Annotated in this window: 60 protein-coding genes (1 of these 60 running past the window's edge); 53 read left to right on the forward strand and 7 right to left on the reverse strand. The window is 31.4% G+C overall.

Annotated elements, in window-relative coordinates; all coding sequences use genetic code 11:
* A partial coding sequence (locus B8965_RS08835; protein WP_084053776.1) for a helix-turn-helix domain-containing protein occupies window positions 1-441 on the reverse strand: 441 nt, incomplete at its 3' end.
* Window positions 442-586: 145 nt separating this feature from the next.
* Entirely contained in the window at window positions 587-1,474 is an 888-nt protein-coding gene (locus tag B8965_RS08840; protein WP_084053778.1) for a radical SAM protein, read from the reverse strand.
* A gap of 403 nt (window positions 1,475-1,877) precedes the next feature.
* Here B8965_RS08840 and B8965_RS08845 point away from each other — a divergent pair, with 403 nt between their 5' ends.
* The 13 genes from B8965_RS08845 to B8965_RS08905 all read left to right on the forward strand — a co-directional run bounded on the left by B8965_RS08845 (window position 1,878) and on the right by B8965_RS08905 (window position 14,047).
* On the forward strand, window positions 1,878-3,173 hold the full coding sequence (locus B8965_RS08845; protein WP_084053780.1) for a phenylacetate--CoA ligase family protein: 1,296 nt from the start codon (window positions 1,878-1,880) through the stop codon (window positions 3,171-3,173).
* A 19-nt stretch (window positions 3,174-3,192) separates the two neighbouring features.
* Window positions 3,193-4,920, forward strand: a complete 1,728-nt coding sequence (gene iorA, locus B8965_RS08850) for an indolepyruvate ferredoxin oxidoreductase subunit alpha (RefSeq protein WP_084054261.1) — start codon at window positions 3,193-3,195, stop codon at window positions 4,918-4,920.
* Window positions 4,921-4,922: 2 nt separating this feature from the next.
* Window positions 4,923-5,498: an indolepyruvate oxidoreductase subunit beta gene (locus B8965_RS08855; protein ID WP_084053782.1), complete on the forward strand. Its 576-nt coding sequence runs from the start codon at window positions 4,923-4,925 to the stop codon at window positions 5,496-5,498.
* Between the two features lie 99 nt (window positions 5,499-5,597).
* Window positions 5,598-6,500, forward strand: coding sequence for a DUF2935 domain-containing protein (locus tag B8965_RS08860; protein WP_084053783.1), 903 nt, complete (start codon window positions 5,598-5,600; stop codon window positions 6,498-6,500).
* Between the two features lie 210 nt (window positions 6,501-6,710).
* Window positions 6,711-6,998 carry an ACT domain-containing protein gene (locus tag B8965_RS08865; protein ID WP_423237171.1) on the forward strand — a complete coding sequence of 96 codons (288 nt, stop codon included), beginning with the start codon at window positions 6,711-6,713 and terminating at the stop codon, window positions 6,996-6,998.
* Between the two features lie 12 nt (window positions 6,999-7,010).
* Window positions 7,011-8,378: a PFL family protein gene (locus B8965_RS08870; RefSeq protein WP_084053784.1), complete on the forward strand. Its 1,368-nt coding sequence runs from the start codon at window positions 7,011-7,013 to the stop codon at window positions 8,376-8,378.
* A 174-nt stretch (window positions 8,379-8,552) separates the two neighbouring features.
* Window positions 8,553-9,098: a TraR/DksA C4-type zinc finger protein gene (locus tag B8965_RS08875; protein WP_084053785.1), complete on the forward strand. Its 546-nt coding sequence runs from the start codon at window positions 8,553-8,555 to the stop codon at window positions 9,096-9,098.
* An 83-nt stretch (window positions 9,099-9,181) separates the two neighbouring features.
* Window positions 9,182-9,622 (forward strand): signal peptidase II, encoded by a 441-nt coding sequence (lspA, locus tag B8965_RS08880; protein WP_084053786.1) that lies wholly within the window; start codon window positions 9,182-9,184, stop codon window positions 9,620-9,622.
* Window positions 9,622-10,542 carry an RluA family pseudouridine synthase gene (locus B8965_RS08885; protein ID WP_084053787.1) on the forward strand — a complete coding sequence of 307 codons (921 nt, stop codon included), beginning with the start codon at window positions 9,622-9,624 and terminating at the stop codon, window positions 10,540-10,542. Before lspA ends, B8965_RS08885 begins: the two co-directional genes overlap by 1 nt.
* Entirely contained in the window at window positions 10,542-11,087 is a 546-nt protein-coding gene (gene pyrR / locus B8965_RS08890) for a bifunctional pyr operon transcriptional regulator/uracil phosphoribosyltransferase PyrR (protein ID WP_278336349.1), read from the forward strand. The genes B8965_RS08885 and pyrR overlap by 1 nt, the downstream gene beginning before the upstream one ends.
* Before the next feature lie 38 nt (window positions 11,088-11,125).
* Window positions 11,126-12,037: a selenium metabolism-associated LysR family transcriptional regulator gene (locus B8965_RS08895; protein WP_159446316.1), complete on the forward strand. Its 912-nt coding sequence runs from the start codon at window positions 11,126-11,128 to the stop codon at window positions 12,035-12,037.
* A 70-nt stretch (window positions 12,038-12,107) separates the two neighbouring features.
* Complete coding sequence (locus B8965_RS08900) at window positions 12,108-13,019, forward strand: selenium metabolism-associated LysR family transcriptional regulator (RefSeq protein WP_084053789.1); 912 nt, start codon at window positions 12,108-12,110, stop codon at window positions 13,017-13,019.
* 152 nt (window positions 13,020-13,171) lie between these two features.
* Entirely contained in the window at window positions 13,172-14,047 is an 876-nt protein-coding gene (locus B8965_RS08905; RefSeq protein WP_084054264.1) for an NAD(P)/FAD-dependent oxidoreductase, read from the forward strand.
* Here B8965_RS08905 and B8965_RS08910 read toward each other — a convergent pair.
* A complete protein-coding gene (locus tag B8965_RS08910) occupies window positions 14,044-15,813 on the reverse strand; it encodes an Rqc2 family fibronectin-binding protein (protein WP_084053790.1) in 1,770 nt (589 codons plus the stop codon). The two genes, B8965_RS08905 and B8965_RS08910, sit on opposite strands and share 4 nt — an antisense overlap.
* Before the next feature lie 168 nt (window positions 15,814-15,981).
* Here B8965_RS08910 and B8965_RS08915 point away from each other — a divergent pair, with 168 nt between their 5' ends.
* The 23 genes from B8965_RS08915 to hslO all read left to right on the forward strand — a co-directional run bounded on the left by B8965_RS08915 (window position 15,982) and on the right by hslO (window position 39,548).
* Window positions 15,982-18,723 carry a calcium-transporting P-type ATPase, PMR1-type gene (locus B8965_RS08915; RefSeq protein WP_423237177.1) on the forward strand — a complete coding sequence of 914 codons (2,742 nt, stop codon included), beginning with the start codon at window positions 15,982-15,984 and terminating at the stop codon, window positions 18,721-18,723.
* 58 nt (window positions 18,724-18,781) lie between these two features.
* On the forward strand, window positions 18,782-19,612 hold the full coding sequence (gene dapF, locus B8965_RS08920) for a diaminopimelate epimerase (protein ID WP_084053792.1): 831 nt from the start codon (window positions 18,782-18,784) through the stop codon (window positions 19,610-19,612).
* Window positions 19,609-20,484, forward strand: coding sequence for a YicC/YloC family endoribonuclease (locus tag B8965_RS08925; protein ID WP_084053793.1), 876 nt, complete (start codon window positions 19,609-19,611; stop codon window positions 20,482-20,484). Before dapF ends, B8965_RS08925 begins: the two co-directional genes overlap by 4 nt.
* Before the next feature lie 58 nt (window positions 20,485-20,542).
* Entirely contained in the window at window positions 20,543-20,818 is a 276-nt protein-coding gene (remA, locus tag B8965_RS08930; RefSeq protein WP_084053794.1) for an extracellular matrix/biofilm regulator RemA, read from the forward strand.
* Window positions 20,819-20,833: 15 nt separating this feature from the next.
* Window positions 20,834-21,430, forward strand: a complete 597-nt coding sequence (gene gmk / locus B8965_RS08935; RefSeq protein WP_084053795.1) for a guanylate kinase — start codon at window positions 20,834-20,836, stop codon at window positions 21,428-21,430.
* Between the two features lie 15 nt (window positions 21,431-21,445).
* A complete protein-coding gene (rpoZ, locus tag B8965_RS08940; RefSeq protein ID WP_084053796.1) occupies window positions 21,446-21,652 on the forward strand; it encodes a DNA-directed RNA polymerase subunit omega in 207 nt (68 codons plus the stop codon).
* 5 nt (window positions 21,653-21,657) lie between these two features.
* Complete coding sequence (coaBC, locus tag B8965_RS08945; RefSeq protein WP_084053797.1) at window positions 21,658-22,857, forward strand: bifunctional phosphopantothenoylcysteine decarboxylase/phosphopantothenate--cysteine ligase CoaBC; 1,200 nt, start codon at window positions 21,658-21,660, stop codon at window positions 22,855-22,857.
* 8 nt (window positions 22,858-22,865) lie between these two features.
* On the forward strand, window positions 22,866-24,053 hold the full coding sequence (metK, locus tag B8965_RS08950) for a methionine adenosyltransferase (RefSeq protein ID WP_084053799.1): 1,188 nt from the start codon (window positions 22,866-22,868) through the stop codon (window positions 24,051-24,053).
* 199 nt (window positions 24,054-24,252) lie between these two features.
* On the forward strand, window positions 24,253-26,694 hold the full coding sequence (gene priA / locus B8965_RS08955; RefSeq protein ID WP_084053802.1) for a primosomal protein N': 2,442 nt from the start codon (window positions 24,253-24,255) through the stop codon (window positions 26,692-26,694).
* A gap of 48 nt (window positions 26,695-26,742) precedes the next feature.
* The gene (def, locus tag B8965_RS08960) at window positions 26,743-27,198 is read left to right on the forward strand and encodes a peptide deformylase (RefSeq protein WP_084053804.1); all 456 of its coding nucleotides are present in this window, start codon (window positions 26,743-26,745) and stop codon (window positions 27,196-27,198) included.
* A 12-nt stretch (window positions 27,199-27,210) separates the two neighbouring features.
* Window positions 27,211-28,161, forward strand: coding sequence for a methionyl-tRNA formyltransferase (fmt, locus tag B8965_RS08965; protein ID WP_084053807.1), 951 nt, complete (start codon window positions 27,211-27,213; stop codon window positions 28,159-28,161).
* Window positions 28,154-28,912, forward strand: a complete 759-nt coding sequence (locus B8965_RS08970; protein ID WP_084053809.1) for a DUF116 domain-containing protein — start codon at window positions 28,154-28,156, stop codon at window positions 28,910-28,912. The genes fmt and B8965_RS08970 overlap by 8 nt, the downstream gene beginning before the upstream one ends.
* Window positions 28,912-29,610: a zinc metallopeptidase gene (locus tag B8965_RS08975; RefSeq protein WP_084053811.1), complete on the forward strand. Its 699-nt coding sequence runs from the start codon at window positions 28,912-28,914 to the stop codon at window positions 29,608-29,610. The genes B8965_RS08970 and B8965_RS08975 overlap by 1 nt, the downstream gene beginning before the upstream one ends.
* On the forward strand, window positions 29,610-30,950 hold the full coding sequence (rsmB, locus tag B8965_RS08980) for a 16S rRNA (cytosine(967)-C(5))-methyltransferase RsmB (protein ID WP_084053813.1): 1,341 nt from the start codon (window positions 29,610-29,612) through the stop codon (window positions 30,948-30,950). Before B8965_RS08975 ends, rsmB begins: the two co-directional genes overlap by 1 nt.
* Before the next feature lie 20 nt (window positions 30,951-30,970).
* Window positions 30,971-32,023: a dual-specificity RNA methyltransferase RlmN gene (rlmN, locus tag B8965_RS08985; RefSeq protein WP_084053815.1), complete on the forward strand. Its 1,053-nt coding sequence runs from the start codon at window positions 30,971-30,973 to the stop codon at window positions 32,021-32,023.
* The gene (locus tag B8965_RS08990; protein ID WP_084053817.1) at window positions 32,024-32,404 is read left to right on the forward strand and encodes a hypothetical protein; all 381 of its coding nucleotides are present in this window, start codon (window positions 32,024-32,026) and stop codon (window positions 32,402-32,404) included.
* The gene (locus B8965_RS08995) at window positions 32,358-33,071 is read left to right on the forward strand and encodes a Stp1/IreP family PP2C-type Ser/Thr phosphatase (protein ID WP_084053819.1); all 714 of its coding nucleotides are present in this window, start codon (window positions 32,358-32,360) and stop codon (window positions 33,069-33,071) included. The genes B8965_RS08990 and B8965_RS08995 overlap by 47 nt, the downstream gene beginning before the upstream one ends.
* Window positions 33,064-34,488, forward strand: a complete 1,425-nt coding sequence (locus B8965_RS09000; RefSeq protein ID WP_084053821.1) for an FtsW/RodA/SpoVE family cell cycle protein — start codon at window positions 33,064-33,066, stop codon at window positions 34,486-34,488. The genes B8965_RS08995 and B8965_RS09000 overlap by 8 nt, the downstream gene beginning before the upstream one ends.
* 2 nt (window positions 34,489-34,490) lie before the next feature.
* Window positions 34,491-36,353 (forward strand): Stk1 family PASTA domain-containing Ser/Thr kinase, encoded by a 1,863-nt coding sequence (gene pknB / locus B8965_RS09005; protein WP_084053823.1) that lies wholly within the window; start codon window positions 34,491-34,493, stop codon window positions 36,351-36,353.
* Window positions 36,354-36,388: 35 nt separating this feature from the next.
* Window positions 36,389-37,252 carry a ribosome small subunit-dependent GTPase A gene (gene rsgA, locus B8965_RS09010; protein WP_341451820.1) on the forward strand — a complete coding sequence of 288 codons (864 nt, stop codon included), beginning with the start codon at window positions 36,389-36,391 and terminating at the stop codon, window positions 37,250-37,252.
* A 1-nt stretch (window position 37,253) separates the two neighbouring features.
* Window positions 37,254-37,907 (forward strand): ribulose-phosphate 3-epimerase, encoded by a 654-nt coding sequence (rpe, locus tag B8965_RS09015; protein ID WP_084053827.1) that lies wholly within the window; start codon window positions 37,254-37,256, stop codon window positions 37,905-37,907.
* 75 nt (window positions 37,908-37,982) lie between these two features.
* A complete protein-coding gene (locus B8965_RS09020) occupies window positions 37,983-38,552 on the forward strand; it encodes an ECF transporter S component (RefSeq protein ID WP_084053829.1) in 570 nt (189 codons plus the stop codon).
* A gap of 105 nt (window positions 38,553-38,657) precedes the next feature.
* Window positions 38,658-39,548, forward strand: a complete 891-nt coding sequence (gene hslO, locus B8965_RS09025) for an Hsp33 family molecular chaperone HslO (protein ID WP_084053831.1) — start codon at window positions 38,658-38,660, stop codon at window positions 39,546-39,548.
* Window positions 39,549-39,616: 68 nt separating this feature from the next.
* On the opposite strand, the gene rpmB is transcribed toward hslO, so the two are convergent.
* On the reverse strand, window positions 39,617-39,808 hold the full coding sequence (rpmB, locus tag B8965_RS09030) for a 50S ribosomal protein L28 (protein ID WP_084053833.1): 192 nt from the start codon (window positions 39,806-39,808) through the stop codon (window positions 39,617-39,619).
* A gap of 148 nt (window positions 39,809-39,956) precedes the next feature.
* Here rpmB and B8965_RS09035 point away from each other — a divergent pair, with 148 nt between their 5' ends.
* From B8965_RS09035 to B8965_RS09075, 10 genes are all read left to right on the forward strand, one after another.
* A complete protein-coding gene (locus B8965_RS09035) occupies window positions 39,957-40,931 on the forward strand; it encodes a biotin--[acetyl-CoA-carboxylase] ligase (protein ID WP_200805904.1) in 975 nt (324 codons plus the stop codon).
* 225 nt (window positions 40,932-41,156) lie between these two features.
* Window positions 41,157-42,416, forward strand: coding sequence for an SLC13 family permease (locus B8965_RS09040; protein WP_084053837.1), 1,260 nt, complete (start codon window positions 41,157-41,159; stop codon window positions 42,414-42,416).
* 286 nt (window positions 42,417-42,702) lie between these two features.
* Entirely contained in the window at window positions 42,703-44,253 is a 1,551-nt protein-coding gene (gene mmdA, locus B8965_RS09045; protein ID WP_084053840.1) for a methylmalonyl-CoA decarboxylase subunit alpha, read from the forward strand.
* A gap of 26 nt (window positions 44,254-44,279) precedes the next feature.
* The gene (locus B8965_RS09050; RefSeq protein ID WP_084053842.1) at window positions 44,280-44,618 is read left to right on the forward strand and encodes an OadG family protein; all 339 of its coding nucleotides are present in this window, start codon (window positions 44,280-44,282) and stop codon (window positions 44,616-44,618) included.
* Between the two features lie 26 nt (window positions 44,619-44,644).
* On the forward strand, window positions 44,645-45,034 hold the full coding sequence (locus tag B8965_RS09055) for a biotin/lipoyl-containing protein (RefSeq protein WP_084053844.1): 390 nt from the start codon (window positions 44,645-44,647) through the stop codon (window positions 45,032-45,034).
* A 26-nt stretch (window positions 45,035-45,060) separates the two neighbouring features.
* A complete protein-coding gene (locus tag B8965_RS09060) occupies window positions 45,061-46,239 on the forward strand; it encodes a sodium ion-translocating decarboxylase subunit beta (RefSeq protein ID WP_084053846.1) in 1,179 nt (392 codons plus the stop codon).
* A gap of 94 nt (window positions 46,240-46,333) precedes the next feature.
* Entirely contained in the window at window positions 46,334-48,811 is a 2,478-nt protein-coding gene (recG, locus tag B8965_RS09065; protein ID WP_084053848.1) for an ATP-dependent DNA helicase RecG, read from the forward strand.
* 100 nt (window positions 48,812-48,911) lie between these two features.
* Window positions 48,912-49,040: a hypothetical protein gene (locus tag B8965_RS12965; RefSeq protein WP_278336352.1), complete on the forward strand. Its 129-nt coding sequence runs from the start codon at window positions 48,912-48,914 to the stop codon at window positions 49,038-49,040.
* Window positions 49,041-49,111: 71 nt separating this feature from the next.
* The gene (locus B8965_RS09070) at window positions 49,112-49,339 is read left to right on the forward strand and encodes an alpha/beta-type small acid-soluble spore protein (RefSeq protein WP_084053851.1); all 228 of its coding nucleotides are present in this window, start codon (window positions 49,112-49,114) and stop codon (window positions 49,337-49,339) included.
* Between the two features lie 86 nt (window positions 49,340-49,425).
* Window positions 49,426-49,659, forward strand: coding sequence for an alpha/beta-type small acid-soluble spore protein (locus tag B8965_RS09075; protein WP_341451822.1), 234 nt, complete (start codon window positions 49,426-49,428; stop codon window positions 49,657-49,659).
* Between the two features lie 73 nt (window positions 49,660-49,732).
* Here B8965_RS09075 and gpr read toward each other — a convergent pair whose 3' ends face one another.
* Window positions 49,733-50,719 (reverse strand): GPR endopeptidase, encoded by a 987-nt coding sequence (gene gpr, locus B8965_RS09080; protein ID WP_084053853.1) that lies wholly within the window; start codon window positions 50,717-50,719, stop codon window positions 49,733-49,735.
* 246 nt (window positions 50,720-50,965) lie between these two features.
* On the opposite strand from gpr, the gene rsmD reads away from it, so the two are divergent.
* Window positions 50,966-51,517 (forward strand): 16S rRNA (guanine(966)-N(2))-methyltransferase RsmD, encoded by a 552-nt coding sequence (gene rsmD, locus B8965_RS09085; protein WP_084053855.1) that lies wholly within the window; start codon window positions 50,966-50,968, stop codon window positions 51,515-51,517.
* Between the two features lie 9 nt (window positions 51,518-51,526).
* The gene (locus tag B8965_RS09090) at window positions 51,527-51,985 is read left to right on the forward strand and encodes a hypothetical protein (protein ID WP_084053857.1); all 459 of its coding nucleotides are present in this window, start codon (window positions 51,527-51,529) and stop codon (window positions 51,983-51,985) included.
* On the opposite strand, the gene ylbJ is transcribed toward B8965_RS09090, so the two are convergent.
* Window positions 51,982-53,181 carry a sporulation integral membrane protein YlbJ gene (gene ylbJ / locus B8965_RS09095; RefSeq protein WP_084053859.1) on the reverse strand — a complete coding sequence of 400 codons (1,200 nt, stop codon included), beginning with the start codon at window positions 53,179-53,181 and terminating at the stop codon, window positions 51,982-51,984. The genes B8965_RS09090 and ylbJ overlap by 4 nt on opposite strands.
* Window positions 53,182-53,240: 59 nt before the next feature.
* On the reverse strand, window positions 53,241-54,461 hold the full coding sequence (locus tag B8965_RS09100) for a nucleotidyltransferase (protein WP_084053861.1): 1,221 nt from the start codon (window positions 54,459-54,461) through the stop codon (window positions 53,241-53,243).
* A 167-nt stretch (window positions 54,462-54,628) separates the two neighbouring features.
* Here B8965_RS09100 and pta point away from each other — a divergent pair, with 167 nt between their 5' ends.
* The 5 genes from pta to plsX all read left to right on the forward strand — a co-directional run.
* Complete coding sequence (pta, locus tag B8965_RS09105) at window positions 54,629-55,618, forward strand: phosphate acetyltransferase (RefSeq protein WP_084053863.1); 990 nt, start codon at window positions 54,629-54,631, stop codon at window positions 55,616-55,618.
* Between the two features lie 103 nt (window positions 55,619-55,721).
* Complete coding sequence (locus tag B8965_RS09110) at window positions 55,722-56,237, forward strand: YceD family protein (protein WP_084053865.1); 516 nt, start codon at window positions 55,722-55,724, stop codon at window positions 56,235-56,237.
* A 17-nt stretch (window positions 56,238-56,254) separates the two neighbouring features.
* Window positions 56,255-56,443: a 50S ribosomal protein L32 gene (gene rpmF, locus B8965_RS09115; protein ID WP_084053867.1), complete on the forward strand. Its 189-nt coding sequence runs from the start codon at window positions 56,255-56,257 to the stop codon at window positions 56,441-56,443.
* 153 nt (window positions 56,444-56,596) lie between these two features.
* A complete protein-coding gene (gene fapR, locus B8965_RS09120; protein WP_084053869.1) occupies window positions 56,597-57,151 on the forward strand; it encodes a transcription factor FapR in 555 nt (184 codons plus the stop codon).
* Window positions 57,152-57,163: 12 nt separating this feature from the next.
* Window positions 57,164-57,671: the 5' portion of a phosphate acyltransferase PlsX gene (plsX, locus tag B8965_RS09125; RefSeq protein ID WP_084053871.1), read on the forward strand. Its footprint extends 488 nt past the window's final position; only the first 508 of its 996 coding nucleotides appear in the window; its start codon is at window positions 57,164-57,166; its stop codon lies off the right edge, out of view.

Here is a 57,671-nt window from a genome sequence, read left to right on the forward strand (position 1 = left end):
AACATGCTCAGTGCTTGTATCAACAGGAGCTGAATCATCTTGGCGTTGTATATTAACAGCCTTACCTGATGAATTCATTTTAGCCCTTCTCCCACGTTTCTTATCTCTTAAGGCATCAGGACCAGCCGCTCTATAATCATTTACCCACCTAGCGATAAGAGCATTATTATTAATCCCTATCGAAAGAGCCAGTTCCTGATAAGATACCTCACTTGTTAAATAAGACTCTACCACACCAAGCTTAAATTCAAAAGAATAAGCTTCGTTCTTTCTTGAACGTTTTAATCCATCATCACCAAGTTCTTCGTAGTAATGTACCCAATTGAGAACTTGTCTTCTGTTTTTTACTCCATATTTTTCTGCTAAAAAAGTATAACCTCCTTCGCCACGTAAATATGCATCTACAACTTTCTTTTTAAACTCATAACTGTATGCAGCCATAAAAATACCGACCTCCAATTGTTAGATTTTTGGTCTAACTTTTGGGGGTCGGTACAAAACCGAAGGTGCCTTTCCTATGTCCATTTTCAGGTTTTAAATTTTAGCTAGAAATAATATTCCCGATAAATGTACAGGACAATAAAAACTACATTTTTATCTTGTTTCTTGCAAATTTACTTTTTAGTGATTCTTCGTCTGTATTTTCGATAACTTTATTTAAAGTAGCAATCAAATCTTGTTTATTCCGAGGCATGATTCCAGATAGTGGTACTGTGTTTGAAGGGTGTTGCGCTGAGAACACGGTACTATTTTCTAAGCTTAAATTTTCAATTAATGTCTTAAGTTCGATAAGTCTTTCTAGTTCAGAAGCTTCTTTAAAATCTCCACTTAAATAGTCATTATGTAACTTTGTTCCTGGTACTAAGGTTAAAGACATAGGAAAAATTCCTTTAGATTTCACTTCATTTAATAATTTTGCGGTGTCAATAGCATTAGCTATTCCCTTATCTTTACCGGCAACCCCGTACATAATTATAGAAAAAAATCTGATACCTACTTCATTTAATCTTTGCATTTGTGCTTTAGTTTCTTTGGCTGTAGTTCCTTTATTAATGTTTTTTAAAACCTCATCATTTCCACTTTCAAGGCCAATATATAAATCCCCTATCCCTAAAGATTTTAATTCTCTTAATTCTTCTATAGTTTTTGTTTTAATTCCCTTGATAGAAGCATACATGGAAATAGTTTTACACTTAGGCAAATATTTTTTAATTAATAGGGCAATTGTTTTTAATCTCTCAGCGCTTAAGGAAAAAGGATCACCATTTAATAAATAAATTCTTTTTATCGTAGTGTTAAGGGTGATAAGTTCTTTTAAATCTTCTTCGATTTGTGCTAAACTTGTCATTTCAAATTTAATATCTTTATACATACCACAATAAGTACAATTATTATGAGAGCAACCAGAGGTAACTTGAAGTAAAATAGTATTTGCCTCTAATGGTGGTCTGTATATAGTTTCATCATAATGCACAAAAACAGCTCCTTTGTATGTCTATTTTAAGATAACTTATGCCTTTTTTAAATTTATTAAAATATTTCTAGATTGAAAAGGAAAGTTCCTCTATAATAGGGTTAAGGTATTACTAGAGTTATAAAAGAGAAAATTTTTAATTGCAGGAACTTTTCAAATTTTAGCGAATATTTATTTATTGTAGAATGGTAGATTTTTATCAGTAGGATTTTTTTATTTATAATCAGTTATATTGTTAGTATGGAAGGACGGAAGGAAATGAATACATTAATTTTTATTAACAGTGGCCTTTTATTTTTTATAGGCTTTATTCTTATAAATAAAACCAAAACCCTAAAATTTTCCTAAAAGGGGTTTTGGTTTTTGTTGTCTTTTTTAGAATCTATTGAAGGGGTTGAGCTAAATGATTTGGGACAAAGAAAACGAATGTATGTCACGAAGTAAATTAGAAGCTTTACAATTAGAAAGATTAAAAAGTACTTTAAATAGGGTGTATACTAAAGTTCCACAGTACAAACAGAAACTTGATAAACTAGGAATTAAACCTGAAGATATTAAAACTCTTAAAGATTTAAGCAAACTTCCATTTACCACCAAAGATGATTTAAGGGATAATTATCCTTTTGGACTGTTTACTGTCCCAAAGAAAGAATTGGTAAGGATCCATGCTTCTTCTGGAACTACCGGAAAACCAGTAGTTGTGGGTTATACTAAAAATGATATGGAAACGTGGACTGGTCTTGCTGCTCGAATGGTTAGTTTAGCAGGTGTTACCGACAATGATGTTGGACAAATGGCATTTAGTTATGGATTATTTACAGGTGGTTTTGGTTTACATTATGGTTTAGAAAGAGTAGGGGCAATGGTAGTTCCAGCTTCGGGCGGAAATACTGAAAAGCAACTTATGTTAATGAAAGATTTTGGCACGACTGCTTTAGTTTGTACACCTTCTTACGCATTATATATTGCGGAAGTGGCCGAGAAAATGGGTATTGATATGTCTAAATCGCCTCTTAGATTAGGATTATTTGGTGGAGAGCCATGGTCTGAAGAAATGAGAAGTGAAATAGAACGAAGATTATCAATTGTAGCAACAGATAATTATGGTTTAAGCGAAGTTATGGGCCCTGGTGTATCAGGAGAATGTGAATTTAAAGATGGACAACATATAGCAGAAGATCATTTTATTGTAGAGACAATTAACCCTGATACAGGAGAGGTTTTAGAACCAGGGCAAAAAGGAGAACTAGTATTTACCAGTATCACAAAAGAAGCTTTTCCAGTAATTCGTTTTAGAACGAAAGATTTATCAATTATAAATCAAGATAAATGTGCTTGTGGTAGAACAACAGCTCGTATGGCAAGAGTCTCTGCTAGAACAGATGATATGTTAATTATTAGAGGGGTAAATGTATTTCCTTCTCAAATAGAAAGTGTAATACTTAATATTGATGCAGTAGCTCCACATTACCAAATAAATGTATATAAGACAGGCCATTTAGATGTTCTTGAAGTTATGGTAGAATTAGTAGATGAAACGCTTCTAGAAAGATATGGAGAACTAGAAAAATTAGTAAAGACTATTCAGCATAAACTACACAATGTATTATCAATAAATGCTAAAGTAAAACTAGTTGAACCGAATACTATTGAAAGAACAGCTGGTAAGGCAAAAAGAGTATTTGACCATAGAAAATAATGAAAGAAAGGTTGTCGCTATGAAGAATTTACTTACAGGAAACGAAGCAATTGCAAGAGGAGCATGGGAAGCTGGAGTTAATGTAGTTACAGCTTATCCAGGAACCCCAAGTACTGAAATAACTAAAAATGCAGCTTGTTATGAAGAAATCTATGCAGAGTGGTCACCTAATGAAAAGGTTGCCTTAGAAGTAGGAATAGGGGCATCAATTGCTGGAGCAAGGGTTTTAGTAGCTATGAAGCATGTAGGCGTAAATGTTGCAGCTGACCCACTATTAACTTTTGCCTATACAGGGGTTAATGGAGGATTAGTTTTAGTATCAGCAGATGATCCAGGTATGCATAGTTCTCAAAATGAACAAGATAATAGATATTACGGGAAAATGGCTAAAATACCCATTCTAGAACCTGCTAATAGCCAGGAAGCTAAAGATTATACAAAATTAGCCTTTGAAATAAGTGAAAAGTTTGATACACCAGTAATTTTAAGAATTACTACAAGGGTAGCTCATTCACAATCATTAGTAGAACTTTCAGAAAGAACTAATGTTGATTTAAAAGAGTATGTAAAAAATCCTGCTAAATATATTATGACACCAGCTAATGCAAGGAATCGTCATGTTTATGTGGAGGATCGTTTACTTAAATTAAAAGAATATAATGAAACAAATGCTATTAATAAAATTGAATGGGCAAGTAAGAAAATTGGCATTATTACAAGTGGTATAAGTTACCAATATATTAAAGAAGTTTTAAAAGATGTATCTATTATGAAAATAGGTATGTCATTCCCTTTACCTACTGATTTAATTACTGATTTTGCTTCACAGGTTGAAGAAGTTTATGTGATTGAAGAATTAGAACCATTTATCGAAGATAGTTTAAAAGTTTTAGGAATAAAGGTTATTGGTAAAGAAGTATTTTCTAATATCGGAGAAATTCATGCTGAAACTATTGCTGAAAAAATATTAGATCAAAAACCAGAACATTTAGAATCTGATGATATTCCAGTTAGGCCTCCAGTTTTATGTCCTGGCTGTCCTCATAGAGGAGTATTTTATGTTTTAAATAAGTTAAAAGTTGTAGTAACGGGAGATATTGGTTGTTATACCCTAGGAAGTGCACCGCCTTTATCAAGTATGGACACTACTATTTGTATGGGAGCTAGTATTGGAACAGCGCTTGGAATGGAAAAGGCTAGAGGAAAAGAATTTGCGCAAAACTTAGTAGCAGTGATTGGAGATTCTACTTTTATTCATTCTGGAATTACTGGATTAATAGATGTTGTCTACAATAAAGGTACAACCACAACTTTAATTTTAGATAATCGAATTACAGGTATGACAGGGCATCAACATAATCCAGTTAGTGGATTTACGATTAAAGGGGAACCAACGAAAGAAGTTAATTTGGAATTATTAGTAAAAGCCGTTGGAATAGAAAGAGTAGTAACTATAGATCCTTTTGACTTAAAAGGTTTAGAAGAAACATTAAAATCTGAATTAAAAATAGATGAACCATCAGTTATTATTTGCAGAAGACCTTGTGCTTTAATTGAAAAGAAAAAGGATGTTAAGCCTTTAAAGGTTAATCTGGATGAATGTATCGGCTGTAAAATGTGCTTAAAGCTAGGCTGTCCAGGAATAGTTAAGGTAGATGATAAAGTGCGAATTAATCCTACCCAGTGTAATGGCTGTGGGTTATGTGCAACAGTTTGTCCTAAAGGCGCTATCAAGGGGGATAATTAATTATGAATAATATTACAAATATCTTAATTGTTGGCGTTGGTGGACAAGGAACTATTTTAGCAAGTAGAGTTCTTTCTAGGGTAGCTCAGAGCTTAGGTCAGGACGTTAAAGTATCAGAGATACATGGTATGGCTCAACGGGGTGGTAGTGTTGTTACCCAAGTAAGGTTTGGAAGCGAGGTAGCATCACCTATTATTCAAAAAGGGCAGGCAGATATTATTTTAGCCTTTGAAAGATTAGAAGGTTTAAGATGGTTACCATATTTAAAAAAAGAAGGAAAGATTATTGTTAATGATCAAAGAATAGATCCAATGCCTGTTATTTCAGGAAATGCGATTTATCCTGAAAACATAGCAGAAAAAATAGAATCTCGCGCCAATAAATTAATTTTAGTAGATGCACTTGAAAAAGCTACTTTGAGCGGAAATGCAAAAGCGGTTAATGTGGTTTTATTAGGAGTATTATCTAAAATATTGGAGATAGATCACGAAATTTGGTTAGATGTATTAAAAAATACTGTACCTCCTAAATTTTTAGAAGCAAATATCAATGCTTTTGAAGCTGGAAGAAATTATTAAAGCAGGCAATTATGCCTGCTTTTTTTTGTAACCTTGTAAAGTAGTTTTAAATAGACTGTTGTTAGATAGTTTATTTATTACTTTGGAGGGAAAGAGTAAATGTTATCAAGAGAAAGATATATTCAAAAGTCTTTAGAAACTAATTTGTTTTTTGCGCGCATTATGAAAGATCATGCTTTATTTTTAGCCTTGGGATTTACCCCTAAAGATGCTAATCTTATGCAAATGGCTTTACAATTTAAAAGTAGCTATTCTATTTTACTAACTAGAGTGACTAGTCTTTCTAATGGATTAATTAGTAAAAATGTACTTGAATCAGGAGAAATAGTAACAGAATATACTCTTTTAGCAGAACAAATGACTCAAGATTATACTGGAGTTCCTATCAATACAAATATAACAAAAGCACAGCTTGACTTAATGGGAGGAACCCCAGGATATATTAATCCGATGCTAGATCAACAAGTATTTATGCTTAATCAGGAAGCAATAAATTTAACAACTTCATTTATTCAATTTAAATCTAAAGTTTTATTTGATGTTTTAGAATGTAGATTATTTACTAGAAATTATCCGTTAATGATTGATCATCTTATTGAGGAAGCTAATTTTTATGTAGAAATATTAAGAAGCTTACAGAATTATCAAAATGCGTATAAGAAGAAAGATGCTAAAGTATTAGCCTTATTTTGGAATGATATTATGTCAGAACATGCGAAGTTCATGCGAGGTATGTTTGACCCTACAGAAAAGGATTTAATTGAAAAGGCAAATTATTTTGCTCATGAGTTTGAAGAATTAGTTGAAGAATCTCAAGAGGATGATTATCTGATAGAGAGTTTAGAAGAAACACGAGAAATAATAAAATTTAAGACTTCAGGACTAGAAGGTTTACTATCTTGTAAAATCAAGTCTATTATAGTTCCTTTACTAGGAGATCATGTGTTAAGGGAAGCTAATCATTATCTAAGGGTTTTAAAGGAAGAAAAGAAAGGGCGCTAATTAAAGATAATATTATGGATACATGGATAGTATATTTTAAGACTATCCATGTATCTATTTTGATTTTGGTTAGAATTAACTTATAAGTACATACTAGAATAAAGGAATTATTATTTTATGTAATAATATACGATAAATTGCAGGAATTAATTAATAAAAGAAGAATATATACATTTTAAGAGAATTTCATGAACAATAGGAGGAAATATAATGGAAATGGGCAGTAATAATAGAGTTGTTATAACTGTTGTAGGAAAAGATAAAGTGGGTATTATAGCAAAGGTGACCAATGTTTTAGCAGACAAGGAAGTCAATGTATTAGATATAAGCCAAACAATTTTACAAGACTTTTTTACAATGATTATGATTGTTGATATAACTAGTTGTAAGGTAGATTTTAATACTTTAAAAGAAAGTTTAGAACAAAAAGGGCAAGAAATTGGAATGAAAATAACTGTGCAACATGAGGACGTATTTCAATACATGCATCGTATCTAGGAGGGAATAAGAGTGCCTTTTTCAATAAATAATGATGAAATATTAGAAACAATAAGGATGGTTGAGACTGAAAACTTTGATATTAGAACGGTCACTTTAGGAATTTCTCTAAGAGATTGCCCGCATCCTGATTCTAAAATAGCATGTCAAAACATTTACGATAAAATTACCAAAAAAGCAGAAAATTTAGTTAAAGTAGGAGAAGATATCGAAAAACATTTTGGTATCCCAATAATTAATAAAAGAATTTCTGTAACTCCTATTGCTCAGATAGCAGAGGCAAGCAAAACTGATAATTATGTCGATTTTGCCCTTGCATTAGATAAAGCAGCGAAGGAAGTAGGAGTTAACTTTATTGGTGGATTTTCTAGTCTAGTAGAAAAGGGAATGACCATTGGGGATGAAAGATTAATTCGTTCTATTCCTGAAAGTTTAGCTAGAACAGAGAGAGTTTGCTCATCAGTTAACATCGGTACAACAAAAGCGGGAATTAATATGGACGCTGTAAGATGGATGGGTGAAATTATCAAAGAAACAGCAGAACTTACTAAGGATAAAGATGGACTTGGGTGTGCAAAATTAGTTGTATTTTGTAATGTGCCAGAGGACAATCCTTTTATGGCAGGTGCCTTACATGGTGTAGGAGAACCAGAAAGTGTAATAAATATTGGTGTTAGTGGTCCAGGAGTAGTAGCTAATGTTGTAAAAAAACACCCTGATGTCCCTTTTGGTGTTTTAGCTAATAAAATAAAACAAACTGCGTTTAAAATAACTCGTATGGGTGAATTAGTAGGAAATGAAGCTGGGAAAAGACTAGGCGTTCCTTTTGGAATAGTTGATTTATCTTTAGCCCCAACACCAGCAGTAGGAGATAGTGTAGCTGATATTTTAGAATCAATGGGTCTTGAAAGAGTTGGTACTCATGGAACAACTGCAGCCCTGGCTCTTCTTAATGATGCAGTTAAAAAAGGTGGGGCTATGGCATCTTCTTATGTTGGGGGATTAAGTGGTGCCTTTATTCCAGTAAGTGAAGATGCTGGGATGATTAGGGCAGTAGAAGAAAAAGCATTGAGCTTAAATAAATTAGAAGCAATGACCTGCGTATGTTCAGTTGGTTTAGATATGATTGCTGTACCAGGAGATACTAGTGCAGCAACACTATCAGCTATTATTGCTGATGAGGCAGCTATTGGGATGGTTAATAAAAAAACAACAGCTGTTAGAATAATCCCTGTTCCAGGTAAAAAGCTTGGAGAGATGGTTGTGTTTGGGGGATTATTAGGACGAGCTCCTATTATGGAGGTAAATCCATTTAGTGCTAGTGAATTCATTAAACGAGGTGGAAGAATCCCAGCACCTATTCATGCTTTAACTAATTAAAAATGTTATTTTAAAACAAAAGGTAAACTTTAGGGCAAATATGCCCTTTTTTTTATCTAAAAAGGTTATTTTCTTAATACCTACTCTTTTTTTATAGCTTACTTTTTAAACTTAAGAAATTATGAATTATCTTAAATTATTAAGGCAAACTAAAAAAGAGTAGGAGGTGTAAAGTTGGATAATGCAAGGAAAAAACTTGAAGAAGTTAAAAATGACTATGAAAATGTGCTAAATAGTGTTAATGAAGGATTAAATTCAGCGATGAATGAAGGGCTTTCAGAATTATCCGTTTATGACAACCATCCAGGAGATATAGGTACAGAAATGTATGAACGAGAAAAAGATATAGGTACAAGAGTTTATTTAGAAAATCAAATAAAAAAGGTAGAAGATGCTTTTCATAATTTAGATAAAGGTAAGTATGGCATTTGTGAACAATGTCAAAAACAAATACCCAAAGAAAGGCTAGAAATATTGCCCTTTACTACTATGTGTGTAAATTGTAGTCAACAATTTTCAGAAGATGAATATAATCATTATAAGAGACCAGTAGAACAGCAAATTGTAAAGCCTCCATTTAATGAACAAAGTATAGATTCTAATCTATCAGGATTTGATGGGGAAGATGCTTGGGCGCAAGTAGCTTATTACGGTACTTCAGAAACTCCATATGAAACAGGAGCAATAGATTATAAAGATATGTATAATGATCAAGAATAGTTACATCAAAAACCGCTCTTGGAGCGGTTTTTGATTTGTGATATACTGTAGTGTGGGAGTATGTGTATAAGGAGTGACTTAATTTGGTTTTTTGGTTAACAGCCGTAATAATTTTAATTTTAGATCAAGGAAGTAAGTATTTGATTAAAAGTAATTTTAATTTATTTGATAGTGTACCTTTAATACCCAATATTTTTCATCTAACGTATATTGAAAATCCTGGTGCTGCTTTTGGTATGTTAGCTCATAAACGACTTTTTTTTATTTTAATCACATTTGTCATATTAGCAATTATTTTTTATTTATATATGAAAATGGGGAAAAGTAACAAGGTCTTAGATATCTCCCTTGGGTTAGTAGTTGGTGGAGCAATAGGTAATCTACTAGATAGATTATTAACTGGAACTGTAACAGATTTTTTTGATTTTAGGGTTTTTCCAATTTTCAATATAGCTGATTCTGCAATAGTTATTGGGATGATAATAGTTGCTTATCAATTTATAATTAAGGGAGAGGAATTTTAGTGCAAGAAATCTTTTTAAAGGGTTCCGAGGAAAATGAAGGACAAAGACTAGATGCTTTTCTAAGCGAAAATATTGAGGAAATATCTAGATCATATATTCAAAAATTAATTAAAGATGAAAATATAAAAGTAAATAATCAACCGGTTAAATCAAACTATAAAATAAAAGCAACAGACAGTATTATTGCAATAATTCCCGAACCAGAGACTATAGATATAAAGGCTGAAGAAATTCCTTTAGATATAATATACGAAGATGATGATGTATTAGTTATTAATAAAGCTGTTGGAATGGTAGTCCATCCAGCAGTAGGAAATTATACGCAGACGCTTGTAAATGCCTTATTATATCACTGTAAAGATTTATCAGGGATTAACGGCAAATTAAGACCAGGCATTGTTCATAGAATTGATAAAGATACTTCAGGACTTTTGATGGTAGCAAAAAATGACCATGCTCATCAAGGGCTAGCAAATCAACTAAAAGATCACTCTGTAGATAGAGCCTATATGGCCTTAGTGCATGGTGTTGTAACCGAACCTGGTGGGATTATAGATGCTCCCATAGGTAGACATCCAAATGACCGTCAAAAGATGGCAGTTACTCTAAAAAATTCAAAAGAAGCTGTAACTAAATATTATGTTAAAGAAAGATTTACAAAATATACATTAGTTGAATGTAAGCTTGAAACAGGCAGAACTCATCAAATCAGAGTGCATATGTCTTATATAAATCATCCTTTAGTTGGAGATATAACTTATGGATGGAAAAAAAATAATTTAGGTTTAAATGGTCAAGCTTTACATGCCTATATGCTTGGATTTGTTCATCCACGCACAGGGGAAAAACTTAATTTTACTGTACCTATGCCAGATTATTTTCAAAATACTTTATCTGAATTAAGAAAGGAGGAAGAATAGTGGAAATAATTGAAAAAAGGATAATAATGGACAAAGCAGCTGTAAATAGATCTTTAACTCGTATTGCGCATGAAATAATTGAAAAAAATAAAGGTGTAGAAGATATTATAATTGTTGGTATATATAGAAGAGGAGTTTCTTTAGCAGAAAGAATAGTTAAAAGAATTAAAGAAATTGAAGGTAAAGATATAAAAATGGGAAAACTGGATATAACATTATATCGTGATGATTTAACAACTTTAGGAGATCAACCTATTGTGCGTGGAACTGAAATTCCTTTTGATATAGTAGGTAAAAAAATCATTCTTGTTGATGATGTCTTATATACGGGACGAACAGTTAGAGCTGCTTTAGATGCCGTGATGGATCTTGGCAGACCAGAGTTAATTCAATTAGCTATCTTAGTAGATAGGGGTCACCGTGAATTACCAATTCGCGCAGATTTTGTAGGAAAAAACATACCTACTTCTAAAAATGAAGTTATAAATGTTAAACTAGAAGAAGTAGAAGGTGTAGATGAAGTTATATTAGGTGAAGCTAAATAAAATAGATTATTAACAACAAAATAATGGGGGTAATAAATTTGATTAATGATAGCCTTAAAGTTTTTATGCAAGTAGTTGACAAAAATAGTTTCTCTAAGGCGGCTAAAGCACTCTCCCTAACTCAACCAGCGGTAAGTTTTCAGATTCATACATTAGAACAATACTATGGTACTGTATTGTTTGACCGTGTTAATAGAAATATTTCTTTAACTGTAGCAGGAGAGTTATTGCTTAAATATGCTAAGAAAATGATTCAATTACAATCTGAAATTGAAAATAGTATTGAAGATTTAACAGGTACTATTAAAGGTAAATTAGTTGTAGGTGGAAGTACTACTGTTGGAGAGTTTATTTTGCCTCCACTAGTTGGTAATTTTAAAAAGAAATTTACACAAGTAGATATAAGACTATGTATCAATAATTCTAAAGAAACTGAAAGAATGGTTTTAAATGATATTATTGATATAGGAATAATAGAAGGACCTGCAAGTTCTGAAGATTTAATTAAAGAAAAATTTATAGATGATGAATTAGTTCTTGTTACATCAACAAATCACCCGTGGGCTAGTATAGATGATATTTCAGTATTCAAACTTAAAGATTATCCTTTTATATGTAGAGAAAAAGGATCAGGGACTAGACATGTAATTGAAAGTACTTTAAAAGAAGTAGGATTTCCTTTGGAAAATCTAAATGTTGCTATGGAATTAGGGAGTACATCAGCAATCACAGCTGCGGTAAAAAATGATTTAGGTATGTCTATTATTTCAAAATGGGCTGCTAGAGAAATGGTAGAAGAAGGACTATTATCTACTACTAAACTTGACGAAACTAAGTTTACGAGACAATTTACAATTATCATGAAAAAAGATAAATTTAGAACTCATGCTATAGAGGAGTTTTTAGGGTTTTTAAATACTGATAAATTAAAGAGGATTGCTAAAGATTAAGTATTCTCTATATATTATAATATTAAATAAATTCTGAAAATAGAATAGCATTCAAGGAAGGATGGAATAAATGTTAAATGATAGCATAAGAGTTTTTTTAACCGTTGTAGATAAAAAAAGTTTTTCTAAAGCTGCAAAAGCTTTGTTCCTAACACAACCTGCAGTTAGTTTTCAAATTCAAACATTAGAAGAGTATTATAGTACAAGATTATTTGATCGAATTAATAGACATATCTCTTTAACTGAATCTGGAAAATTATTACTTGATTATTCTGATAAAATGACCGAATTACAATCAGATCTGGAAAGAGAAATGCAGGAACTTACGGGTACTGTAAAAGGACGTTTATTAGTTGGTGCAAGTACAACTATTGGTGAATATCTAGCGCCGCAGTTATTAGGTGCATTTAAAAAGAAATATCCTGAGGTTGATCTAATTTTAGAAGTTGGTAATACAGAGGATATAGAAAGTAAAATACATTCAACTAATCTAGATATTGGATTAGTTGAAGGACCAGTTACAGGTAAGGATATCGAAAAAGAGTTCTTTATTGAAGACCATCTTTGTGTAATAACTAGTGTCAATCATCCTTGGGCAAAAGAGAAAAGTATATCTATTTTCGAATTAGATAAATATCCTTTAATCTCTAGAGAAAAAGGATCAGGTACACGTAAGGTATATGAAGATGGTTTAAAAAAGGCAGGTTTTCCTCCAAATAATCTTAATATTAGTATGGAATTTGGAAGTACTAATGCTATTAAGGCGGCTGTAGCTAACGATTTAGGTATATCAATTATTTCTAAATGGGCTGCTAAAGAAAAAGCAAAGTTAGGAAGAATTGCTAAAATGGATTTACAAGAAGTAGAACTTGAAAGACCATTTAATATTATTTATCATAAGAAAAAGTTTCATAGTCAAGCTACAGATGGTTTCTTGAAGTTTTTAAAATCGGATGAAGCTTTGGAAATTTTAGAACAATAAAACCAGTATTTAAGGATTATTTATAAACCTTTTCCTGCCTGCGTTATTTTAGGTAAATATTTTTCATTAAAAATATCATCTTTTAAAGATGGTATTTTTTTATGCGCATTATTTTTAGTTTTTATTACAAACTAAAAGGAAGAGGTGATGAAATGGATATTCCTAAAATAGATATTTTAGTGATTGGATGTGGACCAGCTGGTATGTCAGCTGCGATAAATGCTACCATAAGAAAGAAAAAAACTATTATTTATGGAGGTAGTTTTTGCAGTCAAAAATTAAACAAAGCACCACATATAGATAATTATTTGGGTTGTTATGATATATCTGGTGAAGATTTAAGGAGAAAGTATTTAAATCATATTGAAAAATTTGGTATTGAAATAGTAAATGAGAAAATTGATAGTATCTATATTTCTAAAGATGAATTTAATGTAGTTTCAAAAGGTAAGGTCTTAATTTGCAAATCCATTATTTTAGCAGTAGGAATAGAGACTGTTGGCTATTTGCCTAATGAGCAAAATTTACTAGGCAAAGGCGTATCTTATTGTGCTACTTGTGATGGAGGGTTATATAAAAATAAAGTAGTAGGTGTAGTTGGTTATAATAAAAAGGCAGAGGAAGAACTAAAGTTTTTAGAAGGATTAGCTAAGCAAGTTTACTATATACCGATGTATAAAGAGATAGGTGAAGTAGGATCTACTACAACAATTATAAAAGAAAAGCCACAAGAAATAATAGGTAAAGAAAAATTAGAAGGTATTTTAATTAATGATGAGATTATTAATTTAGAAGGTCTTTTTTTACTAAAAGAAACAATTCCACCGAAAGATTTATTACAAGGATTAAATATAGATGATAAAGATATAGTTGTAAATAGAAAAATGGAAACTAATATTCCAGGTGTATATGCTGCTGGAGATGTTACCGGTGAACCTTATCAACTTGCTAAAGCTGTTGGAGAAGGAGCTATAGCAGGGTTAAGTGCTGCAGCTTATTTAGAAGGTAAAGAAAAAAGGTTGGATTAATCCAACCTTTTTTCTAAGAGTTTATTGATATTTTCTTCATTAGGTGTGATATAAATTGTTTTTTGGTTTTCATAAATTACCATTCCAGGTTTAACTCCATTTGGTTTTTTAACATGTTTTACTAAGGTATAATCAACTGGAACTTGAGAAGAATTACGAGCCTTGCTAAAATATGCTGCTATCTCAGCGCTAGTTTCTAAAACATGAGCGGGTATTTCTTTATTTTCAGGGTTTTTAATTATAACATGTGAACCAGGTATGTCTTTAGTATGAAGCCATGTATCTAAAGATCTTCCAATCTTAAAGGTTACATAATCATTTTGTTTATTATTTTTTCCAAAATAGACTTGAAAATCATCTATTATAAGGCTAAGTGGAGCATTTTGTTTGAAAGCTTTTTCTTTCTTTTTAGATATTTTCTTTTTAAGATAACTTTCTTCTTCCATTTCAATCCGTATTTCTTGTAAATCAATTAAATTATCTGCTTTTTGCAAGCTGTGGGCGATGGTTTCTAAATAATCAACTTCTTTATTTACTATATCAGCTTGTTCTTTAGATTTTTCCGCTCCAATTTTTGCCTTAGTATATTTATTAAAATACTTTTGTGCATTTTCATTTGGTGTTAAATGGGGATCCAGTGGAATTTCTATTAATTCTTGTTGCTCAGAATAAAAGTTAGGAACTATAGCCTTATCACCTTGTTTTATTTGATAAAGGTTAGCTGTTAGCAATTCTCCCCAAATTTTGTATTTTTCGCATACTTTCCCATCTGAAATTTTTTCGTATTGTAGATTAAGTTTTTTTCCACATCGATCTAATTCTCGTTTAACTATTTTTTGTAAGTCGAGAACCTTCTGGCTTAGTACATTTTTATCTTCTTTTTGCCCAATATAAGTTTCAAGTAAATTACTCATACTTGGTAATGTTCTTTGCTCACTTGAAGCAAATTGATTTAATTCAAAAGGTGCAAAAGCAATAGGTATATCATTATCAAAAACAATTGTAGGTTTAAAATTATGAGTATCTAAAATTTCTTTGAGCCACGTTATAGATTGAAAAAGTTTTGAGTATTCATATTGACCAAGAAATTCTAAACCAGTATTAGGATCAAGATTTGATCTAATTGAAATTTCTCTTGCAGTTTGGGGACTAAATCCCGAAATAGTATTAATTAGAGCCTTGGTAATTGTTGTTTCAGGTGATAAATCTAAAAAGGCCTTTATTAAATCCTGCTCAGATAAATCTGTAGGAAGTTTTTTATTTTGGGGAGGTGGAGATACATATTCATAACCAGGTAGAACTTCACGATAACTGGTAGTTGAGGTTGTTAAACGTTTAATGCTGTCAATAATTAAGCCGGTTTCTGGGTTATACAAGATTATATTACTATGTTTACCCATGAACTCTCCAATTAAAACACGTTTCGCCTTTTCTCCTAGTTCATCTATAATCTCAAAGGTAAAAGAAACTACCCTTTCTAAACCATCTTGTTTAATTTCCAGAAGTCTAGCACCTTCTAAGTGCTTTCGTAAAACCATACAAAACAAAGGTGGAGTACTTGGATTTGACCTGGTTTTATCTGTTATATGAAAACGAGTTGTTTGTGGGTGGTTAGATACAAGTAATTTAAAAGATTTATTTGGTTTCCTAATTGATATAATAACTGTATTTTTATCTGGTTGATGAATTTTATCAACACGTCCAGTAGTTAATAAATGATTTAATTCGTGTGTTAAAGAATTAATAAGAATTCCATCTAGTGCCATACTTACACCTCCTGTTTTAGAAGTATATCTTTTTTAAAACATCCTGTCTAGTTTTAACAATTTAGTAAGTGATTAATATTTTAACTTATGATTCTTTACTCATTTTTTTATTTAGCCTTGCATAATAATTACTTAGTAATAATTTTGCAAAAAAGTGAGGGAGAAGGCGTGGAGTTAAAAGAGTGGCACTACCGGGATAAAGATGATGTTTTGAAAGAATTTCAGGTTGATGAAAAAAAAGGTATTACTTATGTTGAAGCCATGAGAAGATTAGAATTAGTTGGTCATAATGAATTACGTAAACAAAAAACAGTATCTCCAATTGTTGTTTTTTTTAATCAATTTAAAGACTTCATGATAATTATTTTATTAATGGCTACCCTAATATCAGGAATGCTAGGTGAATATGCTGATGCAATAACAATTATAGCAATAGTATTTTTAAATGCAATTTTAGGTTTTGTGCAAGAATATAGGGCTGAAAAATCTATGGAAGCGTTAAAAAAACTAATAGCACCTGATGCTTTAGTAATTAGAAATGGAGTAAAGGTTAAAATACCTGCTCGTGAACTTGTTCCAGGAGATATTGTAGCTTTAGAAACAGGAGATATTGTTCCTGCAGATTTAAGAATACTAGAAGCAAATCAACTAGAAGTTGAAGAATCGGCATTAACAGGTGAATCTCTACCTGTTAAAAAATGTACTAAAGCTATTAAAGAAAAAAATGTGGGTATTGGTGATAGATTAAATATGGGTTACTCTGGTACTACAGTAACCAGGGGAAAGGCACTAGGTGTAGTTGTTTATACTGGTATGGAAACGGAAATGGGGCAAATTGCTGGATTAATTCAGAAAGTTCAAGATGATACAACACCACTTCAAAAAAGATTAGAGCAACTCGGAAAATGGTTAGTAGTTTTTTGTTTGGTAATTGTATTGGTAGTAGTAGTAACAGGTATTTTAAGAGGAGAAGATTTTTATGCAATGATTTTAACAGGGGTTAGTTTAGCCGTTGCTGCAATCCCTGAAGGCTTACCAGCTATTGTTACTATTGCCTTAGCAGTAGGCGTGCAAAAAATGATTAAAAAGAATTCTATAATTAGAAAATTACCTGCAGTAGAAACATTAGGTTGTGCTACAGTAATTTGTTCAGATAAAACAGGTACATTAACTCAAAATGAAATGACTGTACGTAAAGTATTTTTAGCTGATGAGGAAATAGATGTAACTGGAGAAGGTTATGAGCCAAAAGGTGAGTTTCATGGCGGAAATGACAAAAATAAAACTGCTTTACAGCTTTTATCTAAAATAGCAGCACTATGTAATGATTCCTCTCTAAATAAAAACGAGACTGCTATTACAGGACTGTTTAGAAATAACGATAAAAGTTCTTGGAAAATAATTGGAGATCCTACAGAAGGAGCATTATTAGTACTTGCAATGAAAGCAGGAATGTGGAGAGAAAAGATAGAAAATAAAGAAGAAAGAGTTTATAGCTTACCTTTTGATTCTACTCGTAAAAGAATGTCTGTTATTTATACAAATAATAAGCATTTAAATGTTTATACAAAGGGTGCCCCTGATATAATCTTAGAAAGATGTAGTCATGTTTTATGGGAAGGCAAAATAACGCCTTTAACCGTACAACTAAGGGAGAAAATCTTATCTAATAATGATTACATGGCAAAACAAGCATTAAGGGTTTTAGGGCTTGCTTTTAAGGAACTTCCTAAAGGATATAAATATGAAGAAAATGAAAAGGAAATAGAGGATAATTTAGTATTTGTTGGTTTAGCAGGAATGATTGACCCTCCAAGAAATGAAGCTGCTGAAGCTGTGAGTACATGTAAAAAAGCAGGCATAAAAACTGTAATGATAACAGGAGATCATAAAATTACCGCTCAAGCCGTAGCAAGTGAGCTGAAAATATATAATAAAGATGATCTTGTTTTAACTGGAAATGATTTAGATAATATGAGTGATAAAGAATTAAAAAGAGTAGTTAATAAGGTATCAGTATATGCTCGCGTATCCCCTAAACATAAATTAAGAATAGTGAAGGCATTAAAGAAACAAGGTCAAGTTGTAGCAATGACTGGTGATGGCGTAAATGATGCACCAGCAGTTAAAGAAGCTGATATTGGTATTTCAATGGGTATTTCAGGAACAGACGTTACAAAGGAGTCTTCTTCTATGATATTAGGAGATGACAATTTTGCTACAATTGTTTCAGCTGTTAAAGAAGGAAGGGCGATTTACGATAATATTCGTAAATTCATTAGATATCTATTATCATGTAATGTAGGAGAAGTTTTAACCATGTTTGTAGCAACACTAATAGGACTTCCGTTACCGCTACTTCCAATACAAATATTATGGGTTAATTTAGTTACAGATGGTTTACCTGCAATGGCTTTAGGTGTGGATCCAGCTGATCCAGATATAATGAAAAGGGATCCTCGTCACCCTAAAGAAAGTATTTTTGCTCATGGTTTATCCAGGAGAATAATAGTAAGAGGAACCTTAATTTGTATAAGTACATTAGCAGTGTTTATTATTGGCTTTTATACGAATAATTCAAATTTAGAATTAGCTAGAACGATGGCTTTTTCTGCGCTAGTATTTTCTCAATTATTTCATGTTTTTGATTGTAGGTCAGAAAAATATTCGATATTTGAAATAGGTTTATTTTCTAATCCATTTTTAGTAGGAGCTGTTAGTTTTTCTGTTTTAATGCATTTAAGTGTAATTTATCTGCCTTTTTTACAACCTATTTTCAAAACTCAAAGTTTAGGTTTTTTTGATTGGTTTGTGATTTTAAGTATTTCTGCTGGTACGACAATTTTACAATTATTATATCGCTCTTTCAAAAGAGTTAGCTTAAGAAAAACAATTTTTTCAAAAGCTTAAAGTAAAGTGGCCTTAGCCACTTTACTTTAAGTTATTATAATTTTAGGAGGAAATTTTCATGAAATTCACCAAAATGCATGGTTTAGGCAATGACTTTATTTTAGTAGATGCTATTACTGAACAAATAAAAGAGGATTATTCACATCTTAGTAGGAAGATATGTGATAGACATTTTGGCATAGGTGCTGATGGACTAATTTTAGTATTACCATCAGAAAAAGAAGATATTAAAATGCGTATTTTTAATCCAGATGGCAGCGAACCAGAAATGTGTGGAAATGGTTTAAGATGTTTTGCTAAATTTGTATATGAAAAAGGTATTGTATCTAAGAAAATTATGACAGTTGAAACTTTAGCAGGTACAATGATACCAGAATTAATTTTAGATAATAATAAGGTTATAAATATTAAGGTTGACATGGGACAACCTATTTTAGAAAGATCCTTAATCCCGATGTTAGGGAATAGTGGACAAGTTATTGAAGAAACAATAATAGTAGAAGGTAAAGAATTCAAAGTAACAGCAGTTAGCATGGGGAATCCTCATTGTATAATATTCGTACCAGATATTAATGAAATAGATATTTATAAATGGGGTCCATTAGTTGAAAGTCATGAACTTTTCCCCAATAAAACTAATGTTGAATTTGTCCAAATAATTAATGAAGAAAAGGTTATTATGCGTGTCTGGGAGAGAGGAGCAGGAATAACTAATGCTTGCGGGACAGGTGCTTGTGCGACTTTAGTTGCAGCTAATCTTTCAGGAAAAACTAGTAAAAAGGCCGAGGTTCAGTTATTAGGAGGTAGCCTTTATATAGAGTGGCTTCTAAATGGACATGTCTTAATGACAGGTTCTGCTACAAACGTGTTTCAGGGGGAATACTTATGATTCATAGTATGACTGGTTATGGTAGAGGAGAAGAAGAGGGGCTAGGTTTAGAATTTGTTGTTGAAGTTAAATCAGTTAACCATCGATATAGTGAAATAGTTATTAAGCAACCAAGACAATATATATTATTAGAAGATTATTTAAGAAAACTAGTACAAAAGTATATAAGTAGAGGACGCGTTGACTTATTTATTAAGGTTAAGGAAATAGATCAAAAGAAATCTCAAATCAAAGTTGACAAAGACCTAGCCATAGATTATTATAATTCTTTAAATGAGCTAGCTAAAGATTTGAAAATTTCTTCTGATGTTAGTATTTATGAGATAGCTTCTTTACCTGAAGTAATTAAAGAAGAAGAAAATGAAACTGATTTAGAACAGGTAAAAAAGGTTATTGAAAAGGCTACTGTGAAGGCATTAGATGGTTTATTAAGCATGAGAGAGGCAGAAGGAAAGACATTATTTGAAGATTTAATTAGCAGAATAAGTAATTTAAAAGATTATCAAGCAAAAATTATAGCGAGAAGCCCAATCATGTTAGATGAATATAGAGAAAGGCTTCGTAAAAGAATAGAAGAGCTTTTAATTGAACAAGTTGATGAAAACAGACTAAATCAAGAAGTGATATTCATGGTTGAAAAAAGCAATGTTACTGAAGAGTTAATTAGATTAGATAGTCATTTTGATCAATTTATAAATACATTGAATTATGAAGGTGCTGTTGGTAGAAAGCTGGACTTTTTGGTTCAGGAAATGAATAGGGAAACTAATACAATAGGATCCAAAGCTAATGATTTGGAAATTGCACATTTAGTAGTAGAAATGAAAACTGAGCTTGAGAAAATAAGAGAACAAATTCAAAATATTGAATAAATATTATATTTTTTTAGTTAATCTTATTAGTTATTGGCATAATATATAGGAGGTTAACATGGATATAAAGCTAATAAATATTGGTTTTGGTAATATCGTTGTAGCAAATAGAATTATAGCCATAATTAGCCCTGAATCTGCACCAATAAAAAGAATTATACAAGAGTCAAGAGATAAAGGTATGTTAGTCGATGCTACGTATGGACGTAGGACTAGAGCGGTTGTGATAACAGATAGTGATCATGTGATTCTATCTGCTGTTCAACCAGAAACTGTTGCCCATCGTTTAGTGGTAAAAGACACACCCGTACATAATGATGAAGATGAGCAATAAAAGGAGCTGTTCGTAATGGATGTAAACGAAGAGGGATTATTAATTATCCTTTCTGGTCCTTCAGGTGCAGGCAAAGGAACCATTTGTAAAAGGCTTTTAAAAGAGATAGATGTTAAATTATCAATTTCAGCCACTACTCGTAAACCAAGAAATGGAGAGGTGCACGGGAAAGAGTACTTTTTTATAACAAAAGAAGAATTTGAAGCAAAATTAGAAGAGAATGAATTTTTAGAGTGGGCAAAGGTATATGATAATTATTATGGAACTCCCAATGAATATGTAGAAGAAATCTTAAATGATGGACATAATTGCATATTAGAGATTGACCCACAAGGAGCTAAAAAGGTTAAAGAAAAAAGACCTGACGCAATTTATTTATTTATAATCCCTCCTTCTATGCAGGAATTAGAAGAACGTTTAAAAGGGAGAGGAACTGAAACAAATATAGAAATTGAAAAAAGATTAGGTAATGTTTGTAATGAAATGGAGTACCTGGGAATCTATGATTATGTTATTGTAAATGATATTGTTGAAAAAGCAGTGGAAAAGGTAAAAGCAATAATTTTGGCAGAAAAGTGTAAAGCAAAAAGAAATAATTATTATATTTTTTAATAGAGGATGATAAAAATGAATAAACCATCTATAGATGTGTTGATGACTAAAGTAGATAGTAAATACTCTTTAGTTGTGGCTACAGCTAAAAGAGCTCGCCTTATTGTTGAACAAGAACCACCACTTATAAAAATCGAATCTACTAAACCAGTTACCATAGCCTTACATGAAATTGCTGGCGATAAAATAAGATACGAAAGAACTAAGACGGGAATTAAATAAATAATATGTTAAAAGATAAAAATATTGTAATAGGAATAACGGGAGGAATAGCTGCTTATAAGTCTTGTGAGATTATTAGTCTAATGAAAAAAAGTGGGGCAAATATTCACTGTGTTATGACAAAAGAAGCTATGCAGTTTATTACTCCTTTAACCCTAAGAACTTTATCTGGTAATGAGGTTATTACAGATTTATTTTCTGAGTCTAAGAATTGGAATGTAGAGCATATATCTTTAGCTAAAATGGCAGATGTTTTTTTAGTTGCACCTGCAACTGCAAACATAATTGGGAAAATAGCAAATGGTATTTGTGATGATTTCCTTACTACAACTATTATGGCTACAAAGGCTAAAGTCGTATTTGCTCCAGCCATGAACGTTAATATGTATGAAAATCCAATTTTAAAGGACAATATAAGTAAGTTGAAACATTTGGGGTATGAGTTTATTGATCCTATCGTAGGGAATCTTGCGTGTGGAGATAGTGGTAAAGGAAAAATGGCTGATCCTAAGGATATAGTGAATTATTTATATAATTTATCTGGAAAAAAACAAGACTTAAAAGGTGTCTCTATTTTAATTACAGCTGGTCCAACAAGGGAGCTTATTGATCCTGTAAGATATATTACAAATCGTAGTTCAGGAAAAATGGGCTATGCAATAGCAAGAGTAGCCAAAGAACGTGGCGCAGATGTTACCTTAATATCAGGGCCGACAAATTTACCTAGACCTGAAGGGATCAAGTTTATTCAAATAGAAACTGCATTAGAAATGTTTACTAAAGTAAAAGAAAATTTTGCTAGTAATAATATTGTAATTAAAGCAGCTGCGGTTGCTGATTATAGACCTAAAAATATTGCCAATCAAAAAATTAAAAAATCTGATGGTGACATGCATATTGAATTAGAACGTAACCCTGATATTTTAGCCTTTCTTGGAGAACAAAAAGGTGATAAAATTCTTGTAGGCTTTGCAGCTGAAACAAATGATTTAACTCAAAATGCGTTAACTAAACTTAAAAAGAAGAATTTAGACCTTATAGTAGCTAATGACGTGAGTCAAGAGGGTGCAGGATTTAACTATGATACAAATAAGGTAACAATTTTTTCTGCCACAAAAGAAACAAATAAGTTGCCGTTAATGAGTAAATTAGATGTTGCCGATAAAATAATAGATGAAGCTGTAACTTTATTAAAAAAGGAGTGAAATTTCCAGTGCGTAAATTATTTACATCTGAATCAGTAACTGAAGGACATCCTGATAAAATTGCCGATCAGATTTCTGATGCAGTATTAGATGCAATTTTTGAACATGATCCAACCGCAAGAGTAGCATGTGAAACAGCTGTTACAACTGGCTTAGTTCTTGTTATGGGGGAAATATCCACATCATGTTATGTAGATATTCCAAAGGTAGTAAGAAATACAATTCGAGAAATTGGTTATGATAGAGCAAAATATGGTTTTGACTGTGATACCTGCGCAGTATTAACAGCTATAGATGAACAATCTGTCGATATTGCTTTAGGTGTAGATATGGCTCTAGAAGCAAGAGAAGGTGAAATGACAGATTCTGAAATTGAATCTTTAGGTGCTGGAGACCAAGGGATGATGTTTGGTTATGCTACCGATGAAACTCCAGAATATATGCCTATGCCAATTAGTTTAGCGCATAAATTAACGAGAAAACTATCTGAAGTAAGAAAAAGTGGCGAATTAAACTATATATTACCAGATGGAAAATCTCAGGTAACTATTGAGTATGATGGGGATAAACCAGTTAGAATCGACACAATTGTAATTTCAACCCAGCATAAGGAAGAGGTTACTTTAGCAACTATTAGAGAAGAAGTAATAGAAAAAGTAGTAAGGCCAGTATTACCTAAAGAGTTCATAGATGAAAATACTCGTTTCTTAATAAATCCTACGGGCAGATTTGTTATTGGTGGACCTCAAGGGGATTCTGGTTTAACAGGAAGAAAAATTATCGTAGACACTTATGGTGGTAAAGCGAAACATGGCGGTGGAGCCTTTTCTGGAAAGGATCCAACAAAGGTAGATAGATCAGCTGCTTATGCTGCTAGATACGTTGCTAAAAACATTGTAGCTGCAGGTCTTGCAAAAAGATGCGAAATTCAATTAGCATATGCAATAGGTGTAGCTGAACCTGTTTCAATCCTAGTAGATACTTTTGGGACAAGTAGTGTATCAGAAGAGAAAATTGTTAGTGCAGTAAAAAATATCTTTGATTTAAGACCTACAGGTATTATTAAAGAATTAGATTTAAGAAAACCAATCTATAAACAAACAGCTGCTTATGGACATTTTGGTAGAACCGATGTTGAATTACCTTGGGAAAAACTAGATAAGGTTGAATTACTAAAAAAAGAAGTTGGGCTTTAGGCTCAATTTCTTTTTGTTTTACAAATTTTTAATTGAAGCAAGTTCTTAATTCAGGTGGAGATTCTTCTACTCCACCTGAATTCTAGAACTGCAAATGCATGACTTAGTTGGCGTTTGACCCCCGCCTAAATAGGCGGGAGACTTACGCCAAGTTAGTCAGGTTAAATATATCTAAAATCACAATAAAAGGAAGAGTTAAATGCAAAACTTAGTTGCAGTTGTAGTTAACTTGCCAAAGCAAAGTGAAAAGCAAATATTGTATTATAAGTTTCCAGAAAAAATGGTGGATATACTTAAAATAGGTTGTAGGGTGCTTGTTCCAGTAGGGAATGCTTTACGAGAAGGTTATGTTGTAGATTTCCCTGAAACGTCTGAGATTAAAAAGCTGAAAGAAATAGCGCAAATATTAGAGGATAAACCACTTATACCTGAAGAATTAATGAAATTAGCCCTTTGGATTAGTAAGTCATATTTAAGTCCTATTCATAAAGTTATTGAGCAAATAATTCCTCCTGCTATGAGAATAGAGCCAGATAGGTGGGTAAGACTTTTAGAAAATAATGAGCTAAGTATTTCTTTAAGTGTTTTAGATGTGAGGGTTGCTAATATCCTTAGTTCTTTAGAGAATGGACCAGTAAAATTAAATTCTTTATTAAGAAAATACGGAGGAGACATAAATAGTAGTTTACAGGATCTCAAGCAAAGAGGCTTAATAGAAATTTTTCTAGACTTTAAGACTAAAGAAACTAATAGCTCTGTTACAATAATTGAAAAGATAGTAAAAAAAGAAGAATATGATAATGTATTAAAAGAATTAAAGAGAGCTCCTATTCAGTTGAAAATACTAAACATTTTAGATACTGTAGGCCAAATAGAACAACAAAAGCTTTTAAAAGAATACTCACTTAATTTGTCTTCAATAAACGCACTCGAAAAAAAAGGCTATATAAGAAAACATAAGCTAAAAAAAGAAAGAACTCCTGAGCTTAATGAGGAATTTCTTAATCATAAAAAGCTTACCTTAAATGATTCTCAGCAAAATGCAGTTAGTTTAATTACGAAGGCCATAAATGAAAATCAGTTGGAGACCTTTTTGTTACATGGCGTAACTGGTAGTGGCAAAACAGAGGTCTATTTAAGGTCTATTATAAATGCCGTTAATCAAGGCAAAGGAGCTTTACTTTTAGTTCCAGAGATATCCCTTACTCATCAAACAATTGGGAGATTTAAAGGAGTTTTGGGTCAGCAGGTAGTAGTTTTACATAGCGGCTTATCTGAGGGTGAAAGATTAGATGCTTGGAATGCCCTAAGGTCAGGTAATGCTAAAGTAGCTATTGGAGTTCGGAGTGCTGTTTTTGCACCTGTACAAAACTTAGGGATTATTATCATTGATGAAGAGCATGAATCTACCTATAAGCAAACCGAACCGGATCCTCGTTATCATACAAGAGATGTAGCAATAGAAAGAATTAGAAACTTAAATGGTGTTTTAATTTTAGGTAGTGCTACGCCTTCTATAGAAACGTATTACAATGCAAAACAAAATAATTATACTTTAATTGAATTAGCTCAAAGGGTTAAAGCAAATCCTTTACCTAAAGTAGAAGTAGTTGATTTGAAAAATGAACTAGAATCAGGAAATAAAAGTATTTTTAGTAGAGTACTTCATCAAAGTATCTCAGACACCCTAGCAAAGGGAGAACAAGTAATATTATTTATGAATAGAAGGGGATATTCTACTTTTGTTCTTTGTAGGGAATGTGGAGAATCTTTAATGTGTAAAAACTGTTCAATAAGTTTAACTTATCATTTTGTAAATTCAGAAATGAGATGCCATTATTGTAACTACAGGGCTAGCGTTCCGACAAAATGTCCTCATTGTGGAAGTAAATATATTCGATATTTTGGTTCAGGAACCCAGCAAGTTGAAGTGGAATTAATTAAAGCCTTTCCGGGAATTAAAGTTACGCGGATGGATGTAGATACGACAACGAGAAAAAACTCTCATCAAGAGCTTTTAGCAGAATTTAGTAAAGGGGAAACCCAGGTTTTACTAGGAACTCAAATGATAGCTAAAGGATTAGACTTTCCAAATGTTACATTAGTAGGTGTGATAGCTGCTGATACTTCTTTAAACTTACCTGACTTTAGAGCTGGAGAAAAAACATTTCAATTAATTACTCAAGTAGCAGGTAGAACTGGCAGAGGTGACAAAATTGGAAAAGTAATCGTGCAAACTTATAATCCTGAACACTATGCCATTATCCATGCTAAAAATCACGATTATAAGTCTTTTTATGAAAAAGAAATTGAACAAAGGCAAATAATAGGTTATCCACCTTTTAATAGTCTAGTACGAATTATTATTAACGGACATGAAGAAGATATTGTAATGAACTTAGCAGAAAAAATAGGATTAGATTTAAAGAATATTTCAAAGGATAAAATAGAAATATTTGGACCTGCTCCAGCCCCTTTAGCAAAAATCCAAAATAGATTTAGATGGCAAATTATTTTAAAAGCAAATAGTTTAGATTTTTTACGTAAAGTAGCTTGGCATGAATATAAAAAATATGTAAACCTAAAGGAATATAATCAATTACGGATAATTATTGATATTGAGCCTCAAAGTATTCTATAATGAGATAATAGGAAACATAACAAAGAAGCTTTATATTGGGAGGAAATTATGGCTATATATAACATAGTAAAAAAAGAAGAAACTGTTTTACGGGAAAAATCAAAGTATGTTAAAAATATTACAAAAAATGTTGAGAAACTTTTAGATAATATGGCTGAGACTATGTATGAATCTAAAGGCGTAGGCCTAGCTGCCCCGCAAGTAGGTGTATTAAAAAGAGTAGTAGTTATTGATGTAGGAGAAGGTCTAATTGAGTTAATAAATCCAGAAATTATCGATTCAAAAGGCAGCGAGACTGATTATGAAGGTTGTTTAAGTTGCCCAGGTATAGTAGGAGAAGTAACAAGAGCTAAAGAAGTAAAAGTTAAAGGATTAGATCGAAAAGGAAATGAAGTTATAATTGAAGGTGATGAACTACTTGCTAGATGCTTACAGCATGAAATAGATCACTTAGAAGGCATTTTATTTATTGATAAAGCACAAAAAATACAAACAACACCCTAAGGAGGTAACTTTATGCGGGTATTATTTATGGGAACACCTGACTTTGCAGTTAGTTCATTAGAATATTTAGTTAAAGCTAATTATGAAGTAATAGGTGTGGTCACCCAACCAGATAGACAGAAGGGAAGAGGCAAAAAGATAACCGCTCCTCCTGTAAAACAAAAAGCATTAGAACTAGGATTGCCAATTTTTCAACCGGAAAAAGTAAGAAATGAAGAATTTATAGAAATTTTAAAAGAATTAAATCCTGATATTATTGTAGTGGTAGCCTTTGGACAAATCTTACCTAAGGATATTTTAGAATTACCTAGTTTTGGTTGTATTAATGTCCATGCATCCTTATTACCAAAGTACAGAGGGGCAGCGCCTATCCACTGGTCAATAATTAATGGAGAAACAAAAACAGGAATTACGACCATGTATATGAATGAAGGATTAGATACAGGCGATATGTTATTAAAAGAAGAAATTTTAATTGATAACAATATGAATTCAGGAGAACTACATGATGAATTAGCAGAATTAGGTGGGGAGCTTTTGGTCAGAACGCTTGATCTTTTACAAAAAAATAAAATTATTCCACAACCCCAAAATGACCAGGAGTCTACATATGCCTCCCTATTAAAAAAGGAGCATGAAGTAATCTCTTGGGATGAGAATTCTACTAATATTCATAATTTAGTCAGGGGTATGAATCCTTGGCCAGGTGCATATACTGTATGTAATAATGAACGTCTTAAAATACTTGAAACAAGGTTAAATAACCTGGAAAGTAGTGGAGATAAAAGTAAAGTAGGCACGATTATTGAAGTGGATAATGATGGATTTTGGGTTAAAACAGAAGATGATAAATTATTAATTACAAAAGTCCAACCTGCTGGAAAAAAGGCTATGCTTGCCAAAGATTTTATAAATGGATATAAGATTAAGACCGGTCTAGTATTAGGTGATCAAGGTGTATGAAACAAATAAACGGTTATTTATTTTTCTCTTATTATTAAGCTTTAGTGGTTTACTGATTAGTTTTTATTTAGCTTATTTGATTGCTACTGGTTTATCACCTATTTTTAATCGAATTTTTCTGGTAATTAGTTTTATTCTTGTGACCTTTTTGTTTTTATTTTTTGGAATAGGAATAGCTTTATTAATATATAGTTTATGGAGTTCCAAACCCATTAACTCAAATAAGTTAATTAAAAAGAGTATTTTGTTTTTATATCCAAATGCTTTACGAATAGGGAAGTGGTTTGGGTTAAGCTCAGATAAAATAAAAAATTCCTATATCCAAGTTAATAACGAATTGGTGAAACTAAAAAAATATAAAATGTTACCTGAAGATATATTAATACTAGCTCCTCATTGTCTACAAAATGTAAAATGTCCTCATAAGATAACAATTGATGTAAATAATTGCAAAAACTGTGGGTTGTGTAAGGTGGGGTCATTATTAATGGTAAGTAATAAATATAATGTTGATATTGTAATAGCAACAGGTGGAACCTTTGCACGAAAGTTTGTTGCTGAGAAAAGGCCAAAGGCAATTATAGCTATTGCTTGTGAAAGAGATTTGACTAGTGGAATCCAAGATGTTAAAGATATTCCTGTATTAGGTGTTCTTAATGAAAGACCAGAAGGACCTTGTTATAATACACAAGTAAGTTTAGGGCAAGTTGAAAATGCAATTAACTTTTTTTTAAAAGGGGGACATAAATAATGTTTTTTCCAATATTTGATCCTACGATGATTTTATTAATACCAGGAATTCTACTCGCGTTTTATGCACAAACTAAAGTTCAATCAACCTTTAGAAAATATTCTAAGGTGTCATCAAAAAGAAATGTTACGGGAGCCCAGGTAGCAAGAGCTATTTTAGATGATCAAGGATTAACCAATGTAGCAGTTGAAGCTACACCTGGACAATTATCGGATCATTATGATCCTAGAACTAAGGTGGTAAGATTATCTAATGATGTTTATCATAGCAGTTCTCTGGCATCCTTAGGAGTTGCTGCACATGAAGTAGGTCATGCGATACAAGATGATACGGGTTATTTACCATTACATTTTAGAAGCACTTTAGTTCCTGTAACCCAAATTGGTTCAACTTTATCTTTTCCACTGTTACTAATAGGATTATTAATGAGTGCACCTTTTCTTGTAAAGGCAGGAGTATATTTGTTTTCTGCAGTAGTAGTATTTCAGCTTGTAACTTTGCCTGTTGAATTTAATGCTAGTAATAGAGCCTTAAATATTTTAGGTTCACAAAGATTTTTAGATAATGATGAAATTAAAAAAACAAAGAAAGTTTTAGATGCAGCTGCCCTTACTTATGTTGCTGCAGCATTAATGGCTGCCCTTAATTTAATTAGACTATTATTAATTTCTGGTCTTTTAGGAAGAAGTGATGACTAATGAATGCTAGAGATTTAGCTTTAAACGTAATCTTTGAAGTTAATGAAAAGTTAGCTTATGCAAATATCGAACTAGATAAAGCACTTAAAAATGCAAAATTAGCTGATCAAAGAGATAAAGGACTAGTAACCGATTTAGTTTATGGCACTATCAAATATAAAGGACGTTTAGACTATATAATTAATCAGTTTGCTAAACCTAAGGTCAATAAAATGGCTCCTATGATTAGAAATATCATCCGTATGGGACTTTATCAGATAATCTTTCTTGATAAAGTCCCTATTTCTGCAGCTATAAATGAATCAGTTAACCTAGGAAAAAGATACGGACATAAAGGAACAGTTGGTTTTATTAATGGAGTATTACGTAATATAGCAAGAAACTTAGAAAATATAAAATATCCTAATAAAAATTCACAGCCCATTGAATACTTGGCGAGTTTTTATTCCTTTCCTAATTGGATGATAAAAGGCTGGGTAAAAGATTTTGGTATCGATAACACAGAAACTTTATGTGAATATTTTAATAATCCCTCACCTTTGTGGATAAGAACTAATTCCTTAAAGACAAATAGGGAAGAACTACAAGAAAGGCTTCAAAATGAAAACATTGAAACAGTTAAAAGCGAAAAGGTACCTGAAGGTTTAAGATTAATAAATAATACAGGTATGACTAAATTAAATACTTTTAAGGAAGGACTCTTTACTGTTCAAGATGAAAGCTCCATGATTGTAAGTCATGTCTTAAATCCTAAAAATAAAGATTTCATAATCGATACCTGTAGTGCTCCAGGAGGAAAAACAGGACATATGGCACAACTTATGGGAAATGAGGGAAAAATATTAGCCCTAGATATTCATGAACATAGGTTAGAATTAATAAAAGAAAACTGTACAAGATTAGGAATAACAAATGTAGATACAAAATTAGTAGATGCTAGGGAAATTTCAGCTCATATTCATGAATTAGTAGATGGAATATTAGTAGATGCACCCTGTTCTGGATTAGGAGTATTAGGAAGACGACCAGATGCAAGATGGAAAAAGGAAGAAAAGGATATTAAAGAATTAAGTAATTTGCAATTTGAGATATTACAAAGTGCGTCTAAATTAGTTAAATCTAAAGGGACGTTAATTTATAGCACTTGTACAATTGATTCCAGAGAAAATAAAGAAGTAGTACAAAGATTTTTAGAATATAGTCCAGATTTTTATTTAGATGATAGCTTAAATGAATATTTGCCATATAATACAGAAGAAGGCAAAGAAGGGTATATTCAATTCTTACCTTTTGCCCATAAGATGGATGGGTTTTTTATTGCGAGATTAAAAAGGAAATGAAAAATTGAGAGGTTACATTTATGTTAATTGATTTACGTTCATTAAATTTAGAAGAATTAGAGAAATTAATGCTAGAACTACAAGAAAGTAAATTTAGAAGTAAACAGATTTTTAGCTGGGTACATGCTAAAGGAGTTTCTAATTTTGCAGAAATGACAAATGTACCTGGTAAATTACGTGATAAATTGCTAGAAAAAACAGTGTTAAATGAACTAGATTTAATTAAATCCCAAGTTTCTAAGGATGGGACAACAAAGTATTTATTAAAATTAGCGGATAATAATTATATTGAATGTGTTCTAATGAAATATCAAGGAACAAAAGCAAGAAAAAGAAATACCTTGTGTATATCTAGTCAAGTTGGATGTGCAATGGGATGTGGTTTTTGTGCAACTGGAAAAGGTGGATTTACTAGAAATTTAAGTGTCGGTGAAATCTTAGGTCAGGTTTACCTAGTTACTAAACTTGAAAGTATATATGAAGAAAATTTTAAAATAAATAATGTTGTTTATATGGGCATGGGTGAACCTCTTTTGAATTTTACTAACGTTATTAAGTCAATTTATTTATTAAATAATTCTGAGGGTCAAAATATAGGAATGCGCAGGATTACTGTGTCAACATGTGGAATAGTACCTAAAATTATAGAACTAGCTGATTTAGATTTAGATTTAGTTTTAGCTATATCCCTACATGCAGCCACAGATACGGAGAGATCAAAGTTAATGCCTGTTAATAATAAATATCCTCTTAGTGATTTAAAGAATGCATGTAAATATTATATAGAAAAGACTAAACGCCGCATAACCTTTGAATATGCTTTAGTTAATGATGTTAATGATAATGCAGAAGACGCTAAAGATTTAGCTAATTATTTAAAAGATTTAATGTGCCATATAAATCTTATTCCAGTTAATCCTGTTAATAAAATTCATACAAGGCCTAGTAGAAAAAAAGTAACTGATTTTTCAAATTGGTTAAATAAATTTGGGATAAATGCCAGTATTAGAGAAGAAAAAGGTTTAGATATTGATGGGGCATGTGGTCAATTAAGCGGTAGAATGGAGGAATAAATGTTTGTGTTTGATAGTAGTGGAAATATACTTCTTTTAATCACATTATATATGTTCTTGGCATTATTATACTTAGAGATTAGAAAATACAATAAAGATCAAATGGATTTTGCACTTTTATTGGTTATTAGTGATTTTAAAAATGATGATACTTCTTATACAAAAGGTGAAATAATATTAATAAATAAAGATAGAAGATTAAGTTTTGCTAATCAAGAAATAACTTTAAAAAATGGAAACTTACTTTTAAAAGTTAAGGATGACTTTCAAACTGTTTCTAAAGGAGAATTAGTTGAATTTGCAGGAGGTTCCCTGCAGTTAGTGGGGTGTAGTAATGAAGGTAAAATCATTGACGAATATTGGCTTAGTGAGAAAGGTTAACGAAGATAGCTATTTAGTTGATGAAGTTCGTAATCTTTTTGTTGTTGCTGACGGTATGGGTGGACATAAAGGAGGAGAATTAGCCAGTACAATAGCAATTAAAACTATTGATGACTTCTGTATAATAGATAAGAATTTAGAAAATTTTAATGAGCTTTTAAGAAAAACGATCGAAAAAGCTAATTCTTTAATTTATAATAAGGCTCATACCGATGAAGGATTTGTAGGTATGGGTACGACGATAACTGCAATAATTATGCATAAAGATAGATTACATATAGCCAATATAGGTGATAGTAGAGCTTATTTAATTACTAAAGACAAAATTTGTTTATTAACACAAGATCACTCATTAGTTAGGGAATTAATGAATACTGGTGAAATTACCGAAGAAGAAGCTAATAATCATCCCAATAAAAACATTTTGACAAGAGCACTTGGCATTGAACAAGATGTTAAGGTAGATTTATTCGAAAGGGAAATAAAGCCTGGAGAATGTATATTATTGTGTACAGATGGACTCACAAATCAAGTTAAAGACGAGGAAATATTTAATATAATTACTAATAATAAATTAGAAGAAGCTGTTAATAATTTGATGGATTTAGCTTTAAAAAGAGGTGGAAAAGATAATATTACCCTAGTATTGGTAAATTATAATGAATAATTTTTTACAAGATTTTAAACTATTTTTTTTAAATATAATTGTAATTTTATTAAGCAATATTAATCTTATAATTCAGGAAACAGAAATTCCAAATTTAATATTTTATAATATTATTTTAATTGTATCTTTATTTTTAGTAAAACTATTTATTATAAAGGTTTTACAAGTAAAAAACTTAATATTTGATATTATATCATTATTAATAAGTTTGGGCTGGATATTCTTAATTAGATTAAATCCATATTTAGCTCCAAGACAGTTACTCTGGATATGTATAGGTTTAATCGTGATGTTAGTAATCTTTTTTATTGTAAAAAACATACCTATGGACTTTATTAAAAACAATAAATATTTATGGTTAATTATTACTTTAACTTTACTTATTTTACCTCTTCTTAAAGGTGTTGAAGTAGGGGGAGCCACTAGTTGGCTGCAATTAGGTAAAATTAGATTTCAATCTTCTGAGCTAGCTAAAATTTTTTATTTAGTTTTTTTAACAAGCCTAATTAGAGAAAGTACTTTCATAAAAGGTAAGGGTTTCTTTTTAGCTTGGATAGGTACACTAAGTAGTGTTGCTATCTTAGTATTACAAAAGGATTTAGGAATGGCGCTAGTTTTTTATCTTACATTTTTACTAATTATATATTTAACTACTAAAAAAATTACGAGTCAAGTTTGGGGAATCATTATACTACTTTTAGCTGCTATTGTGGCATATTACTATTTTCCTCATGTAAGGTTTAGAATTCTTACCTGGTTAAGTCCTTGGGAAAATCCTCATACTAGTGGGTACCAAATAATTTTCTCTTTATTTTCATTTTCCAATGGAGGGATTCTAGGAGTAGGTTTAGGTAATGGATTTTCTAAGTTTATCCCAGAAGTACATACTGATTTTATGTTTGCAGCAATAGGTGAACAGTTAGGACTTTTAGGATCGATAAGCATAATATTGCTTTATTTATTATTTTTGTTTTTTTGTTATCATGAAATAAAGTTTATACCTACCAAAGGGCGTAGAATATTAGCCTTAGGTTTATCTGCGATTATGGTTATAGAATCTTTTGTTATTATGGCAGGGGTTTCAAAATTAATCCCACTTACTGGTTTGCCTTTACCTTTTATGGGTTATGGAGGAAGTGCAGTAATAACAAATTTTATAAATTTAGGTTTTATTTTAGCTTTAACCAGTAACAAGTCTATTACTGTACAGATGGAAGAAGAAGGTTTAAATTATATATTTAAAATAATTTGGATTGTAGCGTTAGCTTTGATTTTAAATCTTACATACTGGCAGGTAATAAAGAGCAATTCGATGAAACAACATCCATTGAATCCTAGATATAGGATAATTAAAACAGTACATAGTACTAATATACCAACTTCGTTACACAAAGTTATAGAACGAAATGAGGTGTAAGAGTGATAGGGAAAAATCTAGGTGGAAGATATCAGATATTATCACCTATAGGCGAAGGTGGCATGTCAGTTGTATATAAAGCAAAGGACCTACTTTTAAGCCGATTAGTAGCTGTTAAAGTACTAAGAGAACAGTTTACCAGTGATAATGAATTCGTTAAGAGATTTAGAAGAGAAGCACAAGCTGCAGCAAGTTTATCTCATGCCAATATCGTAGGTATATATGATGTTGGGCAAGATGAAAATTTATATTATCTAGTAATGGAATATATTGAAGGTGAAAACTTAAAAGAGATTATAAAAGAAAAAGGTATGATCTCACAAGAAGAAACTATTTATATTGTCAAGCAAATTTGTGATGCCTTAGAACATGCTCATAAAAATGACCTAGTTCATAGGGATATTAAGCCACATAATATTTTGATAAATAAAGAAGGATTAATTAAGGTAACAGACTTTGGTATAGCTAGAGCTGTTAGCGCTGCAACTGTTACACATACAAAAGGTATCTTAGGTTCTGTTCATTATTTTTCACCTGAACAAGCAAAAGGAGAAATAGCAGGTCATAAATCTGATATATATTCACTAGGGATACTTCTTTATGAAATGATAACTGGACAATTACCTTTTGAAGGTGATTCTCCAATTAGTATAGCCTTGCAACATATTCAAAAGGATCCCATTAAGCCTAGAGAAATTAATCCTAATATAAATCAAGATTTAGAAAATGTTATTTTAAAGTGTATTGCTAAAGATAGCAATGATCGTTATGAAAGTTTTAGTAATATAAAAAATGATTTGCAAGATATTCATGAGGGAAAACTTATTCAAATAGAGGTTAAGGAAAATAAAAAGTTTGACACAAATTCTTTAGAAAATACAATTGTGTTCAGTGATAAATTAGAACCCAATAAATCTATAAATAATAAAAAGAAAAAGAAAAAGATAAAACCAACCGGATATGCTCTTATAATATTTATTGGATTAATTTTACTTGTGGGATCTACTTGGTCATTTTCTAAACTTTTCATAAAACAGGATGTAATAGTACCAGATGTACAAAATTTAACTGTATCTGAGGGTAAAAGACTATTAAAAGATAAAAAATTAAATTTAGAAATTAAAAATGAAATAGAAGATGATGAAGTACCTGAGGGTAGAATTATCAGCCAAGATCCTTTACCAGATGCTAAAATAAAGTCCAAAAGAACGGTGATGGTAATTGTAAGTAAAGGGGTATCGAAGGTTTTAGTTCCAGATATAGTTGGGTATACAGAAGCAGAAGCAGAAATACGACTAACTAACAAGGAATTAGAAATTGGTGAAATCACCAATGAATATAATGATGAATATCCAATTGGGAGAGTAATAAATCAATATCCAAGATTTGAAGACGAGGTAACAAAAAATAGTAAAATAGATTTAGTAATTAGTAAAGGATCAAGACCTAATTTTAAATCTATGATAAGTTTAATAGGTCTTGACTTAAATGTTGCAGAAGCGAGAATATTAGAGCAAGGTTTAGTTTTAAGTGGAGTTACCAAAAAACCTAGTAATCAATATGGAGAAAATATAGTTTTTGAGCAAGATCCAGCTGTAGGTGGGCGTGTTAAAGCAGGAACTAAAGTAAATTTAATAATAAGTTCTGGGACTGCAAATAATTCTAGTGAATCAAAGGTAGCTGTAAAGTTAACTAGGCCTGGGAATTTAATTATCGAAGTATCTGATGCTAATGGTGAACGCGAAGTATATAATGAACAACATCAAAAAGATGATGTTATTACTAAAAATGTTACTTATAATGGGCAAGCTACAATAACAGTATATTTAGATGATGAAATTATTTTACAAAAAAATGAGCAATAGACTAGAATAAGGGAGAGATAAGTATCGAAGGGATAATCTTAAAGGGGTATAGTGGTTTTTATTATGTAGAATATAATAATCAAATATATGAATGCTCATTAAGAGGTAAAAATAAATTAATAAACTCTAAATTTTTACCTGGGGATCAAGTGATATTTAGTATTATATCTGACTTTAAAGGTGTAATAGAAAAAGTATTACCAAGAAAAAATGAATTAACAAGACCCCCAATTGCTAATGTAGATCAGGTTATTATTGTTAATGCTTGTTTAAATCCTCCACCTGATTTTTGGATGATTGATCGTCTAACTATTTTGGCGCTTTGGAATAAAACAAAACCAATTCTTTGTTTTAATAAAAGTGATTTAGTAACGGAAGATGAATTAAATAGAATTAGAAGTATTTATGAGAAAGCTAATTTCAAGGTAATTTTTACTAGTAGCAAACAGAACATAGGTATAGATGAGTTAAAAGAAACATTAACTGGAAAGAAATCTGTTTTTGCCGGTTTGTCTGGAGTAGGAAAATCTAGTTTATTAAATTCTTTACAAACAGAATTAAAATTACAAACAGGAGAAATTAGTAACAAATTAAAAAGGGGAAAACATACAACACGTCATGTTGAATTTCTTCCTTTTACATTTGGTGGCCTAGTAGCAGATACACCAGGATTTAGTTCTCTTGATTTACCCAAGGATATTGTAAGAGAACAATTTTCTTGGTTATTTCCGGAGATATATGCTTATCAAAATGAATGCAAATTCTCAACTTGTTTGCATAACAAGGAGCCAAAATGCGCTGTAAAGGAAGCTGTTAGCTTAGGAAAAATAAGTGAAAATAGATATAAAAATTATTTGGCATTTTTAGAAGAAGTTATAAGCAATGAAAGGAGTTATTAAATTGATAAAGATCGCACCATCATTATTGTCAGCTGATTTTAGTTGTTTAAAAGAGGAGGTAGAAAGTATAGAGACGGCAGGAGCCGATTGGTTACATCTTGATATCATGGATGGTCATTTTGTTCCTAATATTACTTTTGGACCTTTAGTTTTAAAAGCCTTAAAAAAACATTCTAATTTATTTTTCGATACTCATTTAATGATTGAGAATCCTGATAAATATATACAGGAATTTGTTAGTGCAGGAGCTGATTTAATTACAGTTCATGCAGAAACAACACCTCATTTGCATAGGACTATCCAAAATATAAAGTCTTTAGGAGTTAAGGCCGGTGTATCGTTAAATCCTTCAACTCCACTTAATGTTTTAGAATATGTTATAGAAGATATTGATTTAGTTCTTTTAATGAGCGTTAATCCTGGATTTGGAGGGCAAAAATTCATCCGAAGCGTTGTCTGTAAGATAAATGCTTTAAAAAAATTAATAGATGAAAAGAACTTAAATTTAAGTATTCAAATTGATGGTGGAATTAATAAAGAAACCGCACCTCTTGTAGTTGAAGCTGGGGCAGATGTTTTAGTTGCAGGGTCTGCTATCTTTGGTCATGAAAACAGGAAAAAGGCCATAGATGACATTAAAAAGTCTTATGCTTGACTTTTAAGCGCGATTTGATAATATTTAAGTAAATAATATAATATTCCTTCGGGGTTAGGTAAAAAGGAGAATATAATGAATACAAAAATTTTAACTAGAATAGGGTTATTAGCAGCCTTTGGCTTAGTTTTACAGATTTTCTCTTTTCCACTTCCCTTTTTTCCTGAATTCCTTCGGTATGATGCTGCAGAATTGCCAGCCTTAATTGCTGCCTTCGCTTTAGGACCATGGTATGGGGTTTTAGTAGATTTTCTAAAAAACATTTTGTCGCTCTTTGTAGGTATGGCACCAGCTGGTATTATTGGTATAACAGCTAATTTTATTGCAGGAGCTACCTTTTCTCTAGTAGCAGGTACTATCTATTTTACGAAGAAAACTAAAGCTAGAGCTTTTATAGGGATAGTATTAGGAGTGGTTTTAACAACAATTGTTATGGTTGTTGCAAATTATTTTTGGTTACTACCATTATGGGGTATTCCAAAAAGTGGAGTACTGGAATTATTAGCTATTTCAATTATTCCTTTTAATATAATTAAAGGATTAATGACAGGAACTTTAACTTTTGTTTTATATAAAAAGGTAAAAAGTATTTTTGAACCAGTTTTTAAAAGTAAAAAGAAGCAAGTTTTAAATAAGTTAGGGTAAATCCCTAGCTTTTTTTATTTATATTAAGTTTAAAAATAAGGTATACTTATTTTATCATCAAACAGAATTATTTTTATAATCTCAGAATTCTTAGGAGGAATATATATGCAAAATAATATAGTAAGATCTACAGCATTAAATGGTACATTACGGGTTTCATCAGTAATTACTACAAATGTTATTGACGAAGCACGTCTAAAGCATGATACTTTCCCTGTAGCCACAGCAGCACTAGGAAGGGTAATCACGGGTACGTTATTATTAAGTTGGGGTTTAAAAGAAGAAGGAACTATAACCGTAAGGGTTTTAGGTGATGGACCTTTAGGAGGAATAATAGCAATAGCAAATTCTCAGGGAGAAGTAAGAGGATATGTGCAAGAGCCCCATGTGTATTTACCACTTAATAGCGCAGGTAAAATAGACGTTGGTGGAGGTGTCGGAGCGGGTTCGTTATATATAACTAAGGATTTAGGATTAGAACGACCATATACGGGCAGTACACCTTTAATTACAGGTGAAATAGGAGATGACTTAGCTAAGTATTTATTAGATTCTGAGCAAACTCCTTCTTTAGTTTCCTTAGGTGTTTTAGTAGATAAAGATAATTCCGTTTTAGCATCTGGTGGAATTATTATTCAGGCATTGCCTGGAGCAGAGGAAGAAGCCTTGATTAAAATCGAAGAAAATCTTAAAGACGTAAAGCCAATTAGTACTTTAATAAAAGAAGGCTTAGATGCTAAAGGATTAATTGGTGAGTATTTAAAAGGTATTGATATTAAAATACTGGATGAAAAGCCGGTAATGTTTAAATGTGAATGTAGTAAAGATAAATTAGAAAATATTTTAATAAGTTTAGGTGATAAAGAAATCAAGGATATTGTTGAAACTGAAGGACGAGCTGAAATTAGATGTCATTTTTGTAACGAAGAATATTTATTTAATAAAGATGATTTGGAGAAATTAGTAGAAGAAATAAATAATAACAAAAATAAATAGTAATAAAATATTAATATATAAAATAGTATTAAAAAAAGGTGACTTAAAGTCACCTTTTTTATAGTTAATTAGACTGCACGCGTAACTTTGCCTGAACGCAGACAACGCGTACATACATTTATACGTTTTGGAGTACCGTTAATGATTGCTCTAACTCTTTGCAGGTTAGGTGCCCATTTTCTCTTACTTCTGATATGAGAGTGACTTACTTGCATACCAGTAGATACTCCTTTATTACAAATTTCACATTTTCTAGCCATGGTGTACACACCTCCTTATATAAACCACATATGCATACTAATCGACAGTAAATTCACTGTTTAATTCTAACAAAATACTATGTTTATTGCAAGGTTTAATAATATAACTTAATATAATCTTAATACAAAAAATAGTAGGAGTGATATTTTGAAAAATAAAATTTTAAATATAATAAGTAGTTCAGCAGAATATATATCTGGAGAGGAAATAAGTAATAAATATGGTGTATCGAGAACTGCAATTTGGAAGCACATAAATGCTTTAAAACAAGAAGGTTATCAAATTGAATCATTCCCCAGAAAAGGTTATAAATTAATCCAAAGACCAGATATTTTACTAGAAAATGAAGTCTTGACTAATTTAAACACGAGTAAATGGGGTAAAGAAAAATTTTATTTTTTAAATGAAGTTGACTCGACAAATAATTATGCTAAAAAATTAGCTAGTGAGGGTAAGCCTGAAGGAACGGTAATAGTAGCTGAAGAACAGTCAGCTGGTAAGGGAAGGTTAAGTAGAAAATGGATTTCAGCTAAAGGAAAAGGAATATGGACGTCTTTTATTTTAAGACCTAATATACTACCTAATTTTGCAGCTCAGATTACATTAGTTATGGCAGTGGGTATGATTAAAGCACTAGAAAAGAATCTAGGAGTCTCAGCAAAAATTAAGTGGCCTAATGATATTTTAATTAATGATCTCAAGGTATGTGGAATCTTAACAGAAATGTCCGCGGAGATAGATCGTATAAATTATGTCATTGTCGGAATTGGACTTAATGTAAATCAATCAAATGATGACTTTCCAGACGAAATACAAGATAGTGCAACGTCACTAAAAATATGTTTAGGTAAAGAAATTAAAAGAGTGCAAATGTTACAGGTTATTTTAGAAGAAATAGAAAAGGTCTATAACTTATATTTAGAAAAAGGGTTTTCAGAAATTTTAGATGAATGGAAAAACAATTCTTGTACTTTAGGGCAAGAGGTTATAGTTAAGATGCCAAAAGAGATAATTGAAGGAATGGCCATAGATATAGACTCGGGGGGATGCTTAATTGTAAAAGATAAAGAAAATATAATACATAAAATAATTGCAGGAGATGTTTTAGTGCGTAAAAAGTAATTCCATTATAATAACTGGCTATAAGTGATTAGCCAGTTATTGATAATTACTATAATTGCAAATTAGAAATTTCTATTTTAAAGATGAAAAAGAGGAATAATTTACTTAAAAAAATTATTTATAACTATAATGAAATGTTTTATTATATACTTAGTGAAGTAATATTCTGAATATTGCAGGTATTATATTGTTTTCAAACAAATCAAAAAATGAGGAGGTTATTTTATGGCAACATCAACAATTACCCTGATAGTTTTAGCAATTGCCGCAATTTTATTTGTAACAGAAATTATTCCCTTAGCAGTTACCGCTATGTCAGTACCGGTTATTTTAGCTTTAACAGGCGTGTTAGACGCTAAAAAAGAAGCATTTTCAGGACTTATGGATACTAGTGTACTTTTATTTGCAGGTATGTTCGTGGTAGGTGCTGCTCTGTTTGAAACGGGAGTAGCGAAAAAGATTGGTGATAGCGTTGTAAAAATTGCTGGAACGAGTGAAATAAGATTAACTTTCGGAGTTATGTTTATTGCAGCAGCACTTTCAGCAGTATTAAGTAATACAGGAACTACCGCAGTATTACTTCCAGTTGCTATTGGAATCGCAGGTTCAGCAGGTTGGAGTAGAGGTAAGATCTTAATGCCTTTAGCTTTTGCAGCAGGTATGGGTGGAATTATCACTTTAGTAGGAACTCCTCCAAATTTAGCTGCTAATGCTGTTTTAAACACAGCAAAATTACCACCATTTGGATTTTTTGAATTTGCTTACATAGGTATTCCGATTACAGTTGCAGGTATTATTTATATGTTAACCTTAGGAAGAAAGTTAATTCCAGATCGCAATCCTGATGATATGTCTGAAGAAGCTGTTGAAGAAGTAAAAGTAGTTCCTTTTGCAAAACAATTTATCTCTGTAGCAATTTTATTAGGTGTAGTTTTAATCATGGCTTTTGACATTATACCTCTACACGTAGCAGCCATAACAGGAGCTTTATTATGTGTAGTAACAGGTTGTTTAAATGAAAAGCAAGCTTATAGATCAATTGATTGGACTACAATATTTTTATTTGCAGGAATGTTACCTTTAGCTAAAGCTATGGAGATAACTGGAGCAGGTGCAATTATTGCTGATAGTGTTGTAGGAATGATGGGGGATAATGTTGGTCCATATGCTGTTATGACTGCTTTATTTTTCTTATCAGCTATTCTTAGTCAATTTATGTCAAACACAGCTTGTGCCGCTTTATTATGTCCGATCGGTTTAGCTATCGCTAATTCTTTAGGTGCAAGTCCTCAAGCTATAGTATTAACAATTGCAGTTGCAGCATCTTGTGCTTTTGCGACCCCTGTAGGAACTCCTCCTAATACTTTAGTTTTAGGACCAGGTGGATTTAAGTTTGTGGATTATATCAAAGTTGGAACACCTTTAATAGTTATTTGTTATTTAGTGTGTATGGCTGTTATCCCGATAGTATGGCCATTCTATTAAAAAGTACATAAATTAAAAAGGGTTGTCTCTAGGCTAGAAAATGTTTTCTAGTTCAGAGACGCCCTTTTTTTATTCAATTTGTGTATACAGTATAATTTTTGCAAGGTCTATGGTAATAAGTGTATAATTATTAGATGGTATTTGTGATTATTACCAAATTCTATTATATAAAAAATAAAAATCAATATTTTTAAGAAAAATATTATGACATGGTACTAAAATCAAAATAATTGTGATATATTATTAGGAGTAGGTACTAAAACATTCGATTCAAGGGGTGAATTAAATGAGCACGGGAAAAAAAATCGCAGACCTTAAAGAATTATCGGCAAAAATAGATTTAGGTGGTGGCGAAAAGGCTATCTTAAAGCAACATGAAAAAGGTAAATATACAGCTAGAGAAAGATTATTAATGATATTTGATGAAGATTCATTTATTGAATTAGATAAATTTGTAAAACATCGCTGTACCAATTTTGGCATGGAAAAGGTTGAAGCACCAGGAGAAGGTGTAATAACAGGATATGGAACAATTAATGGACGATTAGTTTATGCTTATGCGCAGGACTTTACCGTAATAGGTGGATCTTTAGGTGAAATGCATGCTAAGAAGATTTGTAAGGTTATGGATTTAGCTATGAAGGTTGGTGCTCCTTGCATAGGTTTAAATGATTCAGGAGGAGCAAGAATCCAAGAAGCCGTTGATGCTTTAAGTGGTTATGGTAATATTTTCTATAGAAATACTAAAGCATCAGGTGTAATTCCCCAAATTTCAGTAATTATGGGACCTTGTGCAGGTGGTGCAGTTTATTCTCCAGCGATTACTGATTTTATTTTTATGGTTAAGGATACATCTCAAATGTTTATCACAGGTCCTCAAGTAATAAAGGCAGTTACAGGTGAAGAGGTAAGCGCAGAAAAATTAGGTGGTGCTGTAACTCATAATACTACAAGTGGAGTTGCACATTTTGCTGCTGAAAACGAAGCAGAATGCATAAATCAAATTAAAACTTTGTTAAGTTACATACCTAATAACAATTTAGAAGAAGCCCCAACTTTTTATACAGGTGATGATCCTTCTAGAATAGAAGAAGCACTTGATAAAATAATTCCCGATAATCCAAATGAGGCTTATGATATGAAGGATATTATAGCTACCATTGCAGATAATGGAGAATATTTTGAAGTTAAACAAAATTATGCTCAAAATATTATTACAGCTTATATTAGATTAAATGGCAGAAGTATTGGAGTAATCGCAAATCAACCTAAGGTAAAAGCAGGTTGCTTAGACATAGATGCTTCAGACAAAGCAGCAAGATTTGTTAGATTTTGTGATGCTTTTAATATACCAGTGTTAAATATTGTTGATGTCCCTGGTTTTTTACCTGGAACTAATCAAGAGTATGCTGGAATAATTCGTCATGGTGCAAAAATGTTGTATGCATATTGTGAGGCAACAGTACCTAAGGTAACTTTAGTTACGAGAAAAGCTTATGGTGGAGCCTACATAGCCATGTGTTCAAAGGAATTAGGTGCTGATCAAGTTATTGCTTGGCCTACTGCTGAAATAGCCGTTATGGGAGCAAGTGGAGCGGCAAATGTTATTTTCCGTAAAGACATAAATAATGCTTCTGATCCAGAAAGTAAACGTGCTGAGGTAATCAAAGATTATGAAGATCGTTTTGCAACACCTTATGTGGCAGCTGAAAGAGGTTATGTAGATATGATTATTGAGCCAAAGGTTACTAGGTCAGTTTTAGTTAATGCATTTGAAATGCTGGCAACTAAAAGAGAAAATGTTCCTGCTAAAAAGCATGGTAATATTCCTCTCTAAAAATCTAATAACAAGGAGGAATTATAATGTGGTTATATGGTTTGAAGGTTGCAGCTTTAGGCATAGGAATAGTATTTATTGCCCTTATAGCATTAATGTATTTAATCAAAGCACAATCTTATTTACTTGATTTATTTACAAAAAAAGAAAAAAGTATTATAGAAGTTCCTAATGATAAAAATCCAGAAGTAACTAAAAATAAAGATGAGGAAGATCCTGAAGAATTAGTAGCCGTAATTTCTGCAGCAATAGCAGCCCTTGGTCATCAGGTAGCTATTAAAAAAATTACCAGAATACAAGGATCTAGTGGGGCAAATTGGTCTCAAGCTAATCGCTTAGATGCCATGAATACTCGTAGAATATAATTATTTTATTTAAAGGAGAAGTTTTTATGAAAAAATTCAATATAAAGGTTAATGGAAATTCTTATGAAGTCGAGGTTGAAGAAGTAGGAGGAAGCACTAGCACGACTACCCCTATAAGTAAGCCAGTTATTAAACCAGTTCCAAATCCAACTCCTACTCCCATAGTAGAAAAGCAGGTTATGCCTAAAACAGCAAATGCTTCAGGTGAAGAAGTTACATCGCCGATGCCAGGAAAAATTTTAAGAGTTATAAAGGGAGAAGGATCCAATGTAAAAGCAGGTGAAGTTGTTTTAATTTTAGAGGCTATGAAAATGGAAAATGAAATAACTGCTGGAGCTGATGGAAAAATCACACAAATGGCTGTAAGTGAAGGTGCTACAGTTCAGTCTGGTGAAAGATTATTTATTCTTAGCTAGGAATAGACGAGAGGGGTTGAAGAAAGATGGGATATGAAATAAACCTGGGAGAAGCTCTCGTGCATCTAGTCAAATCAACAGGTTTTGCTACAATAAGCTATCAACAAGTCATTATGATATTTGTTTCTTTTATTTTATTATATCTTGCGATTAAAAAACAATATGAGCCATTATTATTATTACCAATAGCCTTTGGTATGCTATTAGCTAATTTTCCAGGAACAGGAATTTCAAGTCCACCGGTTTATGGTGATCCTAATGATATTCACCATATGACAGAACCGGGAGGATTGTTATATTGGCTTTATCAAGGTGTAAAGCTTGGAATTTATCCACCTCTAATTTTTTTAGGTGTAGGTGTAATGACGGATTTTGGACCTTTAATTGCAAATCCTAAGACACTTCTTTTAGGGGCGGCAGCACAACTTGGAATTTTTGTTACTTTTATTGGTGCTTTAGCATTAGGTTTTTCGCCAACAGAAGCAGCTTCAACAGGTATTATTGGAGGAGCAGATGGACCAACAGCCATATTTGTAGCTTCTAAACTTGCGCCTCACTTATTAGGCCCAATTGCAGTAGCTGCATACTCATATATGGCATTAGTTCCGATTATTCAACCACCAATAATGAGGGCTTTAACAACTAAAGAACAAAGAATGGTCGTGATGGAACAATTACGAGAGGTGTCTAAATTAGAAAGAATTATTTTTCCAGTTGCCGTTACAGTTGTTGTAACCTTATTACTTCCTACTGCAGCACCTTTAGTAGGTATGCTGATGTTAGGTAATTTATTCCGCGAATCTGGAGTAGTTGGACGTTTAACAGATACAGCTCAAAATGCATTAATAAATATTATTACAATATTTCTAGGAGTAACTGTAGGAGCAACTGCTACCGCGGAAGCATTTCTTACTGCTTCAACAATTAAAATTATTGTAATGGGATTATTAGCTTTTTGTATTGGAACAGGTGGCGGGGTACTTTTAGGTAGATTAATGTATGTTGTCACAAAAGGTAAAGTAAATCCTTTAATTGGTTCAGCGGGAGTATCAGCAGTACCAATGGCAGCTAGGGTATCGCAAGTAGTAGGTCAACAAGAAAATCCACGGAATTTCCTACTAATGCATGCAATGGGACCAAATGTAGCTGGTGTAATTGGTTCAGCAGTAGCTGCAGGTGTATTGTTATCGTTATATGGTTCATAATATTAAAATTACAAGGAGAATGAAATTTCATTCTCCTTTTTTCTGTTCCATACATGCTATAATTAAAGCAATATTTATTGATAGGTGATAATATATGTTATTAAAAGAAAAACAAGAATTAATTTTAAAAGCACTTAAAGCTGAAAAAAACTTAAAATACTGTAATAGTGGAGTTATTGGAGGATTTGATAGTTTTATTTTAAGTAATTTACCTAAATTAGCTTTAGGAGAGGTAAAATTACACGAATACACTCATGAATTTAATAAATACACCGAATTAACTTTACAGGAAAGACATTTGTTGCTAAAAAAGTTAGAATTAGAAATTAAAAATAAACTTAATACTAAAGAAGAAGGAATCTTTTCGCCCAAGGTAATAGAGATAAAAAACCAAAAAGAAAATGTTGAAGAACAAAGTGATAAAAATCAAAATATGCAACTAGATAACAATATTAAACAAAGTGATATAGAGAAAAGCAAGCAACCCACAAGTGAAAAGGTGCAAATTAATAAAAAACAGATTAAATCAAAAGAATATAGCATTACAGAAAGTGCGTTAAATAATATTGCTGAAATAGGATCAAAGAAAATAAGTCACTTAAAAAGACTGGGTATTGAAAATATTGAGGATATTTTATATTATTTCCCCAGAAGATATGAAGATCGTTCCCAGGTTAGAAATATCAGCGAATTAGTAGATGGCGAAGTAAATACAATTTTAGCCACAATTAAATCGGTAGAAGTAGTTACGCCACGACCCAGACTAAAAATATTAAAGGCTATTTTAGAAGATACTACAGGCGTAATAACGGCTATTTGGTATAATCAAACTTTTTTAAAGAATAAATTAAATAAGGATAAGAAAATATATCTTACGGGTAAAGTAGATATGCGTTTTGAAAAACAAATCAAAGTAAGTGATTATACTTTCTTTAACGAATCTAACAACGAAAATCCAGGAATTGTGCCAATTTATCCTGCTGTAGAAGGTATTTCGCAAAAAATGATTACAAGTATTATTAAAACTACCCTGAATCAATATTTAACTACGATCAAAGAATACTTACCACCAGAAATTTTAAAAGAATATCATTTAATGTCTATTAAAGAAGCAATTAGAGAAATACATTTTCCAAGTAATTGGTATTTGCAAAACAAGGCTAGATATCGACTTGTTTTTGAGGAATTATTAATTTTACAACTAGGTATTAAAAGCCTACGAAAAGTAACTAAAAACAATACAGGCATAAGTCATGTAAAGAAGGAAAAATTAACCACATATTTTCTTGAAAGTTTACCATATAAATTAACAGATGCTCAATTTAAAGTAATTGGGGATATAAATAAGGATATGGAAAGCACTCACTCTATGAATCGCTTAATTCAAGGTGATGTAGGATCAGGAAAAACAGTAGTTGCGATATGGGCTTTGTTAAAGGCAATAGCTGGTGGTTATCAGGGTGCGTTAATGGCTCCTACGGAAATTTTAGCTGAACAACATTATTTGAGCTTTTTAGAAATTCTAGTTCCACTTGGAATAATACCTGTACTGTTAACAGGGAGCATGACTAAAAAAGAAAAAAGTGAAAAGTCATTAGGAATATTGCAGGGAAAGTATAAATTAATTATTGGTACTCATGCTTTAATTCAAAATGAAGTAGTATTTGATAATTTAGGAATAGTAGTAATTGATGAACAACATCGTTTTGGGGTTAATCAAAGATTTGAACTGCAAAAGAAAGGTTTATCTCCAGACTTACTAGTGATGACAGCTACACCTATTCCTAGAAGCTTAGCATTAACCTTATATGGTGATATGGAGTTATCGGTGATAGATGAGTTGCCTCCAGGAAGACAAAGCGTTAAAACGTATCATTTAGATGAGAAGGAAATAGATAGAGTTTATAATTTTATGAGAAAAGAAGTTACCCTAGGAGGACAAGTATATATAGTTTGTCCTTTAGTAGAAGAATCAGAAAAACTTGATTTGGAAAATGCAACTAATCTAGCAGAATATTTAAGTAAGGATGTTTTTCCAGAATTAAATGTAGGTTTGATCCATGGTAGGCTAAAAGTTTCTGAAAAAGAAAATGTTATGCAAAAGTTTAGAGCAGGAGAGATTAATATTTTAGTTGCTACAACAGTTATTGAAGTAGGTGTAAATGTACCTAATGCTACTGTAATGATGATTAAAAATGCAGAAAGATTTGGTTTAGCGCAGCTGCATCAGTTAAGAGGAAGAGTAGGAAGAAGTTCTAAAAAGTCTTATTGTATTTTAATCTCTAATCTTAAAAGTAAAGAAAGTAGAGCTAGAATGGAAATAATGACGAGTTCAACGGATGGCTTTATTATTGCAGAGCAGGATTTAAACTTAAGAGGTCCCGGAGACTTTTTTGGCACAAGACAACATGGTTTACCAAGTTTGAAAATTGCAGATATTATTAAAGACCATACTATTATGGAAGTAACTAAGGATTTAGCGATGAGGATATTAACTGAAGATGCAGAGTCTAGTAAATATAATTTATTAATGAGGCATGTTTATCGAAAATTTAAAACTACTACTATTTAATCGTTATAAAAGACTATTCTTTTATAACGATTTTTTTTAGAAAAATATCTCAGTTTAAAATCTTAAAAAAAATGCAAACTAAGTGAAAGGAGGTTTTAATATGAAAAAGAAATCAAAAGAACATGAATTAAAAAACTTAAAATATGAATTTGCGCAGGAAATGGGCATAACTGATATTCCCGATAATCCTACTGCTAAGAAAAACGAAAATAAAAACAATTCAAAATAAAAGGTAAATAATACTAGAATAATAATCTTAAAACTGCACACAATATTAGTACAGAAAGGAGGTGAAACAAAATGTCAAGAAGCACAAACAAACCAGCTGTTGAAGGAGCTAAGTCATTCTTAGATCAATTCAAATATGAGACTGCAAACGAATTAGGAATTGCAAACTACAACCAAATCGATAAAGGTCAATTAACTTCTCGTGAAAATGGATATGTTGGTGGATATATGGTTAGAAAAATGATTCAGTATGCTGAGCAAAACATGGGAAATGAAATGAACCAACCCCCACAACAATAATATGTAGCTTGAGTAAAAAATAAAAGGTGTCAAAAATTAATCTAAATTAAATTAAATTAAAATAGATATTAAAATTATAAGGAGGAATTACTATGTCAAGAAGTACAAATAAACCAGCTGTTGAAGGTGCTAAGTCATTTTTAGATCAATTTAAATATGAGACTGCAAATGAATTAGGAATTGCAAACTACAACCAAATCGATAAAGGTCAATTAACTTCTCGTGAAAATGGATATGTTGGTGGATATATGGTTAGAAAAATGATTCAGTATGCTGAGCAAAACATGGGAAATGAAATGAATCAACCTCCACAACAATAAATTGTTTTAAAACATTTAAATAGATAATTATAAACAAGCAGATATTTATATCTGCTTGTTTATATGTAAAAAATTATTGTAAATAGTTAGCAACCTCTTCAGGCATAGCCGGATGAAGAGAGTCAGTTAAAGCAAGGGCAATTACTTGTGAAGTATTTCTTATTAAATCATCTACTTCTTTAGGAGTAACCATTAAACTATTGGTATAAGGATTTAAAACTTTATCCAAAATTATTCTAAGCATCGGTGGATTTAATTCCTTAGATAATTCTTTTAATGGAGGTCTTTCCTTTAATTCATCTACGAAATTATCAATAATATCTTTAGCAATTATACTAGAATTTACTACTGTAGGAACACCGATTGCAATTACTGGAACACCCATAAAATCTTGATTTATGGAAGCTCTTTTATTACCTACACCAGAACCAGGATTAATACCTGTGTTAGATATTTGAATAGTTGAACCTATTCTACTAACGCTTCCAGCAGCTAAAGCATCAATAACAATTAAGGCTTTAGGAGAAGTTTTTTCTACGATTCCTTTAATTATTTCAGCAGTTTCAATACCAGTAATACCTAAAACACCTGGTGCAATTACACTTACAGGTCTAAGTCCATTCGTTAATTCCTCTGGGACTCTGCCATGTAGGTGTCTAGTAGCCATTGTTTTTTCTACAACCTGTGGTCCTAAAGCATCAGGAGTAGCATTCCAGTTTCCAAGACCTACTATTAAAACGCTATCATCTTCGGTTTTAAAAGGATATATGGTTTTTAATTGCTCAGATAATACTTTACTTAAATCAGCATGTAAAGCTTTATTATTAATTCTTAAAGACTCTGATTCAATTGTAATATAATCACCGATGGGTTTACCAATAATACCAGAACCTTTACTATCTAATACTTTTACAACTTTCACAGTACAATTGTCAAAAGATTCTTCACTTAAGCTAACTCCAGGTATTTCTCCTCCCCTGGTACCTCTAACAACGTCATGTGCTTCTAGGGCTAAGTCTAAATTAATATTAAGATCTTTATAAAATCGTTCTTTATCCATAAATACCTCCTATTATTTTTTAAAAGTGTATTTGTATTATTTCCAAATTAACAAAAAAAAACGCAGTATAAACTGCGAAAAGGAAAAAACAAGGGGGGAAAGTTTTAATTACATTCTTAGTATGCACAACTGACTAAAAGATATACAATTAATTAAAAAATGTATAGTAAATAAGCAAATTATATTTTTTAACCAATACTAAATATTTATGCTTTGTGCTATAATATTTTATAGAGGTGGATATAAATGAGAATTATTGCAGGATTATGTAAAGGCAAAAATCTCAAATCACTTAAAGGCATGAACACTCGTCCTACTTCTGATAGAGTGAAAGAAGCAGTCTTTAGTGTTTTAACAAATAAGATTGTAGACCAAAAAGTACTAGATTTATTTGGAGGGACAGGCAATATTGGTTTAGAAGCTTTAAGCCGTGGTTGTTCTTCGGTTGTTTTCGTAGAAAAAAACATTAAAGCAATGCAGATAATTAAAGAAAATGTGGCTGATTGTGGTTTTGCTGAAAAAGTAAGTTATTTTAACTTAGATGCCTTTAAAGCAGTAAGTGTACTAAAAGAAAATAAACAATCATTCAATTTAATTTATCTTGACCCACCTTATAATCTTGAAATTTTAGATTCTTTATTAGAAACACTAGTTAAATCTAATATATTAGAACCTTTAGCTATTATTGTAGTTGAGTCATCTAAAAATACTCAAATTGCTGAGAAAATAGAAAATTTGGAAAAAGTAAAAGAAAATATATATGGTGATACGAAAATTACTTATTACCAATTATTGTAGGGGGTAAGTATGGAAATTTATAAAATTCTGGATGAATTAGAAGCTGAAATTGAAAAATGTGCGAGAATACCACTTACGGACAAAATTGTGATTAAAGACGAAATCTTATTTGACTATATTGATCAAATGAGAGCAAACGTACCAGAAGATATGAGAACTGGTCAATTAATTAGAGATGAAAGAGAAAAAATCATCGAAGAGGCAAAAGCTAAAGCCAATGAAATTTTAACAAATGCTAAATCTCAAGTACTTGAAATTACAGATGAATCTGAAATTACGAAATTAGCTGAACAAAAAGGTGACAAGATGTTAGAATCAGCTAGAAGACAGTCTGAAGAGCTGATTCGAGGTGCTTTAGAATACGCTGATGATTTAATGTCAAATTTGCAAGATCAATTTGAACAAAACTTAGCACTTATAAAAGAAGGCAGACAACAAATAAAGGATACTAATAAGCAGGTTGATTAAACCTGCTTATTTTTTTTTGCTAAGGTAAGGACAAATGATATAAATATTAACGTTACTAAAGCTAAAAGAGCAAATACAAGGTTAAATTTTAAGTAACCTAAAGTATGATAATTAACTTGTGTAAAGGGCATATTAAAGACAGGTAAATTACTGTCCATAATTTTTAATACAGGGTCATATAAAAGATTTATTAAAAAACATGAAATAACCCCATGTAGTAGACGGCTAAAGATATATTTACTAATGGGTATATCCATTTTCCCTACTATACTTGTAACTTGAGCTTGAATAGAAAGACCACTCCAACCTAATATAAAACTAACTATAATCAATTGTTCTATAAGTGGGGCATTTGTTTCAGCTGCTGTTTTTGCACCTAAGGTCATTTCAAAAAATCCTGTGGTAATAGCTTGACTAAAAGAACTATCTAAACCTAAAAACATTAAACCTTTACCAAGAACAATTTGAAGTACCACAAATAGGGAAGAATTTTTAAGTATTTCTAAAAAAACCGAAAAGAATACAACAAAACCACCAATTAACAAGATGTTTTTAATGGACTTATTAACAGCATTACCTAAAATTATTCCTAAAGGTTTCTTATTTTTAATTAAAGAACTAATGGCTGAATGAATTTTGCTTGTAAAACTAGAATTTTTAGATACATTTAAATAATTTGATTTAGACGAAAATATTCCTAAAGTTATTCCTAAAATAATATTGGCTCCATAATGACAGATAGCCAAAAGAATTCCTAAACTAGGGTTATTAAACATGCCAATAGGGATAGCAACAAGTAAAAATACTGGACTAGCGTTGTTTGTAAAACAAATTAAACGTGTAGCCTCTTCTTTAGTACAAACATCGTTTTCTAATAATTGATTGGTTAAAACAGCACCCATTGGAAAACCTGAAGTTAAGCCCATAGCTAAAACAAAACCAGCTTCGCCTGGTTGTTTAAAAAGAGGTCTCATTATATTTTCCAAAAGTACACCTAATAGACGAACAATACCTAATTCTACCATTAAATCTGTGATGATAAAAAAAGGAAGTAAAGAAGGGATTAATACAGTAGACCAAGTTTTAAGTCCAAAACCTGCTCCATTAAAAGTTTCTTCTGGGTGTAAAATCATACTAATAACTAAATAAAGTGTAAACAAGGATATTATAAAACGTAAAATATAATTTTTTTTCACAGTATTTACCCCTAAAAAGAATTATTAGTAAATTATACTGCTAATACGCTAAGATATGATTAAATTAAATATTTTATCGGAGAATTATAATAGTCTTGTTTACCATAGCGTTGATTAGGGTTAGGCAAAGCTAGACTATATAGATCTGAGGCTCTAGCTTCTAAATCTAATATTTTTTTTCCAGTTGAATCTACTATTTTAAAGGCATTAGAAAATCTATTAATAAGGGGTAATTCACTTGAAGATTTCATATGTTTTAAAAGAGATTGTCCTTTAGAATTAAAACCTAATATACGCAGATATTTTGGCTCTTTTAAATCTAGGCTTTTTTCATAATTTAGGTAGATATGGGTTAATGAACGCTGAATTTTTGTATAAGTATATCTTTTAGTTTTTAATTCAGTAAGTAGTTCTTTGATACTACTATGCTTTTGAGCAGACTGATAAATTCTATTTTCTAGGCCTTCATTTATTTCAATAATTTTTTGTAATTCTAAAGGGTTTGTCCTTCGAATAATAGCTATAATATTTTGTTCTAAATTATCTAGAAAAAGAGGACCTTTGCCATCTTTGAAATCATTTTCGAGTATTTCTCGAGTAAAAGAAGGTACATGATTTTTCCAGTTAGGATCATTGTTTTTTATTAATTTTCGAATAGCAGAAGCACTGGCAAAACCATGATTAGGGTCAAGGCTATGATAATCACCTTTGCGTAAAATCCCAACAGGTGTAATATCATTTTTCAAAATATCTAGAACTTGTAAGTAAGCTAAAGCTAAAATATTATTAGGATTATCCAATTCTCTTAAATCATCATTTTTTAAATCTAATACTTTTTCTAGGGTTAAAATACGTGCTTTAGGATATGAAAAACCAGCACCTAAAAAGTCATGTAACACAGATTTATATAATGCATCTTCATTATTAATAACCTGGGCAATTTTTTGTAACTGTAAAAGATTATTTGCCTCAGTTCCAAAGGATAGATGAGTAACAACACCAGATTTTACTAAGGATGTAACTGCACCAGTGGCATAATAAAAGGCACTACGACATGAAAACGCAACTGGTAATTCAATTACTAAATCTATTCCTGCGTGAAGTGCCATTTTAGTTCTAGACCATTTATCAACTATTGAAGGTTCTCCCCTTTGGAGAAAGTTACTAGCAAGGATACAGACCGTTATATCAGGATTTACACTTTTCTTAGCTTCATTAAGGTGATATAAATGACCATAATGAAAAGGATTATATTCGGCTATTATACTTAAAACTTTCATAATAAATCTTTCCTTCTTTTCTTAATTTGTGTTTAGTTATATACTAACAAGTACATTTAATATACATTCTACTAGATACTTTTTAATTTTTTTTGTTATCTATAGTCAAAATTTGTTACACTATTATATGAGGTATTAAAATTATACCAAAGAAAGGGGTATTTTCAATGAACTTAATAGAAAGTATAAAAGAAAAGGCAAAAGCAAAAAATGCAACTATTGTTTTACCAGAAGGAACAGAGGAAAGAACGGTACAGGCTGCTGGTATTATAAGTAAAGAAGGTATTGCTAATGTAATTCTTCTTGGAAAAGAAGAAGAAGTTAAAAATGTGGCTAAAACTAATAATGTGGATTTATCAAATGTCCAAATTATTTTCCCGGAAAATCATGCTAAATTTGAAGAGTATGCTAATACTTTATTTGAATTAAGAAAAGCTAAAGGCATGACCTTAGAAGATGCTAAAAAATTAACTAAAAACTCATTATATTTTGGTGCACTAATGGTTAAAAGTGGTGATGCTTCTGGAATGGTAGCTGGAGCTGAAAATACAACAGGAAATGTTTTAAGACCTGCTTTACAAATCATCAAAACAGAAAAAGGTATATCTTCAGTGTCAGGTGCATTCATTATGATTGTTCCTAATAGTGAATATGGTGAAGAAGGAATAACCATTTTTGCAGATTGTGCTGTTAATCCTGTACCTACAGCAGAACAAATGGCCGAAAATGCGTTTTTATCCGCAAGAACTGCTAAAGATTTAGTGGGTTTTGAGCCAAAGGTAGCAATGCTTTCTTTTTCTTCTAAGGGAAGTGCAAAGCATGAATTAGTTGAAAAAGTAGCAAATGCAACTCAAATTGCTAAAGAAAGATATCCTGAGCTGATTGTAGATGGTGAATTACAAGCAGACGCAGCATTAGTACCTTCAGTAGGAACTAAAAAAGCGCCTGATAGTAAAGTTGCAGGACGAGCAAATGTATTAGTTTTCCCAGATCTACAAGCTGGTAATATTGGATATAAATTAGTAGAACGTTTTGCTAAAGGCGAGGCCATTGGTCCTATTTTACAAGGGATGGCAAAACCAGTAAATGACCTTTCTCGCGGATGTAGTGTAGATGATGTGGTAAATACTGTAGCTATTACTGCTCTACAAAGTTAAATCTTTACTTAACGGTTAAGAATTATTGGATTGACAACTATAATTAAAGACATATATAATGAGAAGGTCGTCTAGGGTCCTTATTTTAATATGAGGTGATAAATTGATTATTAATCTAGCAAAACTGATGAATTCTAATGATGTGAAACATCGTGTTAGCTTTATTATGGACAAACTTGTATTACCTGAAGATATAAAATTAGAAAGTCCCCTAGAAATATCTTTAGACATAGCCTTTGATAATCAGATAATTACAGTTGAAGGGGATTTCGAGGTGCATTTACACTCCAACTGTGATAGATGTATCGAAAATGCTTCATTCGCTTTAAATGTAACTATAAAAGAAAAGTTAATTAAACAGTCGGATCTTTGTTATTTAAGTAATTTAAGTCAGGAAACAATAGATGAAGAGTATCAGGTTTTATATAGCCTTGATTTAGATTTAACTGATTTAGTTACGGAAAACATAATTCTTAATTTACCAACTAAAATCCTATGTAGTGAAGCATGCAAAGGGATTTGTCCTTATTGTGGCAAAAATTTAAATAAAGAAAAATGTAATTGTGCTAATGAGCAAATTGATCCACGTTTAGCTATTTTAGCTGAATTTAAAAAGTAATACGAGGAGGTGTAAACATGGGAGTTCAACAAAGTAGAAGATCTAAAAGTAGAACAAGAAAGAAAAGATCTATGTGGGCTAGATTAGACACCCCTACAAGAATGGAATGTCCTCAATGTCACGAAGCGAAGATGCCCCATAGAGTTTGTCCTTCATGTGGTTTTTACAAAAACCGTGAAGCTATTAAAGTTAATGCAGCAGAGTAAGAGTAAGCTTAAAGCTTACTCTTTTTTTATCTTTTTATATAAATACAAAATATGTAAAAATCTTTAGTTTTATATTGATTTTTCTGAATCATTATATTATACTTTGTATTGTTATCTGGTACTAATACAAGATGTAAAAGGTTGTCGGATTTTATGAAAAAAAGAGTTCCTAAAATGCAAAGACAAGAAATCTTACAAAGAAATTTGTCGACCAATCCCTTTATAACGGATGAAGATTTAGCCGAGGAGTTTAACTGTAGCATTCAAACTATTCGTTTGGATAGACTAGAGCTTGGAATTCCAGAGGTTAGAGAAAGAATGAAGCAAGTAGCTGAAAAAAACTATACCAAGGTTAGATCTGTAATAAATTCAGAAATTGTTGGTGAATTAGTAGAACTAGAATTAGGAAAAAAGGCTACTTCAATTATGGAAGTTACTTCTGATATGGTCTCAATGAAAAGTAAGGTTTGTCGTGGTCATCATATTTTTTCACAAGCAAATATGTTAGCTATGGCATTAATTGACGCTGATGTTGTTTTAACAGGAAGTGCTAGAGTTAGATATCGTAGACCAGTTTATTTAAAAGAAAAAGTAATTGCTACTGCATTTATAGCTAGAAATCATGGTAATAAACATTTAGTTAAAGTAGTTTCAAAAGTAGGGGCTGAAGAAGTATTCACAGCAAAGTTTATTATTGTTTCTAGATAGGGGGAATTTAAAGTGCGAATTGCATTAGATGCTATGGGTGGAGATCATGCCCCTAAGGAAATAGTTCAAGGCGCAATAGAAGCAATAAATAAATATTCTTTTATTGAAAAAATATTTATTGTAGGTCACAAGGATAAAATTAACCCATATTTAGAAAATGGACAAAATAAACTAGAAATTATTCACGCTTCTGAAAATATTACAATGGACGATATACCTACGGTGTCTTATCGAACAAAAAAGGATGCTTCTATATCAATTGCCGCTAAAATGGTTAAAGATAAAGAGGCAGATGCCCTTATTTCAGCAGGTAGCACAGGTGCCCAAATGGTAGCAAGCCTATTTGGTATAGGTAGAATTAAGGCAGTAGATAGACCTGCAATTGCAACAGTGCTTCCAACTTTAGAAGGATATAAGCTTTTACTTGATATAGGAGCAAATACAAATTGTAAAGTTAAAAATTTAAAGCAGTTTGCCATGATGGGAAGTATCTATGCTGAAAAGATATTAGAAATTAAAA

Origin of the sequence: Desulfonispora thiosulfatigenes DSM 11270 (assembly GCF_900176035.1) — a bacterium.
Lineage (GTDB): Bacteria > Bacillota > Peptococcia > Peptococcales > Desulfonisporaceae > Desulfonispora > Desulfonispora thiosulfatigenes.

Bases quoted from the DNA above. Each gene is read 5' to 3' on its own strand.
- remA (WP_084053794.1), top strand. From the start codon at position 20,543: ATGGATATAAAGCTAATAAATATTGGTTTTGGTAATATCGTTGTAGCA.
- iorA (WP_084054261.1), top strand. From the start codon at position 3,193: ATGAAGAATTTACTTACAGGAAACGAAGCAATTGCAAGAGGAGCATGG.
- B8965_RS09020 (WP_084053829.1), top strand. From the start codon at position 37,983: ATGAATACAAAAATTTTAACTAGAATAGGGTTATTAGCAGCCTTTGGC.
- mmdA (WP_084053840.1), top strand. From the start codon at position 42,703: ATGAGCACGGGAAAAAAAATCGCAGACCTTAAAGAATTATCGGCAAAA.
- dapF (WP_084053792.1), top strand. From the start codon at position 18,782: ATGAAATTCACCAAAATGCATGGTTTAGGCAATGACTTTATTTTAGTA.
- rpoZ (WP_084053796.1), top strand. From the start codon at position 21,446: ATGAATAAACCATCTATAGATGTGTTGATGACTAAAGTAGATAGTAAA.
- B8965_RS08855 (WP_084053782.1), top strand. From the start codon at position 4,923: ATGAATAATATTACAAATATCTTAATTGTTGGCGTTGGTGGACAAGGA.
- B8965_RS08995 (WP_084053819.1), top strand. From the start codon at position 32,358: ATGAAGGTAAAATCATTGACGAATATTGGCTTAGTGAGAAAGGTTAAC.
- hslO (WP_084053831.1), top strand. From the start codon at position 38,658: ATGCAAAATAATATAGTAAGATCTACAGCATTAAATGGTACATTACGG.
- pta (WP_084053863.1), top strand. From the start codon at position 54,629: ATGAACTTAATAGAAAGTATAAAAGAAAAGGCAAAAGCAAAAAATGCA.
- B8965_RS08845 (WP_084053780.1), top strand. From the start codon at position 1,878: ATGATTTGGGACAAAGAAAACGAATGTATGTCACGAAGTAAATTAGAA.
- def (WP_084053804.1), top strand. From the start codon at position 26,743: ATGGCTATATATAACATAGTAAAAAAAGAAGAAACTGTTTTACGGGAA.
- B8965_RS08910 (WP_084053790.1), bottom strand. From the start codon at position 15,813: ATGGCACTAGATGGAATTCTTATTAATTCTTTAACACACGAATTAAAT.
- B8965_RS08905 (WP_084054264.1), top strand. From the start codon at position 13,172: ATGGATATTCCTAAAATAGATATTTTAGTGATTGGATGTGGACCAGCT.
- fapR (WP_084053869.1), top strand. From the start codon at position 56,597: ATGAAAAAAAGAGTTCCTAAAATGCAAAGACAAGAAATCTTACAAAGA.
- gmk (WP_084053795.1), top strand. From the start codon at position 20,834: ATGGATGTAAACGAAGAGGGATTATTAATTATCCTTTCTGGTCCTTCA.
- B8965_RS08990 (WP_084053817.1), top strand. From the start codon at position 32,024: ATGTTTGTGTTTGATAGTAGTGGAAATATACTTCTTTTAATCACATTA.
- B8965_RS09100 (WP_084053861.1), bottom strand. From the start codon at position 54,461: ATGAAAGTTTTAAGTATAATAGCCGAATATAATCCTTTTCATTATGGT.
- priA (WP_084053802.1), top strand. From the start codon at position 24,253: ATGCAAAACTTAGTTGCAGTTGTAGTTAACTTGCCAAAGCAAAGTGAA.
- B8965_RS08900 (WP_084053789.1), top strand. From the start codon at position 12,108: ATGTTAAATGATAGCATAAGAGTTTTTTTAACCGTTGTAGATAAAAAA.
- rsmD (WP_084053855.1), top strand. From the start codon at position 50,966: ATGAGAATTATTGCAGGATTATGTAAAGGCAAAAATCTCAAATCACTT.
- B8965_RS08925 (WP_084053793.1), top strand. From the start codon at position 19,609: ATGATTCATAGTATGACTGGTTATGGTAGAGGAGAAGAAGAGGGGCTA.
- B8965_RS09060 (WP_084053846.1), top strand. From the start codon at position 45,061: ATGGGATATGAAATAAACCTGGGAGAAGCTCTCGTGCATCTAGTCAAA.
- rpmF (WP_084053867.1), top strand. From the start codon at position 56,255: ATGGGAGTTCAACAAAGTAGAAGATCTAAAAGTAGAACAAGAAAGAAA.
- coaBC (WP_084053797.1), top strand. From the start codon at position 21,658: ATGTTAAAAGATAAAAATATTGTAATAGGAATAACGGGAGGAATAGCT.
- rsmB (WP_084053813.1), top strand. From the start codon at position 29,610: ATGAATGCTAGAGATTTAGCTTTAAACGTAATCTTTGAAGTTAATGAA.
- B8965_RS09050 (WP_084053842.1), top strand. From the start codon at position 44,280: ATGTGGTTATATGGTTTGAAGGTTGCAGCTTTAGGCATAGGAATAGTA.
- B8965_RS09055 (WP_084053844.1), top strand. From the start codon at position 44,645: ATGAAAAAATTCAATATAAAGGTTAATGGAAATTCTTATGAAGTCGAG.
- B8965_RS08975 (WP_084053811.1), top strand. From the start codon at position 28,912: ATGTTTTTTCCAATATTTGATCCTACGATGATTTTATTAATACCAGGA.
- B8965_RS09070 (WP_084053851.1), top strand. From the start codon at position 49,112: ATGTCAAGAAGCACAAACAAACCAGCTGTTGAAGGAGCTAAGTCATTC.
- fmt (WP_084053807.1), top strand. From the start codon at position 27,211: ATGCGGGTATTATTTATGGGAACACCTGACTTTGCAGTTAGTTCATTA.
- recG (WP_084053848.1), top strand. From the start codon at position 46,334: ATGTTATTAAAAGAAAAACAAGAATTAATTTTAAAAGCACTTAAAGCT.
- rlmN (WP_084053815.1), top strand. From the start codon at position 30,971: ATGTTAATTGATTTACGTTCATTAAATTTAGAAGAATTAGAGAAATTA.
- B8965_RS09090 (WP_084053857.1), top strand. From the start codon at position 51,527: ATGGAAATTTATAAAATTCTGGATGAATTAGAAGCTGAAATTGAAAAA.
- rpmB (WP_084053833.1), bottom strand. From the start codon at position 39,808: ATGGCTAGAAAATGTGAAATTTGTAATAAAGGAGTATCTACTGGTATG.
- B8965_RS09000 (WP_084053821.1), top strand. From the start codon at position 33,064: ATGAATAATTTTTTACAAGATTTTAAACTATTTTTTTTAAATATAATT.
- B8965_RS08860 (WP_084053783.1), top strand. From the start codon at position 5,598: ATGTTATCAAGAGAAAGATATATTCAAAAGTCTTTAGAAACTAATTTG.
- gpr (WP_084053853.1), bottom strand. From the start codon at position 50,719: ATGGATAAAGAACGATTTTATAAAGATCTTAATATTAATTTAGACTTA.
- B8965_RS08865 (WP_423237171.1), top strand. From the start codon at position 6,711: ATGGAAATGGGCAGTAATAATAGAGTTGTTATAACTGTTGTAGGAAAA.
- B8965_RS12965 (WP_278336352.1), top strand. From the start codon at position 48,912: ATGAAAAAGAAATCAAAAGAACATGAATTAAAAAACTTAAAATATGAA.
- B8965_RS09040 (WP_084053837.1), top strand. From the start codon at position 41,157: ATGGCAACATCAACAATTACCCTGATAGTTTTAGCAATTGCCGCAATT.